This is a genomic window from Variovorax saccharolyticus (assembly GCF_030316765.1).
Lineage (GTDB): Bacteria > Pseudomonadota > Gammaproteobacteria > Burkholderiales > Burkholderiaceae_C > Variovorax > Variovorax saccharolyticus.
Genome location: NZ_JASZYT010000002.1, coordinates 879,179 through 936,293 on the forward strand (window position 1 = coordinate 879,179; position 57,115 = coordinate 936,293).

Sequence of the window (57,115 nt, forward strand, 5' to 3'; positions counted from 1 at the left end):
GGTCGAGGCGCCCGCATCCAGCGAGTGTGCATCGATCTCCATTCATGGCCACCAACTTCCTGACTCAAATTTTCGGCAGTCGCAATGACCGGCTCCTGAAGCAGTATCGCAAGACGGTCGAACGCATCAACGCGCTGGAGCCGTCCTTCGAGAAGCTCGACGACGCGGCGCTGCGCGCCAAGACGCAGGAGTTCAAGGACCGCGTCGCCAAGGGCGAGTCGCTCGACGACCTGCTGCCGGAAGCCTTCGCCACGGTGCGCGAGGCCTCGAAGCGGATCATGAAGATGCGCCACTTCGACGTCCAGCTGCTGGGCGGCATGGCGCTGCACAACGGCAAGATTTCCGAGATGCGCACCGGCGAGGGCAAGACCCTGACCGCGACGCTGCCGGTGTACCTGAACGCGCTCACGGGCAAGGGCGTGCACGTGGTCACGGTGAACGACTACCTCGCCAACCGCGACGCCCAGTGGATGGGCCGGCTCTACAACTACCTCGGGCTCTCGGTCGGCATCAACCTGCCGCAGATGCCGCGCGAGGAGAAGCAGCAGGCCTACGGCAGCGACATCACGTACGGCACCAACAACGAGTACGGCTTCGACTACCTGCGCGACAACATGGTCTACGAGCCGGGCGACCGGGTCCAGCGCGGGCTGAACTACGCGATCGTCGACGAGGTCGACTCGATCCTGATCGACGAGGCCCGCACGCCGCTGATCATCAGCGGCCAGGCCGAAGACCACACCGAGCTCTACCTGGCGATCAACAAGGTCGTGCCGCTCTTGGTCAAGCAGGAGGGCGAGGCCGACCCGCGCACCGGCGAGGGCGTCACCAAGCCGGGCGACTTCACGGTCGACGAGAAGACCCACCAGGTGTTCCTGACCGAGGACGGCCACGAGAAGGCCGAGCAGGTGCTATCCGAGTTCAAGCTGCTGCCCGAGGGTGCCTCGCTCTACGATCCGGCCAACATCACGCTGATGCATCACCTGAATGCGGCGCTGCGGGCACGGCATCTCTATCACCGCGACCAGCACTACGTGGTGCAGCAGGGCGAGGTTGTGATCGTCGACGAATTCACCGGCCGCCTCATGACCGGCCGCCGCTGGAGCGATGGCCTGCACCAGGCCGTGGAAGCCAAGGAAGGCGTCGAGATCCAGGCCGAGAACCAGACCCTGGCCTCGATCACCTTCCAGAACTATTTCCGCCTCTACGGCAAGCTGGCCGGCATGACCGGGACGGCCGACACCGAAGCCTACGAGTTCCAGGAAATCTATGGTCTGGAGACCATGATCATCCCGCCGAACCGGCAAAGCCGGCGCGAGGACCAGCTCGACCGCGTCTACAAGACCACGCGCGAGAAGTACGAGGCCGCGATCCAGGACATCCGCGAATGCTACGAGCGCGGCCAGCCGGTGCTGGTGGGCACTTCGTCGATCGAGAACTCCGAGATCATCGCCGGCCTGCTCGAGAAGGCCGGCCTGCCGCACCAGGTGCTGAACGCCAAGCAGCATGCGCGCGAAGCCGACATCGTGGCCCAGGCGGGCCGCACCAAGATGATCACGATCGCGACCAACATGGCGGGCCGCGGTACCGACATCGTGCTCGGCGGCAACGTCGAGAAGCTGATCGAGGCGGTCGAGGCCGACGAGTCCAGGGACGAAGCGGCCAAGGCCGCGGAAATCGCCCGCCTGCGCGCCGAGTGGGAAAAGGACCACGAGTTCGTGAAGTCGCTCGGTGGCCTGCGCATCATCGCCACCGAGCGCCATGAGTCGCGCCGCATCGACAACCAGCTGCGCGGCCGCTCGGGCCGCCAGGGCGACCCGGGCTCCTCGCGCTTCTACCTGAGCCTGGACGATCCGCTGATGCGCATCTTCGCGGGCGACCGCGTGAAGGCGATCATGGACCGCCTCAAGATGCCCGACGGCGAGGCGATCGAGGCCGGCATCGTGACCCGCAGCATCGAGAGCGCCCAGCGCAAGGTCGAGGCGCGCAACTTCGACGTGCGCAAGCAGCTGCTCGAGTACGACGATGTCTCGAACGACCAGCGCAAGGTGATCTACCAGCAGCGCAACGACATCCTCGACGCGAGCGACCTCACGGCGCAGATCGACGCGCTGCGCGAAGGCTGCTTCACCGACGTGGTGCGCCAGTACGTGCCGAGCGAATCGGTCGAGGAGCAATGGCAGCTCCCCGCCCTCGAGAAGGTGCTGGCCGAAGAGTGGGGCCTCGAGATCCCGCTGCAAAAGGAAGTCGAAGCCGCGACCGCGATCGGCGACGAGGACGTGGTCGAGAAGGTGGTGGCTGCCAGCAACGAGGCCTTCAACGCCAAGCTGGCGCTGATCGGCCAGGAGAACTTCACCCAGTTCGAGCGCATGGTGCTGCTGCAGAGCATCGACACTCACTGGCGCGAGCACCTGGCCTCGCTGGACTACCTGCGCCAGGGCATCCACCTGCGCGGCTACGCGCAGAAGCAGCCCAAGCAGGAATACAAGCGCGAGGCTTTCGAGCTCTTCGGCCAGCTGCTCGACTCGGTCAAGAACGAGGTCACGCGCCAGCTCATGACGGTGCGCGTGCAGTCGGGCGAGCAGCTCGAGGAAGCCGCCGAAGCCATGGAAAGCCGCGGCGAGAACCTTTCCAACATCACCTACACGGCGCCCACCGAAACCGGTGAAGTCGAGGTGCGGGTCGACGAGGAGAGCCTGCGCCGCCAGGCGGCCGGCGGCCTGAGCGCCGGCGCTGCGGCCTTCGCGCGCGTGGGCCGCAACGATCCCTGCCCCTGCGGCAGCGGCAAGAAGTTCAAGCAGTGCCACGGCAAGCTCAGCTGACATTCATCGACAGGACCTCCTCATGCCAGTGAATCTCTCCGCCCCCGATCCCGCCGCGCTGCATGCCGTGCCCGGCATTCGCATCGGCGTCGCCGAAGCGGGCGTGCGCAAGCCCAACCGCAAGGACCTGACGGTCGTCCTGATCGACGAAGGCGCCGCGGTCGGCGGCGTGTTCACGCAGAACCGCTTCTGTGCCGCGCCGGTGCAGGTCTGCCGCGAGAACCTGGCACGCGATCTGGGCATCCGGGCGATGCTGATCAACACCGGCAACGCGAACGCCGGCACCGGCCAGGACGGGCTGGCACGCACGCACGCCACCTGCATCGCGCTGGCGCGCCACCTGAACCTGGCGCCCGAGCAGATCCTGCCCTTCTCGACCGGTGTGATCATGGAGCCGCTGCCGATCGACCGCATCGAGGCCGGCCTGCCCGCCGCCCTCGCCGATGCCGCGCCCGGCCACTGGGCGCGTGCGGCCGAGGGCATCATGACCACCGACACCGTGCCCAAGGCCTTCAGCCAGCAGGTGCAGATCGGCGGCGCGACCGTCACGGTCACCGGCATCAGCAAGGGCGCCGGCATGATCCGGCCGAACATGGCGACCATGCTCGGCTTCATGGCCACCGACGCGAAGATCGATCCGTCGCTGATCCAGCCGCTGGCCAAGGCGCTGGCCGACGCCTCGTTCAATCGCGTGACGATCGACGGCGACACCTCGACCAACGACTCCTTCGTCGTCATCGCGACCCAGAAGGCGGCCCACGGCACGATCGGCTCGCTCGAATCCGCCGAGGGCCGGGCGCTCGTCGAGGCGATGCAGAACGTGGCCCGCCAGCTGGCGCAGGCCATCGTGCGCGACGGCGAAGGCGCGACCAAGTTCATCACGATCCGCGTCGAAGGCGGCAAGGATTCGGCCGAGTGCCGCCAGGTCGCGTACGCGGTGGCGCATTCGCCCCTGGTCAAGACGGCTTTCTACGCCAGTGATCCGAATCTGGGCCGCATTCTCGCGGCGGTCGGGTACGCCGGCATCGTCGACCTCGACCAGACCGGCATCGACCTCTATCTCGACGATGTGCATGTGGCGGTCAAGGGCGGCCGCAACCCGGATTACCGTGAAGAAGACGGCCAGCGCGTCATGAAGCAGAGCGAGATCACGGTGCGCATCGCGCTCGGCCGCGGCAGCGCCTCCGACACCGTCTGGACCTGCGACCTGAGCCACGACTACGTCTCGATCAACGCCGACTACCGGTCATGAAGCCCCCACGCTCGCTTTGCTCGCTGCCCCCCGAGGGGGCGCTCATCGCCCTTCGGGCGGCCGGGCGGACGCTGACATGAACCCCCAGTTCGAACGCCTGCTCGAGCGCGCCGAGCACCTGATCGCGCGCATCGAATCGATCCTGCCGCAGCCGCTCGCGGCGCCGGCCGACTGGAGCGCCTCGATCGCCTGGCGCTACCGCCGCCGCAGCACCGGCCACGGCACGCTGGAGCCGGTCCGCCACGTGGCCGCGATGGCGCTCGACTCGCTCAAGGAAATCGACGTCCAGAAGGAAAAGATCGAGCGCAACACGCGCCAGTTCGTCGAGGGCAAGCCGGCCAACAACGTGCTGCTGACCGGCGCCCGCGGCACCGGCAAGTCGTCGCTGATCCGCGCCTGCCTGCAGGCCTACGCACCGCAGGGCCTGCGCCTGATCGAGGTCGACAAGGCCGAGCTGACAGACCTGCCCGACATCATCGAGGTGGTCGCGAACCGGCCCGAGAAGTTCATCATCTTCAGCGACGACCTCAGCTTCGACGAGGGCGAGCCGGGTTACAAGGCGCTGAAGTCGATCCTCGACGGCTCGATCGCGGCGTCGACGCCCAATGTGCTGATCTACGCGACCAGCAACCGGCGCCACCTGCTGCCCGAGTACATGAAGGACAACCTCAGCTACACCCATACCGACGATGGCGAAGTCCATCCGGGCGAGGTGATCGAGGAGAAGATCTCGCTGTCGGAGCGCTTCGGCCTCTGGGTCAGCTTCTATCCCTTCAGCCAGAACGAATACCTGGCGATCGTCGCGCAATGGCTGTCCTCGTTCGGCGTCGATGCCAAGGCGGTCGAAGCGGCGCGGCCCGAGGCGCTGGTGTGGGCGCTCGAGCGCGGCTCGCGCAGCGGCCGCGTGGCCTACCAGTTCGCGCGCGACTACGCCGGGCGCGCTGGCGCCGCATGACCGAGGCGCGCAAGCACACCGAGGTCGCGGTCGGCATCCTGATCCGCGAGGACGATGCGCTGCTGCTCTCGACCCGGCCCGAAGGCAAGCCCTACGCCGGCTACTGGGAGTTCCCGGGCGGCAAGCTGGAAGCCGGCGAGACCGTCGAGCAGGCGCTGCGGCGCGAACTGCACGAGGAACTCGGCATCACGATCGCCGGCGCCGAGGTCTGGAAGGTCACCGAGCACGACTATCCGCATGCGCTGGTGCGCTTGCACTGGTGCAAGGTGCGCGAGTGGTCCGGCGACTTCGAGATGCGCGAAGGGCAGGCGATGTGCTGGCAGCAACTGCCGCTCGCCGTCGAGCCGGTGCTGCCCGGCGCGCTGCCGGTCCTGGCCTGGCTGGCCGACGAACGCGGGCTGGTCTTCGACTAGCTGTCGCCTTGCCGCTTGGGATCGCCGAAGGGGCCGTCGTCCGGCGGCGCTTCGGCCGGCATCCTGAACTCTTCGCTGGCCCAGGCGCCCAGATCGATGCCCTTGCAGCGCGCGCTGCAGAACGGCCGGTAGGGGTTGCTCGCGGCGTAGACGCTGTCCTGGCCGCACGCGGGACAGCGGACGATCCGCTCGCCGATGGAATTCGCGTCCGTCATGCGCAGAGCGTGAGTTCGAAAGCGGCGTCGTCCGTGCTCTGGTGCAGCCGGTCGTCGGCCTCGTGCCGCATCAGGCGCACCGACACCATCAGCCGGTTGCCGGAGATCTCGGGGATCAGTCCGAGCTTGGGATCGATGCGCAGGCGCAGCAACTGGAAGCTGCGGCCCTGCGGCAGGGTCTGCTGGAACTGGCCGTTGGCCGCGATCACCTTGTAGGGTACGTCGGCGTCGCGCAGCAGCTTCAGCAGCAGGTAGATCGATTCGGCCAGCGGCGCGAGCGTGGACGACCAGCGCTCGAGGTCGGCGCGCCGTTCGTGGGCGCGGCGGTTCTGCCAGGCGTAGTAGGCCGGCAGGTCGAACTCGCAGGTGCCGCCGGGGATGCCGGCGCGGCTGCGGATGCTCATCAGCCACTCGTTCTCGGTCAGGGCCTGGCCGGCCTTGCCCGGCACGGTATTGAGCGTCGTGAAGTTGCTCTCGAGCTTGCCCACCACCTGGTCCAGCACCGATTCGGCAATGGCCGGATTGCCGCGGTAGCTGTTGAAGACGTTCTTGTGCTTGTCGAGGTCCCGCAGCACGTCGGCCTTCAGGTCGGCGCGTGCCGCCACGTCCATGATCTCGAAGATCGTGACGAGTGCATAGTGATGCAGCAGCGGCGAGTCGGCCGGAACCAGTTCACCAAGGCGACGGAACAGGTGTTCCAGCCGCAGATAGGTCCGGATGCGCTCGTTGAAGGGGTACTCGTAGAGGATCACGCGTGGTGGCTTCCGGTTGCAGATGATAGCGTCAAGAGGCCTTCGAGGGCGCCGTCGGCAGGATCTTGCGAACCGCCTCGAGCATGCGCTGGCCGACCGCCAGCTGTCCATGCATCGACAGGTGAGTGTCGTTGGGGAAATAGTAGTCGCGAACCTTCTGCTTCTGCACCTGGGAGAAGCTGAACAGGTCGGGGCCGAGCCCCGCGGCCTCGAAGGCTGTCACGAAATCTTTCGAGTGTTCCGGCTTGACATACACGGTCGTCTTGTTGGGAATCACCATCCAGACGATCGAACGCGGACGCTGGGCCTCGCTGATCGCGCGCATCTGGGCGACGTGCTGAACCGTGAGTTCGCCGTTCTCGTCGTCGGCCGGCCAGAACGGGGCCCGGTCGCACAGCTGGCTGCTGAACATCGAGCAGCCGTCCGCCACCGGTCGCACCAGGATGCGCTTGTTGGACAGGAAGTCGCCCGAGGCCTCGCGTGCCCGCTTGGTGTTGCGATAGATGTTGAGGCCCGAGGTGAGCTTTCCGTCCCAGTTGATCGCGGGCGCCGGCACGTGATCGAGCGGGGCGAAGAAGGGCTTGAGGCCGGCCGAGAAGGGCTTCTGCATCTTCGCGCAGGTCTTGCTGTTGGCCAGCCGGTCGGCCAGCAGCCGCTCGACGCTCTCGACGATCACGACCTTGCCGCGAAAGCCGGCCCGGTCGAGCCAGGCGTTCAGGTCGCCGCACAGCGCTTCGTTGATCTGGCCCCAGAAGATGGTGGTGACTCGCAGGCCGGCCCGGGTCAGCTCCGATTGCCAGCGGTTGGACATCGAGAAGCTGTCGCCGATCACCACGATGTCGGCTTCGGCCACCGGGGCGGCGCGCAGGAATTCAGCCGGCACCTGGGGCGGCTCGATGGTCCAGCCGAAGGCGTTTTCGGACAGTAGACCGATGCGGGTCATGTCGCCGTAGAAGGGCGGGGTCTTGAGCGTCACGGCCAGCAGCCCGCAGATGAGGGCGAAGCCGGCCAGAAAGATCCGCAGCCAGAGTTTTGCGGGGGTCATGTCAGTAAGCGAAGAGCATGAGGCAGTTCATCTCAGAACTGGAAGTACAGGAAGGGGCTGTAGGAGCCCAGCTTCGAAACGCAGACGCCCAGCAGGATCACCGTGAACACGGCCATCGCCGCGGTGAAGATCCAGGCCAGGCGGGGCCGGCCGGCCAGCATCTGGGCCTGCGGCACCCAGCGCTGCAGCGTGATGGTCGGCGGCAGCGCGAGGCAGATGATGAGGCCGACCAGCATGGTCTGGAAGAACTCGGGCTTGCGGTAGGGGATGGAGCCAAACTCGCTGAAGATCGACTGCGTCATCCCGTTCATGCCCAGCATGCCCTTGTAGATGGCGGTCGCCGCGGTCATGCTCTCGGCGCGGAAAACCACCCAGGCGATCATCACGCAGACGAAGGTCAGCAGCCACCCCAGCACGCGTCCCACCACGCCGGGCTTGGCGTTGCGCCGCACCTTGGCGTTCCAGAGGTGGTTGACCATCAGGAAGAAGCCGTGCAGCGCGCCCCAGATGACGAAGGTCCAGGCGGCGCCGTGCCACAGGCCGCCCAGCAGCATGGTCAGGAACAGGTTCAGGTAGCGCCGCGCCGGGCCCTTGCGGTTGCCACCCAACGGCACGTAGAGGTAGTCGCGCAGGAAGGTCGACAACGAAATGTGCCAGCGGCGCCAGAACTCGATGATGTTGGTCGACTTGTAGGGCGAATTGAAGTTGAGCGGCAGTTGCACGCCGAGGCACAGCGACAGGCCCACCGCCATGTCCGAGTAGCCCGAGAAGTCGAAGTAGATCTGCAGCGTGTAGGCCATGACGCCGACCCAGGCGCTGGCCATCGTGGGCTGCACGCCGTTGTGGACGCCCGTGAACATCAGGTCGGCGTACTGGCCCATCGGGTCACCGATGAGCAGCTTCTTGGCCAGCCCGAAGACGAAGATCGCGAGCCCGAGCGAGACCTTGTCGAAGTCCACGCGGTAGGTCGCCGGATTGGCGAACTGCGGCATCATCTGAGCGTGGTGCAGCACCGGCCCGGCGATCAGGTGCGGGAAGTAGGTGACGAACAGCACGTAGTGCACGAAGCTGCGCTCGTGCACCTTGTCCTGCCAGCAGTCCACCAGGAAGGCGATCTGCGTGAAGGTATAGAACGAGATGCCGATCGGCAGCGCCACGTGCAGCAGCGGCAGCGGCGCGATGCCGGCCGTGCTCAGGCCTTCGTTGACGTTGCCGACAAAGAAGTCGGCGTACTTGAAGGTGGCGAGCACGCCCAGGTTGACCACCAGCGAGAACACCAGCATGCGCTTGCGCGCGGCGTCGGTGCGGCCGGGTGCTCGCGTCAGGCGCAGGCCGGCCCAGTAGTTGAAGCAGATCGAGCCCACCAGCAGGGGCAGCGCCTGGACGCTCCACCAGCCGTAGAAGAACAGCGAGGCGAGCGCGAGAAAGCCGGCTGCCGCCCGCGTGCTTCGCCTGCCGATCAGGAAGAACCCGAAAAGAACGATCGGGAAATAAATGAAGATGAACGCGTACGAATTGAAAAGCATCTTTGGGGGGAGAGCTGTGCCGCAGGGCGTTCCCGCGCCGCATTCTTGTTATCTGGCGCACGCGCCGGCGGACCGCAGATTATCGCGTGTCCGCGGCGGTCCAGCGTTTCCAAAGACTCTGGACTTCAAGGGAGAGTTCCGCCAGCGACAGACCCTCGTTGAAGATCAGCGCATCGGCGGCCTGGCGCCTCAGCCTGCGATCGGCCTGCTGGGCGATCACCGCCCGGACCGCTTCCGCGGTCCATCCGGAGCGGGCCACCACGCGTTCGAGCTGCACGGCCTCGGAGGCGTCGATCACCAGCACACGGTCGACGATCGCCCGCCAGCGGCCCGATTCCACCAGCAGCGGGACGTCGAAGACGATGGTCTGCCCGGGCGCCGCGGTCGCTGCCTGCCGCTCGCACTCGGCGCCGATCAGCGGGTGCAGGATGGCCTCGAGCCGGCGCCTGGCTGCCGGATCGGCGAAGACGAGTTCGCGCATGCGTGCCCGGTCGAGGCCGCCGTCGGCGGCGATCACCGCGGGGCCGAACTCCGCCTCGAGGGCGGGCATGGCGGCGCCCTGCGGCTGGGCCACGGCGCGCGCGATGGCGTCGGTATCGACCAGTTTCGCGCCGAGCCCGACCAGCATCGACGACACGGTGCTCTTGCCGCTGCCGATGCCCCCGGTCAGGCCGATGCGCATGGCGCGCCGGCCTTTAGAGCCCGACCGCGCGAAGGATCGCGTCGGGGCCGAAGATCATGGCAGTGAAGCCGGCCCCCGCCAGGAAGGGGCCGAAGGGCACGTAGCCGCCTTCGCGCAGGCCGCTGCTGAACTTGAGGGCGATGCCGACCACGACCCCGATGACCGATGCCATCAGGATGATCGGTACCAGCGCCTGCCAGCCGAACCAGGCGCCAAAGGCCGCGAAGAGCTTGAAGTCGCCGTAGCCCATGCCCTCCTTGCCGGTGGTCAGCTTGAACAGCCAGTAGATGCCCCACAGCGACACGTAGCCTGCGACCGCGCCCCAGACCGCGCTGGCGAGCGGCACGGCCGTGAAGCCGGCGATCGAGGCCAGCAGGCCGGCCCACAGCAGCGGCAGCGTGATGTCGTCGGGCAGCAGCGTGGTGTCCCAGTCGATCAGCGCCAGGGACAGCAAGGCGGCTGCGAAGCCGCACCAGACGAGGCCGCCGAACTGGCCCGGCATGCGCCACACGCACCAGGCGAACAGCAGCCCGGTCGCCAGCTCGACCAGCGGGTAGCGCGGGCTGATCCGGCTCCCGCAGGACGAGCACTTGCCGCGCAGGAACAGGTAGCTCAGCACGGGCACGTTCTCGTACCAGCGGATCGCATGGCCGCAATGCTGGCAGCGCGAGTGCGGAACCATGAGGTTGAAGGGCTCGGCAGGCGCTGCCGGTTCGCCGGGGGCATCGGCGAGGGAGGCGCATTCGGCGGCCCACTGGCGCTCGAGCATCTTCGGCAGCCGATAGATCACGACGTTCAGGAAACTGCCGACCAAGAGCCCCAGCACGCCGGCCAGCGCGGCGTCCACCCCCTGCGACACCAGCATCAGACGACCTGGCCGAGCTTGAAGATGGGCAGGTACATCGAGACCACGATGCCGCCGATGATCACGCCCAGGAAGACGATGATGATCGGCTCCATGAGGCTCGACAGGCCGGCGACCATGTCATCGACCTCGGACTCGTAGAAGTCGGCTGCCTTGCCCAGCATGTGGTCGATCGAGCCCGATTCCTCGCCGATCGCGGTCATCTGGATGACCATCGACGGAAACAGGTTGGCGTTGGTCATCGCGGCCGTCAGGCTGGTGCCGGTGGACACCTCCTGCTGGATCTTGGTGGTGGCATCGGCATACACTGAATTGCCCGACGCGCCGCCGACCGAATCGAGTGCCTCGACCAGCGGCACGCCGGCGGCGAACATCGTGGCCAGCGTGCGGGTCCAGCGGGCGACGCAGGACTTGTCGATCAGGGTGCCGAAGATCGGCAGCCGCAGCAGCAGGCGGTCCATGACCTTCTGCACGCGTTCGTTGCGCTTCCAGGCCTGCATGAAGAAGTAGATGCCGCCGCCGATCACGCCGAAGATCAGCCACCAATAGGAGACGAAGAACTCGCTGATGCCCATGACGATCAAGGTCGGTGCGGGCAGGTCGGCGCCGAAGGAGGTGAACACCTGCTTGAAGGCCGGGATCACGAAGATCATGATGATCGCCACCACCACGAAGGCCACCACCACGACCGAGGTCGGGTACATCAGCGCCGACTTGATCTTCGACTTGATCGCCTCGGTCTTCTCCATGTAGGTGGCCAGGCGGTCGAGCAGGTCTTCCAGGATACCGGCGGCCTCGCCGGCCTCGACCAGGTTGCAGTAGAGGCTGTCGAAGTACTTCGGAAACTTGCGGAAAGCGGACGACAGCGACGTGCCGGTCTCGACGTCGCTGCGGATGTCGTTGAGCAGCTTGGCCACGCTCGGATTGGCATTGCCGCGGCCGACGATGTCGAAGGCCTGCAGCAGCGGCACGCCGGCCTTCATCATGGTTGCCAGCTGGCGGGTGAAGATCGCGATGTCCTTGGGCTTGATCGCCTTGCCCGAGCGCATGCGGCGCTTCTTGATCTTGGTCGTGAGCACGCCCTGGCGCCGCAGCGCGGCCTGCACCTGGTTCTCGCCGGCGGCGCGGACCTCGCCGCGCACGAGCTTGCCGTTGCGGTCCTTGCCTTCCCACTCGAAGACGTACTCCTTGTGCGTCCGGGTCGATGCTGTTGCCGTTGCCATGGAATCTCCGCTTCTTCGTGTGCTGCTGATGCGTGCGTGCTGACGCGTGTATTACTCGTTGGTGACTGCCAGCACTTCTTCGAGCGATGTCAGTCCCTGCATGACCTTCTTGAGTCCCGATTGGCGCAGCGACCGGATGCCTTCGCTTTCGGCCTGCTTGGCGATGTCGAGCGAGGTGCCGTCGCGAAGGATGATCTTCTGGATTTCCTCGGTGATCGGCATCACCTGGTAGATGCCCACGCGGCCCTTGTAGCCGCTGTTGCAGGCCGAGCAGCCGACCGGGTGATACGGCTTCCAGGTGCCGTCCAGGTCGCTTTCCTTGAAGCCGGCGTCGAGCAGTGCCTGCCGCGGCACCTCGGTCGGCGCGCGGCACACGGTGCACAGGCGCCGGGCCAGCCGCTGGGCCGTGATCAGGATCACGCTGGAGGCGATGTTGAAGGGCGCGATGCCCATGTTGCGCATCCGCGTGAGCGTGGTCGGGGCGTCGTTGGTGTGCAGCGTCGAAAGCACCAGGTGACCCGTCTGGGCCGCCTTGATCGAGATGTCGGCGGTTTCGATGTCGCGGATTTCGCCGACCATGATGATGTCGGGATCCTGCCGCAGGAAGGCCCGCAGCGCGGTCGCGAAGGTCAGGCCGGCCTTGTCGTTGACGTTGACCTGGTTGACGCCCGGCAGGTTGATTTCGGAGGGGTCCTCGGCGGTCGCGATGTTCACGCCCGGCTTGTTGAGCAGGTTCAGGCAGGTGTAGAGCGACACCGTCTTGCCGGAGCCGGTGGGGCCGGTGACCAGCACCATGCCGTAGGGCCGGCCGATGGCGGTGAGCAGGCGTTCTTTTTCGTCGGCGTCGTAGCCCAGGGCGTCGATGCCGAGCCGGGCGCTGCTCGGATCCAGGATCCGGATCACGATCTTCTCGCCGAACAGCGTCGGCAGGGTGCTGACCCGGAAGTCGATCACGCGCTCGGGGCCGATCTTGAGTTTCATCCGGCCGTCCTGCGGGATGCGCTTCTCCGAGATGTCGAGCCGCGAGATGACCTTGATGCGCGAGGCCAACTTGTCCTTGATGACCGTCGGCGGGCTGGCGATCTCGCGCAGTTCGCCGTCGATGCGGAAGCGCACGCGGTAGTTGTGCTCGTAGGGCTCGAAGTGGATGTCCGAGGCGCGCATGCTGAAGGCGTCCAGCAGCATCTTGTGGAGGAAGCGCACCACGGGCGCGTCCTCGACCTCGGCCACCGCCGGGTCGTTGCTTTCGGAGGAGGTGTCGGCCGACACCTCGTCGAACTCGAATTCGGCGCCGATGATGCTGTCGATGGTCTCGGAGGCGGAGACGGCCGCCGCCTCGATCATCCGGGAGAGCTTGTCGTACTCGGCAATGACCCAGTCCACCCCCATCTGCGAGGCAAACTTGATCTTTTCCGCCGCCTGCTGGTCCGAGGGGTCGGCTGTGGCGACGATGAGACGATTGTTGCGCTTGCTGAGCACGACGACCCGGTAGGCCTGGCACAGCTTGGGGTCGAGCAAGTCCTTGGGCAGGCGCTGCGGGTCAATGGCGTCGAGGTCGAGCAGGGGCGCCCCGAAGGCGCTCGACAGCGTATGCGCAAGGTCGGCCGCCGAGACGGCGCCGGTGCCGGTCAGTTCGGCGATGAAACTGGTCCTGCCGCTGAGGGACTTCTGGTAGATGTCCTCTGCGGTCTTGGCGGGGAGCTTTCCGGCCGAAACGAGTGCCCGCGCGAGCCCTGGAAGGGCAATCGGAGAGCTGTCTTTGACGAGAGGTTCGGCTGCGGCCATTCAACGAATGTAAGAAACGTGAAAATTTGCTTCACGATCATCGCTGATCGCCCAAGCGCTGTAAACCGCTGCGCGGCAACAGTTCCGCGAAGCATTTGGCAATTACAGCCCTGAAAGGCTGGTCGGGGTGAGAGGATTCGAACCTCCGGCCTCTACGTCCCGAATGCCACCCAGGCAGCCTAACGGGCCCTTCGAGGCCGTCTGACCGCGAAGAATCAACATCTTAGCAGCAGTCCGGCGCCGTCTAGCGACGTTCAGCGAAGCTTTGCGAAGCTGGTCGTGTCGCAGTTTTGGCGCAGTGCGGTCGGTCCGATTTGGCGCAGCGGCCTCATCTGACTCGTATAGCGCGCGACAGCAGGCAGGTCGCTTTTCAGCCTCGTTCTCAGGATGCGCGCACGTGTTTGAACGGCCCTCGACCCCGCCTGGCCGCCTCGCCGCGCCTTGACCGTTTTAGGCTCGAGCGCTTGGGCCGGCAGGTCGCTACACGGAGCATGAACAACTTCAATGCAGATTCGCCGATGTACCAGGCCACCACGACCCGCCCCGGCGACGCACCGCCGACCCAGCCCGTCCGCCTCTTGACGAAGAAGGAAGTGGCCGAGCGACTTGGCGTGTCCACCCGAACTGTCGAGATTTGGACGAAGGACAAGACGATGCTCTTGCCGGTGTATCCCGGCGGAGGGCGGACCCCGAAATGGCACAGCGGCCAGTTCGAAGCTTGGTTCGACAGAGCGCACCGGAGCGAAACCGAATCCGTTGCGAGCGAGGTCCCTGCCTCTCAGGTCGCTGGCGGGGCCGAGCCGATTTCCGAGCCGGATGTCAACTTTCCGGCGCCGACCGCCCCAGCCCGCGTTCCTGAAGCTCCAAGGCTCGAGCCCAGCAACGCCGTGAAGCGAATGCAAGCTCGTGCGTTGAAGCTTCAACGCGCGCACGATTGACGATGAACAGGCTGGCCGGGCCGCGAAAAGCTCGAGTCGATTGACCTCCGCGAGACCCGCAGCTTCGGTTCCCCAAGCCGATGGCGGAAAGGCCGGGCGACTATCGCCGTGGCCGAAACCAGGCGACTCGCCGTCCGTCGTCTCCCGTTCGATACAGCAGGTCGAACTGGCGCGATTCACTCAGCACCTGAGGCCAAGTGCGACAACTGTACTTCTCTGGCGTTTGGTCCGGATGCGCCGCAGCTATCCAATCTTTGGCTCGGTCAAGCACGGTCCACCCATCAACGGCCAATGAATCGGCTGCCTCGCGCAGCGCACTGACGATGCCCGTGTGGGACCAAGCGAAGTTTCCGTCCGGGTCGATACCGTTGACCAAGATGTCGTGGAACTCGCGAGTCTGTGCGAATGAGGCCATTCTGGACCGAGCCTCATCCATCGTTCTAGCCCAGCCGACCAACTCCTCGTAGTGCCGGTCGATGCGGTCGTAGCACTCTCTCAAGTGGCAGGCGACTTCGATGCATCCTTGCTCAGTCCAGAGGTCAAAGCGCTCGATGAGGTGGTGCACGAGGTCGTTTCGCATGCTGACCAACTCCTCAATCGCGGTCTTGGTGACGTTCCAGCGTTCTTCTGGCATCGACATGCTGAATCGGAAGCCAAATGAAATTTGGTCTGTCGCCACTTTGGCGTCTGGCAGTATTTCCTGTTCCTGCCCGTCCCGCACTACATAGCTCTCGAATAGGGTCTTGACCAACGTCCCAAGCGTCTTGTCCGCCAACTTGGTCACGCGCTCGGCACGTTGGGATTCGAGCGTTTCGGCTGGCCCAGCCAGTTCATGGTGAGCGAGGATGGCTTTCATCAGCCGCTCGTATTGCTGGATACGTAGCATGCAGCGGCCGAGCAGGCGTTGCGCATCGCGTTGCAGTTCTGGCGCAGGGTTTTCGCTCATCGTCGGTCGTTTTGGGGTGCCCGTGGCCGACGACCCAACTCTTGGTCGGACTGGGGCGGAATCGAACCACCGACACGCGGATTTTCAATGGGAAATCCGCGTGCGCAGCTGCGCGCTCTCACACACAACTCTCAACAAAATCGAGCGCTTCCGGCGATGTGAACGGCAACTAACATTCGTTCATTCGCAACCACCCGCACTGCCTTCCCATCGCCCTTGACAGAAATGCCGCCAGAAATCGATGGGGTTGAATCATTGTAGCGAGCGTGGTTCAAGAAGGCAGGGCTCTACCTGTTAAGCCAGCTCGGCCTACCGCGCGGAGCTAACGTCCCTTCGACGAAAGGGCTGGTGGGCAAAGCCTCATCGACCAGCACGCTACCGAACGGTGCATCCCACTCTCCGGGCTCGTAACCCTTGCGCAGGAGTTGCAGCCGGGTGGGCAAAGGGTCGAGGCTTGCCACACAGGCCTCTGCAATCTCTAGCCAGCGCACGCTGGGCCCGGGCAGCGCCTCATCGCCGACCGCACAGTTCCTCAGATGTTCGAGGTAAGCAACAGCCTGCCGATGCTCGAACCAGGCGGCCGCTTCATGCGCGAAGTGGCTTCGGAATGCTCGGAGCTTGCGCTGGCGGCTCTCATCCTCCGCTCGAATCCTGGCTTCTTCCTCCCACTTCCGATGCTCCGCTTCGCGCTCTTGCCGCCGCTTGCGCATGGCTCGGCCCGCCGCGACGAGCCCCAAGACGACCTCAGCGAGCTTGGTGTCCAATCGCTCCCGAACGCCGTCCGACCAGGACTTCCGGCCGTCGAAGTAGCCGTCAATCGTGAGCTTCAGGTCACCGCTGAAGTGGTACTCGTAGTCGTAGCGCGGGAACGGGGATTTGCGCTCGCTCTCGGGGATGAAGCTCGAGCGGCTGTACTTCTCGGTGAGCGAGAACAGGACCGTTTCCCCCTCGACGTCGATATGCAATGGACTGTTGTCCTTGCCGCGCACCACCTTCGCGCCGACCTCGGACAGGGCCCGCTCGATGGCGTCGAGCAAGCTCACCGCGCGCTGGACCTGGCCGGCGCTGACGGAGCAATTGAAGACGGAAGGCCCCTTGCAATAGACAGGGCCGGCGGCTGCCTTCGCTTTAAGCAGCTGCGCCTGGGTCGCCGCGGCGAAGGATGCCAAGTCCTCGGGGGCGACGCGCACCTTGACCTTGAGCTCGGAAAACTCGTCGGCGGCCACTCCGCTGGCCTCGGGTGAGCGATGCATTTCGGGCTCGAGAACCACCATCGTTTCGGGTGTGCCTGGGAGCTGGGGTTTGAGAGTGGGTTTGCCGTGGGCGACTTTCATCCAGTGGCCAACCGGCGGCGTAGGAATCTTGTGCCGTCTGCAGGCCTTTGCCATACCAACATCCGAAACGCCGAACTCCTTGGCCAGCTTGTTCAGCGGCACTTCCCATACGCGTCGATAGAGCTCACACCTAGAGATTTCCATGCGTCTCGCTCCTTGGAGGCTCACAAGAACTTGGTGGGCCGGAGCTGGCTCAGACGCTGCTCCAGTGAGGGCTTCACGTTCAAAGGACCTGGCCCCGGTTGAGGAAACAACATGAACAGGTAGTGGGTCCGGTCTATCGCGCGCAGCACTTGAACGAAGGTCTCAAGGCTGCCTTTGCCATGCGTCTCAAAGCGTTTGTAAGTCCGCAGCGGTACTCCGGCCCGCAAGGCGAATTCCTCTTGAGACTCGTGGGTCCGCTTTCGGATGGCCCGAACCTTCGTGGCCAAGTAGTTGCACACCTCTTCGGGCGACCATCCGCGGAGCAGGAGCATCTCGGCTTCAGAAGTCATGCCAGATGTTAGGCCATTTATGGCACTAAATCTGTTTCTATCCTGTGCATAAGTCAATTTTTCAAAGTTGGCGCGGTTTGCTTGTTACAATTGATGCTCGCTGAACAGAATAAGAAAGCGCCCCCCGGATGCCGCCGCCTCCAAAGATAGTTGTGGTCGACACTAACTGCTACGTCCGCCTATTGCATTCGCCCCTTCGCCCATTGCTGGGCAAGGTTGTTTCCGGACACAAGCTAATGACGACCGTCGACCTTGCCGCGGAGACACTCGGCAATGGCGGTCTGGGCGGTCGACAAGCGTGGTTGGCTTCAACGGAAGTTCAAGCAGAGCTGGCCGGGGCGACGCTGAAATTTCGTGAACCCAAGACAAGCCGAATGGCGAAAGAAGCCAATGACTTTCGACGAATCGGCAACTCCATCCTCCGCAAGGACTGCGAAGCGAAGGGAATTCTTGTCCGCACGCTCTCAATTGTCGATGCGCGCGCCTGGGCTGCGGCCGCAGTTCTGGACGGCGTCCTGGCGACCGATGAGTGGCCTCTTCGACTCGTCACGCGCCGCGCCGACGTCGACGACGACGGCAACAAGCTCGCGTTATTCTCATCCATCGACTTGGTCCATTTGCTGGAACAGGCCGGCGCCATGACTTCGCCGCAGCGAGTCGATTTGATGCGCAGTTGGAAGCTTGCCGGCGAAGCGCTGCACCGGGAAGCGGATGAGGACTACCGTCGTCTGTTTGGAGAAGACCCGCCGGACGCTCAGGCGGAAATCGCCCACAAAGCGTGAGACAACTCGGTGGCATCGGCCAAACCGATATTCAACGCCGACGCGATGAAGGACGGAGAGCGACCGCCGTTCTCTTTCTGCCATCTGCCAAGCGCCCTGAACACAGGCGTGCGAAACACTTCTTCGCTCTTGACAATATATTCAGCCGCTGTGGGGGTGTCGGTACCGAATAACAAGCTGGCAGCAGTGGCCGCGGACCTCCGCGACTGCTTCCACGCCGCATAAAAACGCGATGTTGCCAATCCCGTAACCCTCTCACCTCGCGCTTCAGCGATGCGGTCCGCCGCCTTAACTACGGTCACGACGGAGATGTCGTACTTTCCTGAGAACCAGTTGGCAACCGCCAACGGCTCCGCGGACTCGCGCATTCCTGCCAGGGCCTGAGCAGCCAATTCATCTGGGAACAGGAGATGCTGAGCAAACTTTTCAGCAAATTCCTCGCCCTCGTCACCCTGTAGCTTGTGCAAGGTCAGACAATGACCGTACTCATGGGCAAGCCAGTACTTGAAGTCGTCCTGACGACACCCGAGATTGAAGACCACCCAGGATGATTTTGAGTTCGGCAAATAGACGCTCATCGCGTTCTCGTGCCCGTCCCTGTTGCCTCCCCAAAAAACCGGGACCAGGAATGCGCCAAAATCATGGAAGAGCTCAAAAAGCTGCTCCTTTGAGAAGACATCCGTGGCGCTGAGCTTCAAGGAGGCGCGCACCGCAGAGGCCGTTTCCCTGATAACAGATTCATCCAGAGAAGGCACCCTCAAATGCGGGGGCTCGAAAAGCGTCTTGGAGTCGGTCAAAGGCAACAACTGACGCAAGTGTCTGCCCACCTCGTCGCCAGCATCCTTGGCCGCACCAGTCACAGCCCGATTGTTTCGCATGCGAAACGCCACGACAGGTTCCGGCTCCTCAGCAAGGAGCACCTCGTCAACGGACAGTCCCAGCTTTTCTGCCAAAACGGCCAGCTTGCCCGGCCTGGGCATCGACTCCTCGGCAAGCCAGTTCGATACGGCCTCCTTACTCACCCCGCAATTTTCGGCCAAGGCCGTTTGCGAGAGGCCGAGGGAAGTCATCTTCGACTTGAGGAGGGACACGTTCAGCATGGAGTCAGAAATTGTAACGGGACGGCCACTCTGAGTCAAGTTCCGTCAAGTTGGGGAGTATAGACAGTCGGGGTTTTCCCGTCGAACGCGCCCCAAAACGCCATGCGTGTCCATCAGACGTCGCCCGCGGGTCAGGAGGCGGCGGTTCGGGAACGATGATGCCGCCGAACGGCGCCTGTCATTCAGCTGGCGTGCAGCCACTCCGAAACCACGCGTCGCCCATAATTGACGACTTGCGACTTTCCTGCCGACCGCGCCCGTCGGAACGCAGTTTCCATGGCCGACACTGAAAATAAGCCCGACTTCGACTTGCCCGCCCTACGAGTTTTCGTGGGTGGCGAGACCCCGACTGAGCGTCGCGATGCGTTGACGTCGCTCATTGCTGCGAAATTTCTGCCCAAAAATGCAGACCATGAGGCAGTTCGCGCAGGACGGGACCGGCTCCTGAACGACGCTGTCGAGGCCGTCGACCCCGCTCACCGGCTGCTCTCAATCGCAGAGGCTATTCGACTGACTCAGGTCGTCAAGCGATGGCTGCCAGACATATCGAACCGGCTGCGCCCTGCCTTCGACAGAGAACTTCCACCCCTACGGCTTCTGCCGGAAGCCGATGACCGGTTGAACGTAGCTCGCGCATGCGGCTTGATGAGCAATGCGTGGCTAGTCGCTTATGTGGCTCAGTCTATTGCAGAGGAAGAGCAAGGCGAGAAGACGCGAGCGGAGCTCATGGGTGTTCTGCTTTCTCGAGTAGGCACCCTTGTCGAGGCAGTGAACACGATATCCATGTTTATTGAGAAGGTAAGGCCTCAGACTGATGAACCGGCCAACAGCATGGCTAAGCGATTGACTCGCGTGCTCTACGCATTGCGGACTGCCTTGATTGAAACAGAAAACGAGACCGGCGCTCAACTTGGGAAAGCTCTTCAGCAGTTACTGGTAAACGCTTTCATAGAAGTGGGACGTCCGCAAGATGAAAAAGCCCAGGCCGAGTTGGCGAAGGAATTACTTCTAACGGTGCATGACATCGTGCGAACGCGCCTGTCGGTCGTAACGGAGGCGAGTATCTACTTGCCGGTCGCTTACAGTAAGCAGCTGTGCGGAGGCACATGGCCACAAGAACTTGCGAGGCCGCTTGCAAAGCTAGCAAGCAATGTGTGCGAAGCGCTAGTCCTGCTCGGCCGACAAGGCATGCGGGACCAAATGCTGTTAGGCCAGCTGGAGGTTCTGACTAAGTATCCCGAACGTGCTCGGGCGATAGCTCGGGAGCTTGCGGAGCGTCACCCGGAATTGAATGAAGAAGTCCGAGACTGGTTGGAGTTTGGGCGCATCAGGCCCGAACGCACGGGTAATGCAGCGCAAGAGGCTGCTGCGAGTAACGCTGATGCCGCTATCGGACTGGCGCTTCAGGCGGCTCGCCAAGTCCTGCAGTCATCGGAGGGTTTGCGCGAACGCTTGCTTTCGAGCTTGGAGATTTTTGAACCGGCACTTCTCGGCGTCACCAAGGAATCCTTGGACAAAATCAAGGCACTGGCAATCCAAGTTGAGCAGGCCGCAAGCCTTCGTGCGCTTCAGTTATTGGGTGTGCCCGGCGAAGAAATTGAAGCATCGCCGAAGTACTTTGAGGTGGTTGGCGGCGAGCCTCGACAGCGAATGGTGGTTCGGCAGCCTGCAGTGGTCAAAATCAAAACCGATGGCCAACCGGGAGACGCTGTTTTACGGGGCCTCGTCGAATAATCACAACGTGGAGGAGTTGAGACAATGGACAAGAAGATTGCAGCCTACTTGCTGGCCAGCTTGGTTCAGCGCATTAACCGAGACCAAATTGGTTCGGTTTCCGACCAAGAAAAGGAGGCGCTTGCGTATGCGCTTAACTTCCTTTCGGACGGAGACATCCCAAAGGGCACTCCAACAATCGTCGAGGCGCCACCAGCGGTAGTGCCTCCAGTCGCACCCAAGACCGAGACTCCGGCCAAGAAAGCTCCGCCGCCGCTTCCAAAAATTTCCCTCGATTTGCGGTCCCTGGACCACCAAAAGCCAATGGCGGCGAGTGCAATTCTGTGTTTGGATTTTGGAACCGCAAGGTCAAAAGCATTTGCCTCTACCGATAGTGAAGAGCATCTCGACCTAGAGCTCGGAAAGGCTGCAGGCAATGAAGGCTATACGCTCCCGTCATCGGTTTTTATTGCCGCGGATGAGAAAGCCTACTTTGGAGCAGAGGCAATCGATAAAAGCTTAAGCGGGACAATTGCAAATCGAGAGCGCTTGGATTCAATTAAAAGTTGGCTGAGCCTCCGCGAAGAAGGCGATTTGGACAGTGAAGCAGTATCTGAAAACTACAACCCAACTCATTTTACGCTGACCGAGGGCGACCTTATTCGAATTTATCTAGCATATCTCACTGATATGGCATGCGTCAGTTTGGCCGAATGGAAAATCGATGATGAGGAAGTTGGCAGATATGTTCTTCGCAGATTCGCACGCCCATGTGGCAAAAATCCAAAGCAAGCTGCGTGGGTAGACAACCTTATGAAGCGCCTCCTTGCGGAGGCGCAGATTTTGGCGGACACGTTTCACGGCAAATGGTCAGGAGGAATCTCCATAGCTGAAATTAAGGCAGCCATAGAGGAGGTTAAGAGTCTGCCGAATCGACCGGACTACCTCATTGCCGAAGGAGTTCCGGAGCCGGTTGCAGTTGCAGCCGGGGCAGTGGCGACCAGCGACAATCGAATAGATGCCTATATGGTTGTCGATGCAGGCGCCGGCACGACCGATTTTGGGCTATTTTTCGTAATTAGAAATAAGCACAATGGCGACCCAAAGGTTTTTCAAGTTAGCGCATCCATTAAAGGATTGAACCAAGCGGGCGACAAAGTCGATTTGCTTCTTCAAGCGTTTATTCGCTCGAAAGAGTCCATCGAATCCACAAGCATTTCAGGAAAGCTGGTAGAAGCAGATTTGCGCCGCCGAGTGCGAGTTTGGAAAGAGCTTCTATTTTCAAATTCCAAACTTGACTATGTGCTGGCGGACAGCACCATCGGCACAATTACGCTTGAAGATTTTCTGCAGACCCCAGGAATGCAACAGTTCAGCAATCGTCTTGAAGAGGGATTCAGGGGCGCACTTGAAATGGTAGATGGAAGCTACCTAAAACACCTGGCGACCGACCCTGTTCGCCTGCAGGTGATTCTCACTGGCGGGAGCTCCAAGCTTACGATGATGAGCGACCTCGCAAAAGGATACATCGAAGTCAAAGGAATGAAAATCCGACGCGAGCTAGCAAATGCTGCCCCAGAATGGCTGGTCGAAGAAGCGAGCGAAATGCATACGGTTTATCCACAGCTTGCAGTGGCAATTGGGGGTGCGTCCAGAGACCTGCCATCTACAGATTTTGGGCCGGAAGAGTTCATTCGTGTAACTCGACCAACGTATGTAGCGGGAAGCATGCGCGTGACGGGAACCTGATACGTCTGGGATTTGGCGACCTTGCGCGCACGATTGCCGGATTTTTGGTCGCCAATTCCTTCGCGCACGAGTCTCAAAACTGAGTCGGCCGGGTCGGAATCAGCCCCATGGACGAGGGGCTGCTCCAACTCCGGCCTCTCTCCTCACAGAACGTTTTTGACTTTGTTCAGCAAAGTGCCCAAGAACTGCCCCCAAAACTGGGTGAGGTCTCCGTACTGGTCAACTGGATTTGCGTGCATAGATTCGGCCTTGCCATAGGCGATAAGGAGCAGCGACATAGCCTCCACACTGCGACGCGCCGCCTTCACTGCTTCGTCGCCGGACACCGTGCCGGGGTCTCGCTCTGAGATTGCTTTCAGGGGCTCCCACATCTCGCGGTAGAACGGATGGCGCGTATTGAGCCGGATGATGACCTGGTCAGCAACGTGCGTGGTGCTCAGGAAAATATTCCCAGGAAAGCTAACCGACTCGATGACGAACGGCAGCGTCTTCTTGTCCTCGATGTACTTCTTCTGTTCCTCGGGCCTCGTGAAGCCGGCGTCTTCTGCTAGCTCCTTAAGTGCGACTTCAGCTGGCGGCGTGTCCTCCTGCGGCTCCACGCGCGGCTTAGGCATGACCGCATCAACCTCCTTGACAGCGTCCAGGATGGCCGCGTGCTCCCCAGAGGCTTCGTGCTGCTCTCGGGCTGCGACGCCCCAGGTCTCGTCGATGAGCTTGCGTGCGGTCGGGATGTGCTTCTTCAGATGCTCACGCAGCTTGTCGCGGAGTTCGCCATGCGGTTCCACGCCACGCTTCACGTTGCGAATGCCGAAATAGTCGTCCAGCTCTGGGTCAAACGAAACCTCGATGCCGATAAAGCGGTCCATCTCCTGCACACCGCCAGGAAGGATGCGAGGCACATTAGAGTAGGCCACTTCACGGTTCTTGCGGACGAAGCTGAGCGCACCTTCGTTCTCTGGAATGCGCAGAGATTTGGCCAAGGTGTCACCGCCGAGGCCTCGGCGACGCAGGACCTCCTTGGGGTAGAGCGTCACACGCAAGTGCGCTGCGTGTTGGCCAATTTTTACGGTGTCCTCGCCAATTGTGGTTGCGCCGTAGTGATGCAAGACACCCTTCTTGAGGTCGTCACGCTTGTACTCTTTGTTGAGCACCGTATCGGCCCACGTCCGGTCCAACAGCATCAATGGGTCATGCGGGATGAGCAACGAGTCGTTGATGGAAATCTTGATACCCCCATCGAGGAAATGTCGGAAGATGCGCGACAGTTCCTTTTCCAGCTCTTGGCGCAGCTCATTGAAGTCGCGCGCCGCGCGCCCTTCCTCCAGACGGTCAACGTTGGACCAAAGCACGACCGTGCCGGTTTCCTTAGGAAAATCCAGCTTTAGGTCAGCCGGAAGCTCTGCGGGCGCAGGCGCTTTCAACACAACCGACTTTCCCAAGCCCTCATCCACTAGCGCTTCATTGAGGTCAAAGTGAACATGAAGCCACTCCGAATCGGGCCGATTGCGACTCCATACGTCGATGCGGCGACCGAAGTTCAATGCCGCAAGCTTCGCGCCGACGCCGTATTTGCCAATAGTGTCTGAGCGCATGTATCGCGACGAGTAGCCCAATACCAGATAGCGATGCAGGATATCCGCCGGCATACCGTCACCGTCATCCCGAATTGCGATGCGATGGACGCGCTTCTTTCCACGCTCCTCACTCTGTTCTAGCAGGACCGAGATATTGTTGGCATTGGCCTCTATGCTGTTGTCGATGACCTCGCCCAAGGCCGTGGGAAGGCTGTGGCCAGAATCGCGGAGCGACAGCAGTGCCTGTCCCGTCTGAATCATGGCGATATCGGCGGTTGCGCTCGTGGGAGTATCAACAGTAGTCATTTCAGTTCCTCAGGTTTTTGCAGCCGTCGCCATGGGGTCGGCGGCCACCGTGGGCGCAGCACTGGTGTTCAGGCTAGGGCGCAACAATTGCGACCATGCCTGACAGTCCCCCGTGCTGCAGAAGGGGCAACTGTTGGGTTCCCCGGCCGGTCGGGCCGGGTGAATCTGGTTTATGAGCTCGGCAGTCATACGCAGGGAGTGAAACCACGCCGACTCCAGCCGATATGCTTGCTGTGGAGTCTTACTGGTCTTCCACGCGACATGCGTGGCCGAGGGGAGCAGAGAGTGGCCGACCAAGCGAGTTTGGACGCAGTTGTCCGAGCGGCCCACATAGAACGGCATGCCCATCCTTAGCAGCACGTACGCGCCAGGTCTGTCGGGCGGCACCAGCGCTCGAACGACTGAGGGCGTGGCCAGGAAGGCGAATTCCCGAGGCTCATCGAACAGGAGCTCAGCAGATGAGGCCATGGGCGTCTCCGCTGCGCTGTTCGGCAGTAGTCAGCCAGAGCTCCGTCTGGACAAACCGTTCAGCAGCATGCGGGTGCAGCATCCCACGCCACGCCAGATAGCCCGAGCGAATAGGGTGACGCTCAAAGGAACGAGGTGCAGGTGGATTTTTGTCCGCAGATGGCTCGGCGATGAGCTTGGACCGGACCTGCAGCTCAATGAGACTTTTGGCCTCCGCCAACAATTCCTGCTCGGGGGCGGTCCCACGCGCACTCGCGCTGTTGAAAGCCAGGTCAAGGGCTCGTTCAGCGATGCAGTAAGGAGAGGAACCAGGACGATGCTTCGAAAGAAGCGCCTGGAAAGCAGCGACAGCGCGCGAATGCGCCTCGACGTCAGAGATGATGGTCATGGTTCGCCTTTGTGTGCACGACCGCCCCGTTGGGGTACAGCCACGCCTTACTCGACTACAAGCCGACCTATTTCTGCTGCTCCACCCCACAGGTAGAGCAACCCGGACAGCGATAGGCACTCTAGAAGATGTTCAGCCAAGCGTCAATACAGGCAGTGTTGTTGAGCACCAACGATGCGAGGCGGCGAAGCGTCGCCAGCACAACCCCACATAGCAGACCGCACGCGGCAGTGCGCCAGTTGACAGAGGTCGGGCTTGCCGAATGGGAGCAAGAAGTAGGATACTGTTGTTTTATACAGTTAGACCTGATTCGGTCGGTGGCGGAGTCGCGTTCAAAGCGTCAGCCAATCGAAGTCATCCATCGATAGCCATGGACTATCCTCAAATAGTGAAGGTCTCGGCGCGACGACGGACTGGTGAGGTCCTCCAGTTAAACTACCTTGTAAATGATTCAGCTACCTTCCGAAGCCCCTCCGCAGTTCTCGGGGCATGAGACCTTCCCCCTGCGTCAGCTATGGCTTCGCAAGGCGTACGACGCAGTCATTCAGTTTGATGAGCCTGCCCCGCGTTCGGTGTTCGCAGACGAAGAGGCCATCGTGCGCTTCGGCGTGGGCAAGAACATGGCCATGTCCATTCGGTTTTGGGCGACGGCCTGCGGAATTATTGAAGATGAGGGGGGATACGTCCCCACTCGCCTCGGAGACCTGCTTTTTAACAGCAAGAATGGTCTCGACGAGTACTGCGAGCACCCTGCGACTACATGGCTGATGCATTGGCAAGCCGCAAGTACCCATGAGAAGACAACGACTTGGTGGTTTCTCTTCAATCATGTCGTGCAGCAGGTATTTGACCGCGAGTTCATTGTGAATTCGCTCTCCGGGTTGGTGGCCGAGCACAAGCTCCGCATCTCAATGGCCACGCTCAAGCGTGACGTCGAATGCTGCATCCGAAGCTACGTGCCGCGCCTTGGGGGCGACTCTCCTGAAGAAATGAGTGAGCCCCTCCTCGGCGAACTTGGCCTCATTCAGCAGAACGCCAAGGGCGCCTTCGAATTTCGTCGTGGCTCTAAGCGCTCCCTGCCCGATGGCGTCTTTGCCTATGCACTATTGGACTACTGGGAACGCATGCCTCACGCTGGCTCAGTCATGGCATTTGACCGGGTGGCCTATGACTACGGCTCGCCCGGTCGCGTGTTCAAGCTTGATGAGAACGCAGTTGCGGACAGGCTGATGGCACTCGAGGATTTGACCCGTGGCCAAATTCAATGGACGGAGCAGGCAGGCATTCGGCAAGTGACTCGAAAAGACGCTGCGCTGAAGAGCCTTACCGAATACAAGTACAAGCTTCTGGAGAGTGCCTATGCGTAAGCAATCTCGCGCCGCTGGCACTGAAGCAAAGATGTTGTCAGACGTCGTCACCATCTCTCGTCAATTCCTTCGCTCAGTTCGAATCGATACAGACGTCGGACGTGAAGATGCACTGTCCGGATACATTTGCCAGGGTACTGCGAGTTCTCTACTTGAGAACATGGCACGGCAAATCGCAGAGACTCGTCAGCGCGCATTCACCTGGACCGGCCCGTACGGCGGAGGCAAGTCGTCCCTTGCATTGATGCTGTGCTCGCTGGTAGGCGGACAGCCGAAAGTTCGAGCAAAGGCAAAACAGCTTCTTGGTTTCAAGGACGGGAGCCCGGTCCACAAAGTGTTCGAAGCCAAGGGTGACGGTTGGCTGGTCGTGCCCGTAGTGGGCAAACGCGCTGACGTAGTCCAAGAACTTAGCGCTGCCCTGGCCAAGGCACGGGGTCTGCCTGTCAATCGCAAGAAGCAGCCTGACATCGTGGGTGAGCTCATCGAAGCCGCGGAACGCCACCCTCAAGGCGTCCTCGTAGTTATTGATGAATTGGGTAAGCTTCTTGAGGCGTCTGCTCAGGATGGAGGAGACATCTATTTCTTCCAAGAGCTCGCCGAAGCTGCAAGCCGATGCTCCGGAAAGCTGGTCATCGTTGGCATCCTTCACCAAGCGTTTGAAGCCTATGCTTCGCGCTTGGGTCGGCAGTCACGCGATGAGTGGGCTAAGGTGCAGGGCCGATTCGTCGACATCCCGCTCGTTGCTGCTGCGGATGAGGTAATCGAGCTCGTCGGTAAGGCTATCACTGTTGAGGACCCGTCGTTTCCGGGAGAGGCTTCGAAGCTTGCAGACACGATTGCTGCAGCCATTCGCAATCGTCGTCCGGGAACGCCTGCGACACTGGCGGATTCACTACGTGCCTGCTGGCCGCTCCATCCAGTCACTGCCGCGTTGCTCGGCCCCATATCCCGGCGCCGTTTCGGCCAAAACGAGCGCAGTACGTTCGGCTTCCTAGCATCGCGCGAGCCGCTAGGCTTCGTGGAGTTCCTTAACGGCTATGAAGCGCAGTGGTTCACCATGTACGGCCCTGCCGCTTACTGGGACTACCTGCGCGCCAACCTTGAGCCCGCCATCGTCGCCTCCCCCGATGGGCATCGCTGGGCTCAATGCTGCGATGCGGTCGAGCGAGCTGAGGCCAAAGGCACTGATGTACACGTCAAGCTGACCAAGACCATTGCCCTGATTGAGATGTTCCGCAACGGGTCTGGCCTCGTTGCGGAAGGGCCTGTTCTTGCCGTTTCTACTCCTAGCGTGGACGAAGAGCAAATTCGCAAGGCTCTTGAGGAGCTTGCGGATTGGAAGGTTCTTATCGAGCGGAAGCACCTGGGTGCTTGGGGCATCTACGCCGGCTCGGACTTCGACATTGAAGCGGCCATCAACCTCGCGCGTGGTGAGATTGGCGAGCCGGACCTCGAGCACATCTCAACGCTAAGTGACCTGCAGCCTGTCCTCGCCAAGCGTCACTACCAAAAGACAGGGACCATGCGATGGTTCACCCGTGGAATTCTTCGATTGGACGGCATCGAGAGCGTCGTCGAGCACTTTGAACTCAAGGGCGCAAGCGCAGGGGCTTTTCTACTATGTCTCCCACCCCCTGGGCAGACCGTTCGGTCTGCGGAGCACCGCGTACGCCACACAAGCGCTGCCACGCGCATCAAGACGCTCTTGCTCGGCACCCCCAAGAACGCCGAACGCATTATCGAGCTGAGCCTTGAACTCTCTGCATCTCAACGCGTCATGAAAACTAGACCCGAACTCCACGGGGATTCCGTGGCACGTCGAGAAGTTATCGGCCGTATCGAGGCAATTCGAGCCTCTCTGGAGGAAGAGCTGGCCGACGCGTTCGAGCTTTCGAAGTGGTACAGCCAAGGGGCAGCAATCGAGACGAAGGGAAGCACAGTCCTTTCCGTCATTGCCTCAGACATCGCTGAAGAGGTTTACGAGAAGGCACCCCACATCTTTAGTGAGCTAATCAACCGTGAGGACCCCTCTAGCAACTCCGTGAAAGCTCGCAAGGACCTGATGAATCGCATGGTGACACATGCTCATCTACCCAAGCTTGGCTACGAAGGTTTCCCCGCTGATGCGGGGCTGTACTACACGGTGTTGAACGACCCCGGGCTTCATCGCTCTCGCGGCGATGACGGCTGGAACTTCGGTGACCCGAATTTCAACTCGCGAGGAACGTCCTACGAGAACTTCTGGTGGCAAACCAACCACGAGCTTCTCACTGAAGGCAAGTCCCTCACGCTTGAAGAGCTTTACACCGACTGGGCACGGCCTCCGTTTGGCATTCGAGCTGGCGTAATGCCTGTCTTGTCACTTGCTTTCTACTTGGCAAACCGCTCATCCCTTGCCCTGTATGTGAACGGCGTCTTCACGCCGGACTTGACCGACGCAGTTGTCGACGAGTGGACACTAGACCCCGGCCGCATTCGCTTCCAGCACGTGGAAGCCTCGAGGGACAAGGCCAAGCTAGTTAACGCTCTGGCAAAAACCATCTCGGAAAGGTCGAATACAGAAGTCGGTGCGGCGCCCCTCGACGTGGCACGCGGCTTGGTTGGACTTGTCGTCGGCCTGCCTGGTTGGACGAAGCGGACGACCACCGTTTCATCGAGAGCGCAGCAAGTTCGCGCAATGCTGTTGAAGGCGAGCGACCCATTGCGGGTCCTTTTCTCTGACTTGCCTACGCTGCTTGAAGCACAAGACCCCGCTACGTTAAATGCGCGCCTGCAGGCGGTAACCGACGAGCTGTCTGGTGCTTACCATCGCATGTTGACGAGCGTGCGTGTTCACCTGATGGAAGCGCTTGACCATGGCGAGCGTCCGCTGGAAGACCTGCGGCAGCGGGCTACCACGGTGAAAGGCATGTCCGGCGACTTCAAGCTTGATGCATTCGCGACGCGTCTTGAGACCTACGACGAGTCAGACGAGACTGTTGAGTCACTCATCAGTTTGACTATTGACAAACCTCAAGCCGCGTGGGTCGACAGAGACATTGACGCTGCGATGGCAAAGCTTGCTGAGTGGGCAGTGGACTTCCGAAAAGCGGAGACCATGGCCCCGCTACGTGGCCGGCCTTCGACTCGTCGCGTGATTGGGGTTGTCTTCGGTGCAAGCCATGGCCAAGACGTCACGGGCTTCGTGGATATCTCTGAGTCAGATACACCTGCCATTGACCGCTTGGTGAAGCAATTCTTGGCTGAAGCCCAGGGCGAGCGTAAAGAGGTCATCCTGGCAGCGCTGGCGGAGGCCGGGGCAATGATGGTTAAACAACAGAGCAAGGGGAAGAAGAATGGCTGAACGTCACGTTCTGGGACTTTCTGGCGGCAAGGATAGCGCCGCACTTGCTGTGTACATGAGCCTGAACCATCCCGAGATTCCGCTGGAGTATTACTTCACGGACACAGGCAAGGAGCTACCCGAGGTTTACGAATTCCTGGGGAAGCTTGAAGGGTTTGTCGGACGCAAGATTCACTATCTGAACCCGCATCGAGATTTCGACTTCTGGCTGAGAACATATAACAACTACCTTCCCTCACCCAGGACACGGTGGTGCACGCGCAAGCTGAAGCTTGAACCATTCAAACATTGGATTCGGCCGTCTCTAGAAGCGGGCGACACGGTCTACAGCTATGTGGCTATCCGCGCCGATGAAGAGCATCGCGAGGGAATGGTCGCCCAACATGAAAACCTTATCGTCAAGATGCCGTTCCGTGAACATGGCGTCGATAAGCCAGGTGTGTTCGAACTGCTCGAAGGCTCCGGCCTCGGCCTACCCAAGTATTACGACTGGCGCTCTCGCTCAGGTTGCACCTTCTGCTTCTTCCAGCAGAAAGTCGAATGGGTACGTCTGAAGGAACACCACCCCGAGGCTTTTGAGGCTGCCAAGGCGTACGAGAAGAATGCCCTTGAGCACGGGTCGCCGTTCACCTGGAGTCAAGGAGAGCCGCTGACGGACCTAGAACAGCCTGAGCGGGTTGCAGAAATCATGACCGACTTTGAGAACCGCAAGCAGCGTGAGTTGGCACGTCGTAAGCCCAACCCACTGCGTGTAATCCCCATCGAACCAGTTGACATTGACGACCTGTACCTTGAAGACGAAGGCGGTGGAGCCTGCCTCGTATGCCACAAATAACTCGAACTTCAGGAGAATAACGTGCCAAGTCCAGGACAGAAGATTTTTGACGCCGAGTCAGAAGGTCTCTACGACTTCGTATCGAAGAACGGGCGCGGGCTCTATATCCCGCCTTATCAGCGCGACTACGCCTGGGACAAGACAAACGTCGAGCGTCTCATCGACGACACGATTCAAGGCCTAAACGCACTGCTAAAACGGCCAGATGAGTCCATAACGTTCATCGGGACCATCATCGCAATGAACGACTCAAAGAAGTCGACCATTAGCCCTCTCGTCAAGAACCAGGTCTACACGCAGGTCATGTCGGTAATTGATGGCCAGCAACGACTGACAACGCTGCTGATGCTGTGCCTGGCGCTTCTCCTCGAAATAGAAGTGCAGTGGGCTGAGCTGAAGAAGGGAAAGGCGAAGGATAGCGAAGAAGCTCGCCAATGGTTGGAGACGCGCGTCAACGACATGCGCGGATTGCTTTCCCAGATGCTGTCTGAGCGGCAAAATAACGGCGAGGGTGAGTTCAGGCATTTTCCAAAGATGATTCGAGCGTTTGTCGACACGTGGTCGTATGAGGCTGACAAGGCCAAGTACGACTCCCCAATTGCTTGGCTCCTGTTCGAGTTCGTGCGATTCCGGGAAGAACAAGAGCCAAACTGGGCGAAGTTCCCGAACATGCTGAAGGAGACCGCTGAAGGCGCAGCGAATGAAGGGCAGCGCAAGCACTTCATCAAGATGCTGAAAGTTATGCGCGACAAGCTGCGCAACCTTCCAGGAGATGACGAATTTCCAGAACTGCTTGGAATCGTCCAAGACGGTGACAAGCAGGACACGCTGTTCGGCGAGGAGTTTCCCGAACCGATGACGTCGGCTCTAGAAGCAATCCTGTCGCCTCAGTTGCTCGTAGCTCAGGCGGCCGCGCTTGACGGCGCAAAGCCAAACCCAGAAGATGCCCGCTCCAAAAAGTGGTGGGAGGCCTCCACCAACTTGGTTGCCCTGCTCTTTTTTTCGAAGTTCGCACTTGAACGCATCACCCTTGTCGTGGTCACCGCGACAACCGAAGACTTTGCTTTCGACGTCTTTGAAGCGCTTAATACAACCGGCCAGCCGCTGACAGCTCTGGAAACCTTCGTGCCGAAGGTCGTTCAGTCCGTGGGCATGACGAAGTACAACTCTTCCGAGGAAAAGAAGCAGCTAGAGATTGCTGGCGAGTACATCCGGCGGGTCAATCGAGCCGACGAGCGCCAAAAGCGGTCTGCAGACTTACTTGTCGCATTTGCCTTGGCTGAGCTTGGAGAGAAGCGCTCAAAGAATCTGGCGGACCAGCGCCGCTTTATGCGCGAAGCGTTCGACGCGTATGGCGACCGGCGACAACAGCAGGAGTTCATTCGACACCTCGCTGAGCTCTCTCGCTTCTTCGACAGTGTTTGGGTCAATGGCGCGGACAAGCCGAAAGTTGACGGACTGCCGTTGCCGGACCCGGCTGCGCTGTGCCTTCGCTTCCTTGTTGACTTCGGGCACACAATCACTGCCCCCCTCTTGGCGCAATATGCCGCAGAGGTCGGAGTGCAGAAGGACCCTGTCGAACGAAAAAAGGCGCTCGGTGTCTTCTGCGAAGTGGTCCAGGCTGTGACGGCTTTCACTGTGCTTTGGCGTGCGTCCCGCAGTACAACCGACCGCATTGACGAGGTGTATCGGTCCCTAATGGGAGATGGCTCTCCTGAGCACGGTGTGCCCGCTCTCGCCCGTGGTAAGCGCGGTGAGGGGCCATTGCCCAGCGTGAAATCGGTTCAAGCGGCACTTGTCGCCCGACTTCAAGCCGCAAGAATTCAGGCTGACGGAAAAAGCAAGAAGTACGGCGCAAACATCGCAGGCAAGGCGGAGTGGATTGAGAAGACAGTTTCTCAGCCGCTTTGGGAAATCAATGTAACGCTGGCCCGGTTTGTTCTGCTAGTGGCCTTCCACGACGTTGTTGAAGGGCCCGATGGCCACCTTACGCGGGGCAAGGCCGGTTGCAATCCGACGCTGTCCCTAGATGCCTGGGTTGGTGAACAACTTGCTACCGTCGAGCACATCGCCCCTAGGACGAAGTCCAACGGCTGGGCGCTCGACCTCTACGGCGACGATGAGTATGAGCGTTTGGGGAACCTGACGTTAGTGCCGACTCGCTGCAATTCTTCTTTGAGCAATCGCTCGTGGGACCAGAAGCGCTTCTTGTTCGCGGCTCTTTCTGCGAAGACGGAAGGCGAAGCACAGGCAGTCCTGAAGTCTTTGGCAGAGGCCGGTGTAGACGTTAGCGAAGTCGGTAGCAACCTCTATGCTGGCCAGTATCTGCCCCATGTTCATGCAATCGGCAGTGTGAAGGGCGATTGGAATCTGGAGGCGGTCAACGCACGTGGTCGAGAGCTCGCAGACCTGGTGTGGCAGCGACTCGCGCCTTGGGTGGGGATGGTCTAGCACTTGTTTGTCCGCAGGCGCGCAATTGGATTGCGGCTTGGTCGAATTCAAGGTTGATGGATATCCGCCCTCTAAATGGCCGACCCAGGTTCATCCTCCTTGGCAGCTCGCGCACGCCAGTGCGCAAAGCGCGGCTTGCCGCGCGGCGGCGCAGCGGAGCTGCGCCGACTCCCCCGCAGAACACACTCCCACAAGGCCGAAGCGAACATAATCCTCTACTTGATTCAAAACTGGGTGACTTCTGCGGTCAGCTGCGAGCCTCAGGGGCACCAGTGGGTATTGGGAAGGAACGGTCCACCAACTTCGCTCAAATGCTCTTCGACATAGAGCGAGGCTGCGTCGCGCACCTCCATGGCGAAGTCGAAGAACCTGAGGGAGGCGGGGTCGAGGTGGAAGCTCCAGCCAGGGTTGTAGTCGGCCGGCTTTGAAACGATAGTACCTTGAACTTGAGACTTGCTCGTCGTCGTGCCGGCGACCAGTTGGCGCGCGTGGGCAATGAGTTCGGCATTTTCTAGGCGGATGACAAAGGGACGCTTGTCCCCGTCCTCCATCTGAAAGTAGGCAATGGCCATCCTCGACATCCTGTCTTTCTGTTAAAGATAGCTGCTTATCGAACTTCGCCGGCCACGGAAGGCTGGCCCAGTGAAGAGCGCGTTCAGTAGTAGTGGTCCTTGACGCCGTCAACGACGGGCCAATGCTTGCTGATGCCGCGGTCCAGCCAGAAAGCGCTTTAGACAGATTGGGTGCTGCTAGCACTCGCTACACGTTGAGCGATGCAGCTATGCCTGCTCCGTAGCGCCACTCTCGGTTTTTCGATTACCTGCAGTCAGTCCACCCACCAACTTCGAGGCGGGCGACCTCTCGACTGAAGGCTCGGTGGGCCTCGCTCTGCCGCCGGCCACATCAGCAACGCTGGCTGCGTGCCGTGGTTTTCGCCGGCTTCCGACCGGCTCCTCGACACCGTTACCGAACCCCGTCGGGGCGGCACCCGTGTGACCGGCCCACGGCGCTCCAGCCCACTGCCTGATTGCCGTCGCTTGGTGTTTTCGCATGTCGTCAATGAGCACTTTAGAGGCGAAGTGATGCATCGCTAGAGGAAGGGTGAGGCATCGGCCTGCTCACTTCACATCGGCTTCGGGCCCTTGGCTGTCCCCTTCCTTCATCTGCAGTGCTGGCCAACGCGGACTGTCGGAGGTGAGACGAAGAACGCCCAACTTGTTAGTGTCATCGACACCCCTCCTAACTGCGGCTAGCTTTGAGTTCAGCCATCGCGTCTTGTACGCCGGAGTGCAAGACACGCAGACCATCGTCGACAGTGAGATGTCCATACTCTCGCAGGACCGTATCAAGCCTGTCGTGCAAGAGGTGCGCCACCGTGAGGTAGTCGCGTGGATGTCTTTTGAGATGGTCTGTTGCGATGATGTGGCGAAATACGTGCGGACCGAACCCCAACGTATCCGGCAAATACAGGGCGGTGAGAACCTGAATCCGCTTCCCAAGGCAGTCGGAGCTCCAGTTGCCAGCGCGCTCTAGCCCGTGCGCTTCGAGGGCAGTCTCTCCACGTGCTCGGCTCTTGTCCCTCCTTGACCAAGTCACGCCCTCGTCGTCTGTTCGGGGACCTCGGACAAAGGGAAGAAGCAAGTACTCGTTTTTGTCTGCGTCCACGGCATAGGGTCTTGCCTCGGAAAGGTACCGATGAATCCAAGCATGCACCGAAGGCTCAACGGCAACGTCGTAGTCTTCGGCCGCAGCACCCTTCTGATTCTTGAAATCCGATGCCATGAACCGCATACGCCAGGCGCCCGAGTCGGAACGGTACAGGTTGCCAGAACCGTCCGGCCGGTATGTCATTACCGAGAAGTGACCGACCCGCAGCGGATTGCTGACCAAGAGTTTCACCATCAAGACGTCACGAATCCATGCCCGGTAGTCTCTGACGTGCGCGGGCGGCGGTGGATTAGCCTCAAGCGCTTGAACGAGTCGGAGCAGCGACTTCAGGGGATGAGCGCTGTTCAAGATTGATGCCGCGCGGTTCTGAGAGTCCCGAGAGCGAGTCAGCTTGCCTTCGTTCGTCAGCGCCTTGAGCTGAGCCTTGAGCTTTACGTGGGCCTGGGCGCACCTTGCTTGCCATTGCTGCTCATTGTCGTTTCCCCCGTACGCGGTGGGCAGACTGGAGGCAAGTGAGGGGTTGTTCCATACCCATCCGCTCTTTGGTGCCACGAAGGAGATGGCCATCTGCAAAAACGTCGACAGCCCGCGATGGCGGATGTTTCCCGCGCGCCGCCGCTTCCAACTGTTGAATCCACGTATGAACTCAGGCACCGCCAGCCACGCAATCGTATCGACGGCGTCATCCGGTATTCCCTGGCCTGAAGGCTTGGGCAGCCGGAGGTAACCGAGGAACTGGCTGATACTGTTCCACGCGACAGCGCCGGTAACGCACACCTGCCCTTCGTAGAGCATAGGCCATTGCACGCGCATACCAGTTCGGTCTAGCGGCTTGAGGCGCCAGGTGTTTGTCTTGTCAGCAGTTTCCCTTCCGGCATCGGTCTTGAACGCAAGGACGTCGACCCATTGCACTCTGATTCGCTTCGTTGGCCTGAGCGTGTAATTCGGAGTTTCGGCCTTGCCGCGCTGGATTCGCTTACCGTAAGCGGTGAGCGCCATCGGCGGCCGCTTCTCCTCGCGAGAATAGCGCGTCCTGCGCAAAGGAGGGAGTCTCGACAGTAGCGCATCGGCCTCGAAGCCGAGTGCGCCGGCGAGTGCACGAACCGCGTCCATCGAGCAGCTCTGCGGCAGATAGGGGCCGGTGAGCCAGCGATTCAGGGTGGGCGGCGTAATGCCTGCGCGACGGCAGGTTTCCGCCTTCGAGAGACCGCTCGCCTCCAGTGCAACCTGCAATGCCGCATGAAATGATTGGGGCAACGAGTCTGTGCGACTTTGCGCAGCAAACAGCCGCGCCCATTGAACTATCTGCTCCTGTCGGTCCTTTTGCGTCCGGGAGGCTAGACGCTCCGCATGTGCATCTGAGAAGCGCAGGAAGTGGCCGTCGAAATCGGTCGAGAACTCAGCTCCGACGAACGTTTCTGGCGCGAACGAAAATGTCCGCATCCAAAGGTTTAACGCTGACGCCATATTGGCCTGTTGCTTCGCGTTCTTGCCTCCCTTGGCCAGCATCTCGCGACCCAGTCGATGCAAGTCCTCATACCGCATCGTTGAGCGAGGAGATGACTGGATTGGCGGAAGTGTGGGGACAACTTTGAAGTTCGATGCGGCGGGCTGCTGTGCGAGCATTGGAGATACTGATAGTTTCGGTTTGTGATAACGGCTTCGTTACGCGAGGAATAACGGCAGATGCGTGGTCGACCTCGGAGCGAGTGGTGGGGTCCGACCGCAGTTCATTCGTAGCTGGTTGATGAAGACCAGAACGACTGCCGTTATTGGCAATCCCTCGCCTGCGAAGCTCTACAGGCGAGGCGGTGAGCCAAGGGCGTTCTCAGTCCACCTGACACCTATAGCAACCACGCGGAAAGTCTTGCGCTTTAGCTCGTTGCGGCGAAGGGTGAAGGCTGTGCGGCGCACGACCAGTCGGTAGGTTCGGTCGGTAAGCGGCGCTGCAAGCAGTGCACGTTGGCATCTATAGTGCTCAACGATTGAGAGCTCGCTATATGAGAGACCACGCGCTCTCTAGCGCAGCGCGAGGCGACGCTAAAGACGTATGGAAGGTCTGGTGTCCAACGCGCGATGAACGCATGACCCCCTTCGCAAATTTAGATGAGTTCGCCCGAGTACCCGGGCGCAGCACCCCAGGCAAGAAGCAGCGAGTCCGGTCGAATCCCGTCGCTGCACGTTTTGTGCTTGAAGTTACGCCGCTGGGGCTCCCGCATCAGCGGGCTGTCGGACGTTCGACAGCCCGTATCCGCATGCCGGCGGAAAGCCCGGAGCATGCGATATGACTGGCGCCAGCATCCATACCGACCGCGACTCCAAGTCGCGGCTACTGGAGGTCCTTAGGCCGCAGGGCGCCTCACAAATCGCTCAGGAGGCCCTCGCGATGGACTACCGTCCAAACTACAAGGAGCTTGAAGAAGCTCGACGCTGGAAAGAGGAGGAGGCATACCGTACCTATCACCCGGCGCGACCTGGCCTGAGCCACATGATGCCTCACCTGCTGCGCTCGGGGGCATTCACCGCCGGCGCGCCGAGCGGGCACGTCAGCGCGGTCTTTCAGGTTCACAGGCATGACAGCCTTGATGAACTCGTTCACGGACAGGAGGTTAGATACGAAGGACCACAGCTTGGCCAGTTTCACAAGCGTGTGCTCCTTGGGCTATTGTTGTTGGCCGCAGGCCGAGACGCCGACGTCACGCTCGCTTTCACCGCCGACGAGTTCCTTCGCTCTGTAGGACGCGACGTATGTACGTCAAATGTGAAGGCGCTTCGACGCGTTCTTTCGGACCTTCGCGCTGCCACGTTCACAGTGACAAGGTACGCTGGGGATAGCGGTGAAGTTTTCGGGTTCATTTCGGAAGCCGATTGGCTAGGTCGAGCGTTCACAGTGACCATGAGCAGACGGTTCGCATCCGCGCTTGAGACGCTTGGACGAACCTACATTCCCATGCATCAGCGAAATCTGCTCGCCGACGGACTTCAAACCGCTTTGGCAGACCTCATATGGGCAACAAAGGGGACCATGATTCAAGTCGCGGACCTCGCGGTGCTTTGGGGCCGTGAGCCGGTACAACTTGGGCGCGAAATTACACACGTGCTCGGAAAGCTCTGTGCTGCTGGTGTTTTGACTTCCTTTCGACGACGCAGGGGGAAGTTTGAGTTCGAGAGAGCCACTAAGCATTCTTCTTAGCTCTTGATATCTGCTCAAATTCGGGGTGAAAGTACCCACGTAGCAGCTTCGCTCCGTGGGTACTTTCACCTCTTTTCCCCGGTCTCCTGTCGTCAGCGTGCTCGAGATAGTGAAAGCACCCACGTTCGCGGCCCGCGGAGCCAATGCTGACGCGGCCCTTTTGACATCTTTCCTTACCCTTCGCTGCGCTTCGCTCAGCTCGGAGAGCTCATAGGCGTTCGCCGCGAGGCGGCTCTCGGTACCAGTATTTCAGCCACCGGCTCGAAGCTCTGCGTGAACGTTCTCCACTTGCCACAGGCCTGCGGCTTGGAAGGAGCCCGGATTGCGAGTGGACTTCATCCGTACCGAAGGAGACTCCGTGGGATACGTGGGTCTTTTCACTGGAAGCGAGTCCAGCGGGACGGATGTTGCGGCGGGGAGCGCTTGCCACCGCAAGTGAAGCATCGGTCGCGTGAACGGTGCCAATGCCGGCGGCCACGTGAAACAGCCCAGCCCATCGGAGACCTCGACCGGTCTTCCCGCCGGCGCTCGCGACACCGAGGTAGGCGTCGGCGACCTCAATCGCCCGCTGAACTGGCGCGTGCGCGACCTTTCGGCCGGCGCTCAGGTGCAGGTCAAGGTAAGCACGTCGTGAGGGGCGGAGCGACTTGCCGGCCGTCAGCATGCGGCCAATTGCGGACCTTCCCGAATCCGACAGAATGTTGCGGTAGCAGCAACCCCTTAACCTATCCTCATCCGCGTCTTCCATGTCGATTACTGTCCAAGACATCTTGACCAGCGCCGGATTGCGTGAGGCCCTTGAGGCCGGTCTCGATTTCCGACTCTTGGACGAAGGCGACATGGCTGATGACTGGTTCCGAGTCGACGCACCGGAGCGCTTCGTCACTGTGGCGCACCAGGGCGCCGGCGGGGTCTTTCTGCTGGGCCAATCCAGTGGGGCCATGCTGTATATCTCCTCCGAGGGTCAGGCCGGCATAGTTGCGGCGTCGTTGGAGGAGTTCCTGGGCCTTGGGGCAACGCATCCGTACTGGCAAGACCTGTTGAAGTTCTCGGGTGGCGGCAAGCTGGCGGAGATGCATCGCTGCGTTGAACTACTGAAGGCTGATGCACCGGACCTGTTGCTGGACGTCGAGGAATCCGTACGTCTCCTGCGCCGAATGATGACCCTGCCTTCTTCGGAGGCAGCGGTTGCGCTTCTGCATCGGGCTGTGGCGGACCTCGGCCTACTGGTGCGAGTGACCTCGCCTGAGGGCGACGCCTATGACGGTCTCTTCAACAACTTCACCGGTGACCATCTTCTGCGGTACGCGCAACCGCGGAGCGCTTAGGACGGCCGGCAGAATGCGGCCACAAGCCGACATTCGCTGCCCTGGTCCAATTCGCTCCGAAGCCGACCTTCGCGGCGGGAATACGACAACCTGTGCAGCTCGGTTGAGCGCCCGACGTGAAGTGCGTGCGTACAGACTGACCTCCATGAACAATCGGCCGATGACCATTCTGCTTTCCCGCCAGGAAATCGAACGCCAACTCAAGTCGCGTTGGGCTGATGAAATTCAACGCTCTCCGAGGTTTTCCGTCTACGTGCCTTCGATGCCTTCGGGCGAAGAAGCAGCGAGGATGCTGCAAGGGATTGAGAAGCAGATTTCCGAGCCCTTGCCATCTTCATTTGTGGAAGCGGCGATGCAGTGGGACCTCGGGCGGCTTGTACTGGGCGCATTCCCGTTTGCCAGTGACGGCGACTACCTCGCAAGCCTGCTGAAGCTGAATGCCGCAACCCCTGGATGCGAGTGGTGGGGTGACCGTGATGAATGCGAGCGGCCCGCCGGGTTGTTGGCGATTTCGCACGGCGACCCGTTCATGGTTCTCCTCGACACGAGTACAGGGGCCATCTACGCTCATGCGGCCGACGACGGGTCCGCGAACACTCGTCTAGTAGCGCCCTCCCTAGACCTCTTCCTGCGAGCAGTAGGGACCACCCTCCTGACCCACCATGACGTAGGGAATCGCCAGGAGTTCGTAGACGCTCTCGTCGTCGAGCTCATAGCGCCAAAAGGCAGACCGTTCTGGGAAGAACTTGCCATGATGTCGGAGCCGGCATGAAGCTCGGCCTCCAACAGCCGTGTCCGACCAACACCGGACATTCCAACCGCCTTCCCAATCTGATGAAAAACGAACCGTCGCTTGACCCCAACGGCTTTGTCGGCCATTGGGTCCTATGCCGTTGGAACGCAGATGCTGGCCAAGGCGGCCCTCATCCTGCAGACGCGAAGAAAATCGCGTCTGCAGGAGGCTGCACCGCTCTTTGCACGAGTATCGAGGAGGGCTACCTGGTTCTGTCGCTCGACGGGCAGCTCGTTCGCTTGATGCCTTTTTCCACCGTGCGCTTGCCCACTTCACCGCTCTATGCCAGGGGCTCCAAGGTTAGCGTTCGCTCCTCATCAATTCAGGGTGCGACCACGGCCGTGGTCGGGCTGACGTGGCACTTCAAAGACCAGACTTACGTCTACTGGTTGGATGGCACCAGCAAACGCTATGCTGAGGCCGAACTGGACCGCGTCGAGACTTGACGGCTGCCGGCCAACACCGGAAGTTCGTCGCGCCCCTCCAGTTTTTCATCTGTCGTGCCTCCTTCGAACCGTTCATGCCTTTTCATCGCCTCACACACTTCCTCGCTGCGCTGTTGCTTGGGCTCTTCACGGGCCTGGTCGTAGCTGGCCAAGAGGTCAACATTGAGGGGGACGTGCTCACTCTCGCGGAGAAAAGGGTCGCTCAGGAACTGGCGTCGAAGCTAGGGGTGCGAGACAAGGCCGTTGCGGTGGCCAGGATTCACGGAACGAAAGGCCACGAACCTGGAGCTGTTCTTGTCTTTCCAGGCGACGGGACAACGCTCTTGCTGTCCGCGGACTTCCAGTCAGTACTAGCAGACATCGATATGAGAGGGGGCGGTCGTGACAGAAGCTGCACAGCTTCTTCGGAGGACGACCGGTGCTCAATCTCCGCGGTCATCGTGCCCAGTGAAAGGCCGGCAGCCTCCGGAGACGTGGTGTTCAGGACCCCTTTTGGATGCGGCGCCTTCACATGGCCGGCAGACAAGAATTGGGAAGTGAAACGTTACCCCTGGCTTCGAGACAAGGGGGAGCGGCGGCGCGGTGAACGCATTCCCTGTGACCAAAGCAATGTTGAGTATCTAGCGGTCCGAGCGAACTGCGCGGCAGATGCCGGTGTCTGGGAACCCGAAGGTCCATTTCACTATGGTCTGTGCACTCGTTTCACAGCGGACGCTGGCAAGGCGTGCACGGATACCGCCCAATGCGAAGGTCGTTGCGTGCCCGAGGACAAGCCGCAAGCTTCAGGGACGGTGGTTGGTCGATGTTCGCAAGTGAAGGGCGGAGCTTCAGGATGCTATAGCTTCCTGAAGGAAGGCAAGGTCGTCGACATTTGTGTGAACTAGCCGGAAGCCGCGGCGCCATCCCACCGGCTACAGTCGGCCAATAGCGGACAGTCAAGCCTCGACCCTGGTTTCCTCTAGGCCATCCGCGTCGCCTGTATGAGGTGCGATGGCAGGCACTTGGCGTAGTCTTCACTTCATCAAGCGCTGGAGCAACATAGCCAACGCCCCGAGCAGGCCAATCGCGGCCACCACCGTGAAGTAGTCCAGGCAGGCCATCAGAGTCGCTTGCTGCGTCACCATTTGGCCCAGGTGGGCCACCGCCATCGAGTCCGCATTTGGGCCAGCGCCATTGGCAAAGAGGGCTTGGCTCAGCGTGCGAACGGCCTGGATGTAGATGGGGTTGCCGTTCTCGAAGCGCGTGACGAGGGACATGTAGTGCTCGGTGCTTCGCCACTGCAGCAGCAACGTTGATGAGGCAACGCCGAGCGCAGTGCCGAACTGGGCGAGCATGTTCTTGAGTTGCTGGGCATGCGACAGAACGGCGTCGTCGTGTTGCACATCCCGGAAGGTGTGCATTGCCGTGGTCGCCATCACGAACATCAGGAAGATGCCGTTGGCGGCTAGTGCCGGCAGGATGTCGGTCCAGACGTGGACGTCGCCAGTCAGCCGGGAAAGCTGAGCGCCGAAGATGGCCAGCGAGACGAAGCCCCCCACCAGAAATTTCTTGGGTCCGGGCCATCTCGGCAGTGCCCACATCATCAGCGCCCACGCCAACAATGCGCTCGACAAACCAAGGGTCTGAATTCGCCCAACGACCTCCCAAGGGACGCCGAGACCACGCTGCAACAGCACCGGCAAGATGAGGTTGTTCGCGCCGAGCAGCACATAGCAAAGCATGAACAACGCAACGCCAAACATGTATCGAGGGCGCCTCAGGGCTTGGAGCGCCAGCAACGGGCGCTCGTGGTTCCGGAGTGCCCGGAAGAAGTAGTACATCGCCAAGGCGCCACACCCGAGGATGGTGACCAACATCGTGGCGTCGGTGAAGAAGTCGTACTGGCTCCGTTGAATGGCGTAAAGCACCAGGAAGCTGCCGCAGGCAAGGCTCATGAAGAGCACCGGGTGGCTCCGGCTTCGCAGGTCGTCCTGCACGACGTCGGTGGGCAACGACTGCGTGGCAGTGAACGCGGCAGCAGCGGCCACCAACATCAGCAGAACGAAGATTCCGCTCCACGCATCGTGGGCAACGGACAAGGACGCCAGCCCGGGCGCAAACGCAATTCCGGCAGCCAAACCGGTCGCGAAGTACTTGATGCCCGTGAACCGCTGCGGGCTGGGCGGAATCAGGTTCACCAGCACTCGCCCGGTGGTCATGAATGCCGCCCCACCCAAGCCCATGATGACGCGGCCGACCATGAATGCCTGGTACGAGTCGCTCGAGGCACAAACGGCACTGCCAAGCATGAACAGTCCGAGCGATGCCAGCACGAAGTTCCGCCAGCCCAGTCGTTCGACGAGCCACCGCTGCTTCGAGATGGTCGAAATGGCCACGGCGGCGTACGCGACCGTGGTCAGACTGAACTCCTCGGGCGACGCACCGATTTCACCCATGATGGGGCCGGCGGCGAACGCAATCATCCCGGACTGCAAGAACTCGAGCAGGGTCAGCAGAAAGATGGTGGCAAGCAGGGCGCGGCGCGGCGCGGCCTGAGTCGTTGAGCGGGGGGCGGAAATCGTCTGGGAGGACACCCTGGGAGGTTATGGCTGCACCAGTACATTGATAAGATGCCAGAATCACAATTGATTGGTGCAATGCTGCACCAATTACCATGGACGACCTCAACGACCTCTACTTCTTTTCGGCCGTTGTGCAGCACAACGGTTTCTCGGCCGCCGCCCGTGCGACCGGCGTAGAGAAGACCCGGTTGAGCCGACGAGTTGCCGAACTAGAGCGGCGCGTGGGCGTGCGATTGATGCAGCGCTCCACACGCAAGCTGTCGCTGACAGAGGCCGGCCAACGTTTCTATGAGCGGTGTACCGCAGCGGTAGACGGTGCGCAGGCCGCCTACGAGAGCCTGGCCGAACTGCAGGCAGAGCCCAGCGGCAAGGTGCGGCTGAGCTGCCCTGTGGTCATGGCACAGAGCTACCTGGCTCCCATCCTGCCGGGCTACCTGACACGGCATCCGAAGGTCAGCCTGTTCCTCGAGGCCACCGACAGGTCGGTCGCGCAGATTGAGGAGCGCTTCGACTTGGTGTTGCGGGCCCGGCCAGAGATGGACGGCGATGCCGGAATGGTCGTCAAGACGCTGGGAACAGCCCGGCGCATCCTGGTGGCCAGCCCGGCTTACCTCGACCGAAACGGCAGGCCCGCCGACCCTTCGGAGATGTCCAACTTCGACGTGGTCAGCCAACTGGGCGACCAGCAGGATGGCGTGGCGGTCTGGTCGGTCACGAGCAGCGCCGGCGAGCAGGCCCGCGTCCGGCTCAGTCCACGCCTGGTGTCCAGCGACCTGCGGGTTCAGCATCAAGCGACGTTGCATGGCGTCGGCATCGCGCTGATGCCAGAGCCCATCGTCGCCGAGGCGTTGCGCAGCCGCGCGCTCGAACAGGTGCTTCCGGAGTGGGCTGCAGGCGAGAACCTGATTCACCTCGTGTATCCGCCGCCACGCGGCATGCTGCCCTCCGTACGCAGCCTCATCGACTACCTGGTGGAGCATCTGCCCAAGGCCATCCAAGATACGCCGGCATAGCAGCGCTCAAGCCTGTCCCGATGTGTCGCGCTGGCCCAGGCGCTCTTGCAGGAACTCGATGAAGCGCTGCACCTTGGCGGGTAGCAGTCGCGTTTCCGTCAACGCGTAGACCGGCGTCGACTTGCCTTCCCATTCGGGCAGCACCCTGCGCAGGCGGCCGGCTGCCACATCCTCCGCCACGATTTCCACGGGCAGCAACACGATGCCCAAGTCAAGTGTGGCCAGGCGACGGAACATGCCGACGCTGTTGACCAGAAAGCGTCCGCCGACCCCGACCTGCACCGACTCGGCGCCACGGTGCAGTTCCCAGGTGGCGGCCTTCGCAAAGCCCAGGCACTCGTGCTGCGAGAGGTCCGACGGATGGGTTGGCTCGCCGGCCACCTTCAGGTAGCCCGGCGAGGCGTACGCCTTGACCGAAAGGCGTGCGAGCAGCCTGGCAATCAGGTTCGAGTCGGCCAACTCACCCATGCGGATGGCCACATCGAAGGGCTCGGACACCAAGTCCACACGCCGTGGCGTGAGGTCGAAGTCGAAGGCGATGCCGGGATAGCGCCGCGCGAATTCCGCCACGAGAGGCGCCATGTAGATGGTCGCAAAGTCCACCGGTAACGAGGCGCGCAACACGCCGCTGGGCTGCGCAAGCATCTCTCCCAACTGCTCGTGCGCGATGCGGGCCTCGTCCACGATGCGCCGGCTGCGCTCGTAGTAAATCTGACCGGCCTCCGTCAACTCGACCTTGCGTGTCGTGCGGTGCAGCAGCCGCAGCCCGATGGCCTTCTCCAGCGCGCTGATGCGGCGCGACAGCGTGGAGTTGGGAACCCCCGTCACCTCGGCGGCACCCCGGAAGCTCCGGGCGTGGGCCACCTCCACGAACAGCGCCATGTCGTTCAACAGCTCCAAAGTGATTGCTCCATTTTTGAACCAATGTTTGCCAATCTAACGTATTTATCTCCAGGGAGGAATAAACGAACATTCGTTCATCGCATTCACACAGGAGAAATTCGATGACCATGAAGCAACTTCTCACCCCCGTGCGCATCGGCCGACTGGTCGCGCCGAACCGTGTCGTCATGGCGCCGATGACGCGCTCCCGTGCCGACGAGGATGGCGTCGTCGGCGACATGACGGTCGCGTACTACGCCCAGCGCGCCAGCGCCGGACTCATCATCACCGAGGGCGTGTTTCCCTCCGCCATGGGCAAGGGCTACGTGCACACGCCGGGCATCGAGACCGAGACGCAAGTCGCCGCTTGGAAGAAGGTGACCGAGGCCGTGCACGCACGCGGCGGCCGCATCTTCATGCAAGTTATGCACTGCGGCCGGGTCTCGCATCCCTCGCTGCTCAACGGCGCCATCCCCGTGGCGCCCTCTGCCATCAAGCCCGAAGGACAGGCCTGGACGCCGGTCGGCCAAGTCGACTTCGTGACACCGCGCGAACTGAGCCTCAAGGAGATTGCCGACGTCATCGATGACTACCGTCAAGCAACCCGGCGTGCCATCGAAGCGGGCTTCGACGGTGTAGAACTGCACGCCGCATCGGGCTACCTACCCGAGCAATTCCTGTCTTCGGGCAGCAACCAGCGGCAAGACCTGTACGGAGGCTCGGTCGAGAACCGTGCTCGCTTCGTGCTGGACGTCGTGGACGCCATGGCTGCGGAGGCCGGTGCCGACCGCGTGGGCATCAAGATTTCTCCGGAGATGAACTACAACAGCATCACGGATGCGGCTCCGCAAGAGACCTACACCTACCTCGTGGACAAGCTCAAGGGTTGGGACCTGGCCTACCTCCAGGTCGCCCTCTTCGGTACGCCGAAGGTCGATTACCACGCGCTGCTGCGCCAACGATTCGATGGCGCCTACCTCATGGGCAGCGGCCTGACACAGGACAGCGCCGAAGCGGCGGTGTCCGAAGGCAAGGCTGACGCGACGGTTTTCGGCAGCGCGTTCCTCGCCAATCCAGACCTGCCAGAACGCTTCCGCGTGGGCGCCGCGCTCAACGAAGCCGACCGCAGCACCTTCTTCGCACCACCGACCGCCAAGGGCTACATTGACTATCCAGTGTTGGTGCCCGCCGAGGTCGACTGAAGTGGCTTGAAGCCACAAGGAGCCTATGCCATGACCGCCACCATTGCCCGCATGCAACGCGCCAACCGCGGAACACAGTTCCGCGCCTACCGCCTGCATGGTGACGACCCCGCGCAGCTCGACCCCTTCATGGGCATCGACCACGCCTGGATGAGCGCACCCACGTTCCCGCCGCATCCGCATGCCGGGTTCTCTGCAGTGACCTACCTGTTCCTCGATTCGGAGACAGGCATTGCGAACCGCGATTCGAAGGGCAACAGCACGCTCATCGAGCCGGGTGGACTGCACTGGACGGCCGCTGGCCGTGGCGTGGTGCATGAAGAGAATCCGGCGGTCCTGGGGAGTACGACCCACCTGCTGCAAATCTTCGTGAACCTGCCGGAGAGCCGCCAGACTGACGCACCGTTCGCGCTGACCTTGAAGCCGCAGGACGTGCCTTTGGTGCAGCGCCCTGGGGCACGGGTGCGCGTTCCGCTGGGCAGCTTCGACGGCGTGAGCTCGCCGTTGACGCCACCGACCGAGGTCACCTTGCTGGACGTCACGCTGGATGACGGCGCCGAACTCGAGCTGCCCATTCCGGCAGGCCAACGCGCCTTCTTCATGCCGGTGTTCGGCAGCGCCGAAATCGATGGCCAGCGCTTCGGTCTGGAAGACCTGGGGGCGCCCATCCTGCCGACCGCAACCGATGCGACGACGCACCGGCTCGTGGGTAAACCGGGCGGCGCGAAGGTTGCCGTCTTCATTGGCACGCCGTTGCATCAACCCGTCCTCTCGAATGGCCCGATGGCCTTCGCAAGCCGGGACAACCTGGCCGCGGCAGCGGCCGCCTATCACCGTGGCGATATGGGAAGTCTCTGAAGGCAGCCACACACCCCCGGGGCACGTGTCCCACCCGCCCCATTCACATCCAAGGAGCTACACCATGAAGACTGAACAATTCACCGCCGAGAACTCTGCCTTGCTGCTCATCGACCATCAGGTCGGAACCATGCAGCTCATCAAGAACATCGACAAGGACCTCGCTGCCAAGCAATCGGTTGCATTGGCCAAGATGGCGAAGATTCTCAACATGCCAGTGGTCATCACGTCCAGCCAGGAAGACCGTGCGCAAGGTCCCATCCTGCCGAAGATTGCCGAAATCCTTCCCGAGGCACACGCAGCGCGCATCAAGCGTCCGGGCGTGGTGAACGCCTGGGCCTACCCTGACTTCAAGAAGGCTGTGCTCGCGACCGGTCGCAAGAACCTCATCATGGCCGGCGTGACGACCGACGTCTGCCTCATCTTCCCCGCCATTGATGCAGCGAAGGAAGGCTTTGGGGTACAGGCCGTGATGGACGCATCGGGCTCCCCGAGCGACCTGAGCGAAGAGTTCTCGCGTCAACGCATGCACGACGCCGGCGTCGTGCTGACGGCCACGAATACGCTCATGGCGGAAATCGCGCAGGACTGGTCCACCCCCCAGGGTCAGCAACTCATCGGGCTGTTGTTCTCTGATGTCTTCCCGGCACTGGGCGCTGGCATCGTCTGAGTCACCAACTGCCGTTGTGGGCCGGGGTCTTCGCACTTCGGCCCGCAACTGCCTTCGACCGCCCCACACCTGAATCACCATGGATTCCCAACCGCACATCGTCATCGTCGGAGGTTCGCTCGCAGGGCTCACGCTCGCGCTGGCTTGTGCTTCTCGAGGAGTTCCGGTGCACGTGGTGGAGCGTGCAGCAGAGCGCCTGAATGGCGGCGACAGTCTGAGCGTAAGCCTCGCCGCGATTGCCGCCACCACGGGTCACGACCCTCGCGTCTATCCAAAGCTGGCCGTCGTACCTGCGTACCGCGACCGTCATCTGACGACCTGGCCCGCACTCTATGCATGGTTGCGAGGCCGAGCCCTCGAGACGCCAGGCATCCTCCTCGACGAGGGCAAGACGGTGACCTCCGTCAACAACCGCGAGCAGGGAGCGGAACTCCACTTCTCTGACGGCACGAAATTGTTGGCCGATGCCGTCATCGGCGCGGACGGCTATTACAGCGTCGTCCGCAGAGCGATTTCACCAGAAGCACCCTACGCGCGTTACGCCGGCTATCTCGTGTGGCGCGGTCTCGTGGAAGAGCAGACGCTGACGCGGCCAGTCGCCTGGCCTTCGGACGGCGGTCTCTGGATAGATTTCGAGCGAGGCTATCGTTTGGTCGCAGCAGTTCTGCCGGGTCGGGATGGCTCGTTGGAAATTGGTAGACGCCTAGTGACCTTCGCGTGGTTCGATGCACACCGTGAGGCCCTGTTGCGCGCAACGAATCGGCTGACGCCCGACGGCAATCTGGTCGGAACGCTTGGACGCGGAAGCATTGGCTCAGATGTGCGCGCCGAGCTTCTGGCTATGGTCCCGAAGGTGTGGCCGGAGAGATGGGCGGAGGCCGTTGCAGTCGGTGTGCAATCAACGGCGTCGCTCAGCGGCGCACCCATCGCAGAGTACGTGCCCGACACACTGGCCGTCGGCGCAGTGGCACTTGTCGGCGACGCCGGACATGTCGTATCGCCAATGACGGGAAGTGGCTTCGCAGCCGGAGTGGACGATGCCATGGTATTGGCCCGCATACTTGCAGACCGTCCAGCGGGCGAGCCAGCCTCGAATGCGCTCTTGCGCTACCAAGCTGCACGATTGCCCTACGTCCGTGCGTTGGTCCAACACTCGCGCCGTCTAAGCGCAGAGTATGTGCAGATTGCACTCAAGTAGTGAGTAGCCAGTTGGCACGGCCCGGCATTTCGGCCGCTTGAACAATTGCGAGGGTTGAGCGGCTGCTTTCGACGAATTTGGACTTCGGCTTTGGGCCCAGAGCCGCCGGTGGAAAAATCCGAAAGCTGCCGTTCAAGTAGCGTCGGGTTCAGCTTCTAGCATCAATGAACGGCCAGGCCAAATAGCCAGTCGCCTCGTGACCTCGGCTAGTTGCATCAGAATGGCGCGCCGTCCGACCTACTTGCGCCACTGCACTGTGCCTGCATGTTGTGGGCGGCTGACGCCCCTCAGGGTTCAACGCACGCACCCTAGCGTATCGGCGGTCAGGGACGAACCCGAACCGGCGCTGGAGGCTCCGCGGTGCTGTCAATCACCCCAAACGGATTTGCAGGCTCTGCGTCAGGCTTAACACCCGGCGGGTAGAGCCGATAGATGACACCCTTGGCGTCCTGGTAGTAGCGGGTGCCGGCAGGCGAGAACTTGAGCCACGGACCCGGCTCGGTACTCCCAGTGCTTTCTTCGGTCCAGCCTTTCGGGTCGATATGTGGCTTGGCACCTTCACTGGGCACAGTGGCCCCAGACGTTTTGGCGGCAGCGGGTCCTGGAACGACTCCCATCCGATATGCGCCTCCAAGCGCGACTTTCAGGCACCACAGCAAAGCAATGCTCACGACGACGCCGAAGACAAAACCGATGAGCCGCCGGCGGCCCGTCCTTCGAAAGAGGTGAGCGTTCAGAAACCCTGCGATGAGGATGACGTCCACTGCCGTGAATCCGGTGCTCAGTGTCGGCGTGCCGCCGAAAACGGGCAGAAGCCAAAAGCCGAACGAGAGAACGAGGGCGATACAGCCTGCCCAAAACCAAGCTGAGAGACGACCAGGCGGAGAAACGGGAGCGGGAAAGAACGCGGCGGCATGCGCGTCACCAAAACTGTGCGCCTGCGCGCTCGAACGAACGGGTTCGCCGGTCACCGCCTGGGCCGTCGGCGGAACAACGGCAGTCTCCAGACCTTCACGTGACGCAGGAAGGCTTTCCAACTCCAGGCCGCATTCCTGGCAGAACCGACTGTTCTCAATAACTAGCTTGGAACCGCAGTGGGGACAGAATTTCATCGAGTGGTCCCTATGAACGTGGAGCCGACTGATTCTGAGAGTCTGGCTTTTGCATCAGGCGAAATGAGAGCATCAAGCATCCAGGAGGTCTCGGCCAATGTCTGGTCTTGGCCGACGACGAAAGCACCTATCCATCGGCCAGCGTATGCTGAAGGAAGGCGCGCGCGGCTAGCAGCGCGCAGTGTCTACTGCGTTCTGCCAGGCTTCCAGAGCCCGGCCTCGTCGATTGGCGGAATTCCTGCAACGTCGGTCGCGTATGGCCCCAAATCCCAAGACGTCGGCCGCGGCGGGCGAGGCATTTTGAGCTCCGCCGCGACAGCGTGCCGGTTGCCGGCGCGAACAAGCTCGTTGAAGCGCTCCTCCATCTCAGACTTTGTGCGACCCGGCACCTTGACCCATGCCAAGAACTTGCCCCACTCTCGGCCATCCAGTTCCGCATTGGAGTCTCTTATAAACTTCGACTTGGACATATGTGCGATTCTCGTTCGACAGCTCTAAAAAGCGGATTGCGACGCGCGAACCCGCCTTCGAGGGCCGACTGTAGTCGGGGTCGGAGGGCCGATGGCAACCAACGGCAGCAAAACCGGAGCATCGTGATGAACTTCCGGTTTTGGCCGCAACCTGCCGCAGGGGGTATGCGAGTGCTGAACTGAGTCCCAGCAGCGCCGTCGAGCGTCAAAGGCATGCGATGGCTACAGCTGCCACGTACAGGCCGGCTCCAAACACCGCGTGGTTCGCAAGAATACGCACGCAGCTCCTGACAGGAGCCGTGGTGTTGGAGCCGGCAAAGCCAGACCCCATGGCAGGTTGCATCACAAGCAGCGGCACTACCGCAGTGACCAATCCGAAGACCAGCGCTGGAAGGATGGTCGGTTGGCCTGCCCAATCGGTCCCTACGAACGCAACGAGCACGGCGGCATAGGCGATGCCGACCCCATAGTGGGCAAGCCAGCCCAGCGGGTGTTCGCCTCTTACCGGTGCCGCCTTGGCGATGGACGCGTGCGCAAATCGCCCCCGTGGCATCTGCCCGACCCACCTGCCAACCAACCGCCAATCGGTGGTGGGTACGCCGAGTCGGGAGAGGGTGAGCAGCCACATATCCATGACCGCTGTAGCGACTACGCCGATGAGGATGACGAGGCCGATGTTTGGGAATGACATGGAGGTCTTCTTTTCACTGTGCGAACGGTTGTCGGGCCACGCCTCCGTGTACCCGACGCGGACTCGTGGGAAGTGCCGGTTCTCCACGTGCTCTTAGTTGACGCAGCCGCAGCTGGCCGAATCGGCCGTGGCGCAATCACAGCTGGTGCAGTCACAGGTGACACAGTTGCAGCTGTCGCACCTGCAGGTGGCGCACTCGCAGCGGGTGGGTTGAGCGGCGGCGGAGGGAGACGGGGCGGCTTGGGTGCCGGTGGCGATGGAAGTCATTTGAGGGCTCCAGAAGGGGTTGGTGAGGCCTGAATTCTTCGCGCTGGGGCCGTTTTGGACTTGAACGCAGAGGCTAGATAGGCAGCCTTTTCATTCAACACCGCTGTTGGACGGCCACGGCCGAACAGATGCCAGCGCGGCCATCCAGTTGGGGCTTTCGTGACAGGCGGGTGGTCAGTAGACTGGCGGCAGAGCCGTTGAACCATGAGCACACAGTCTGCAACCCGCTACCGAGGCGACTTCGTAGCCTGGACCGGCGTTTGCGGGTTCCTAGGCGAAGGCGGCGGTTCTCCCATTGAGCCGCACTCGCACTACGCCATCCAGCTGGTCTTGGGCGCGCCCACGGGCCTGCGTGTGCAGCTAGGCCGTCACGGTGAATGGCAGGCGTGTGCCGCAGCACTAGTGCCGTCCCGGGCAGTGCACACCATCGATGTGAACGACTGCGACATGAGCGCGGTTCTGTTCATCGAGCCGGAGACTCCTGAGGGGAAGGCACTTGCTGCTCGCCTGCAAGATGGACTCGAGCTCCTCGACACCGACACGGTGGCGGTCGCCGCGAAGCGCCTGGAAAGAGCTTGGCGGGTCGAGAGGAGCTACGAGGCGGTGCAAGCGGTGTGCATGCAGCTTGTCCGGGACCTGTCCGGAGCGGCGCCGAGGGAGCCGTCCGACCCGCGCGTCCTCGCTGCCATCGAGTACATCCGCCAGCGGGTCGACGAGAGCGTTTCGCTCCCCGACGTGGCCAAGGCGGCGAATCTCTCGCCGGAGCGCTTCCGACACCTGTTTGTCGAGGAAACGGGCATGCCCTTGCGGACTTACGTCCTGTGGCGGCGACTCCTGCACGTGTGGACACTGCTCATGGCCGGGGCCAATCTCTCGACCGCGGCGCACGCGGCCGGCTTCGCGGACTCTGCGCACCTGTCGCGGACGGCGCGAGCGATGTTCGGGCTGCCACCCTCTGTATTGCAGATGCGCGGCCCCCTGAGCTCGCAGAAGCGCGAGCCACATCACCTGGCCTGAACGACGCCGGTGAGCGTTCCCAGGAATGCGGCCAGGTCCTGACTGTCGGGGGCGGAAAGACGGATGGCCTGCCGGTCAGTGTGCTTCTCGCCAGGCTTCGCCAGTTCGCTGTGGCCCAGGACTGCCTTGGGCGACCTGGCATAGTGCACCACCACCTCCTCGACACGCCTTGTCGTCGGCTTACCGCAATCAGACGAGCGCGATTCGGTTCACTTTGGCGTCGTCGAGAGCGTGATGAACGCGTAGGCCATGCCTTCTGTGAAGTCGCCGTCTAAGGTTGAGCAGGCGCCGGCGCATGTTCCCCACGAAGCCAAGAACGCTGACCGAGCAGCCGCCAGGCAACCCGTCTGGGAACAAGCGGAGTAGCTGAACCATGTCGCGTGAGGAGTCGCAGACCAACGTCGCTGGTCCGACAGTGAAAAGCCAGATGCGAAGCGTCTCCCGCAGTTTGCCGAGGGGGAGTGCGGCGCTGCCGCCCTCAAGAATGGGAAGCACACTCGCTCGACAGAACGGACTGCAGCGCGATGCGTCAACACCCAGGACCTCCGCGTAGAAGGTGTGGCGCGCGGTCTCGTCGACGAGCCCAATCGATATCAGCTCCGCGTCGTCTCGTAACGCGGTGAACTCCGTGTCGAAAAAGATTCTCATGATTTGCTCAATCCATGAACGGCGGCCACTCGGTCTGGGGGCATACCGCGCTTTTTGGAAATGACGCTCGTTGAGGTGCGTTCGGCACCGTTCGAAATCGGAGGTGTTGTGCCTGCGGCACCGTATCGTGGGAATGCAGATAGTCGAGCTCCGCGACAGTCGGGAGGGATAGGAACTGCGAGTTCCCGCAGCTGACCTTGCTGCTTAGGGGCTTAGCTTTGGGACTTTGGTGTCGGCCCGTTCTTGGCATCCGCGTCGTCCACGAACTTCTCAGAGGCGGTGTCAATAAGGCACCCATAGTCAAAGTCCTCGTTCTCGAATTTGAGCTGGTCGACCGACGAGACATATCGCGCGTTCAGAGCGTACCCGCGCGGATTCGCCACTACACGGCACCGCCCCACGCGGTAGTCGAACGAGTTGTGTACGTGGCCGTGAAGCCAGAGGTCCGCCTGTTCAACTAGTGGGGTCAGGTTGCTTGCGAACCCGGCATTCAGTTTGCTACCTGAGTACTGGGGATGAATGGAGTTCGGATGTGGGGCGTGGTGAGTGATGACAACCGTTCTCCCCGAGTACGGGTGGTCGAGCTCCTTTTCCAACCATGCGCGTGACAGCTCATGGTCTCGGAGTGCGTCTAATGGTGTGAAGGCGCGCCCGTCGCTGGTCGAAATCAGTCGGTGGTCGTTCAAGGCGCGGTGCGCGTACGCCATCGCCTCGGACTGCGCGTTCTTCCCGTCGAGGCGATAGTCCGTCCACAGCGTGCATCCAAGGATGCGCACACCGTGGAACTCAGTGACATCTCGTTCGAGCACCTGGACGGATGTACCCGCGGCGGCACGCTGCACGGCCTTTCGCACCCTCTCCCAGGCCCCTCCTCCATAGAGTTCATGATTTCCGCATAGGTATAGGACGGGTACAGGCCAGTCTTTGAACATATCGATGGCTGATGGTCCTGCACCGATGTCCCCGGCCAGTACCAGAATATCCGCCTCAGGGACCGGACGAATGAGCGTCTCGCCGGGAAAATCTCGTGAGAGAAGCTCAAGATGCAGGTCTGAAGCAAGTTGGATACGCATATGTCTTTCCGTTCCAGCCGAACGTGTCAAGAGGTTCGACCGATGGCCGCCCCCTCGGCGCTTGCTCGACCTGACGTCGGAAAGCGAATGTCATTGGCTTTTGCTTGCCGCTGTGTGCCGCGACCCGTGTCATAAACGCACTACGAAGGCGGTCCAGGAGTTCGACGTCGCTCATCCGCGCTTCTTGCCAACCGAACTCCGTCGTGAAGAGAGTGGCGGCGTAGCTACTTCTTCGGGCAGCAAGGAAGCGAGCACCGTTCCCCGTTTTATAGGAGATGCCTCGGCAGTTAGTCTGTGTTCTGACCGCGTCTGGGCCTTCAAGCTGCTGACCTCACGAATGATTTCGAGCCGTCGCGCTTGTGGAAGCAGCGTGGACAGCGGGGACGCCTGCCGTAGCTGACGTCCGACTTCGGAGTCCTCGAGCGCCCTGGTCCAGTTCTGTTGGTCAAGGATTTGGCGCCATTGCGCCCAGAGAGGTGACGTGCGCGGGTCCCCTTTCGCCATCCATCGTGCGAGGGTTGCCTTGGCCCTGCTCACGAGCATTGGGTCTGCAGCGATGAGTTCGACGGCTGCCTGATGCATCAGCTGACTTTGAAAGTCCTGCGGAATGTGATTGCCTGTCGGTAAGCTGGTCGGCGCGGCCAGCGGGCGGCTGGAGTTGAGGAACTTGGCCGGCACTGCGGCCGTCAGCCAGATGCCGTTCTCAGCTTGTTGAAACTTGAGTCCGGCGCGATGCATTGCGTAGCTGTCGACGACCAGAACTACGGGGGCGCCGCGCCTGCGTCCAACAGCTTCCGCTGCGTCTTTCGTTGTCGACAGATGCACGGCATGGCGGTTCATCGGCAGCAGGCCTTCACGCCGAATCGCGGGCAAATGCTTTCGGACGGTCCCGTGATAGAGCACCGGCGGTGGAGTTCTCGTTGGCAGCTTGAGGTCGACGGACACAGAATGACCCTGTACCGCACGGATTCGACGCCCATCTGGCGACACCCCGAAGCGCTGCTTGTCGTTGGCGTCAACGATTTCATGTAACTCCGCGAGGCTCAACGCTTGCCCATGGCTAGCCGCACCTGCAAGAAGAGCGTCGACCTGGCACCAGCCCTCGCGGTCGAGGCGGACGCCCCATATTTCCGGCCGGTGCCGCAGTACGCGTGCGAGCGCGCGGGATTTGGGAACAAGCTCGGGCCTCATGCAGGTTTGGCCCGCGTGTAGCCCGGCTTGGGCGTCGGTTTTGTCCAGGACATCATTTGACGGCAGTCGGACGCACTCGTGCAAATCAGGGTGGCTCGCTCGAACGCTTCGTGCGTCCCGTATTTGGTCATGTTTGCGGCTCTTCGGGCGGCGACCACCATGCCGGCAAAAAGCTTGCCGTCAAGTGCATATCGGAATCGTTCGGGTAGTGGCAAAGTAGCGATGACGCGTAGCTCTGCAGCCGCTCAGGCGATTCCCGCGCCATTCGCCCTGCGGCCAACTTCTCCAAGAATCGCCGTGTTTCGACTACCGCTCGTGTGCGTTCACTCGGCATCGTCATGATTCGAGCCTCCATGCTGCCCCAGGCGCCCGGGGACATTCGCATGCTGTCTTGTCGAACAGTTGGTCCCAGCGGTCTGGAACTCCGCCGCCTATGGCGTTCGAGTTTCGCGCCAGCGGCAGCGCCTGCGCGAGCGCTACGTCGTAGCCGGCGCACGTTGAGTTCAGACAGAGCACGTCGTCGCGTTCGAGGAAGGGCACTACTCGCTGCCTTGACGATTGCTCATGAGGCATTCCAATCATCTAGGTTCCTTTAACCACAGGGGCTTTGAACGCGCGCTAGCAGCGCGTCGCGCAGCTTTCGGTACACGACGTTTGTGAGCCCTGCGCGCGGGGGGCAAATCACGATGAATTTCTGGAGCGCCGAAAGTCCGTCGTACAGCAGCCCGGTGCCAGAGCGTTCGTCGCCGACCACAACCCACAACTCGGCGCATTCGGAGTGCGCATTCAGCCACGTGCGCATGTCTTGGCAGCGGGCGTTCGGGCTGCCAACTGTTGAAGCAGGGCCTTCGTGCAGGTTGGATACTACAAATCCCAGTCCAGCAAGACTCAATATTCGCCGCAGCGAGGCTTCATCGAATATGCGAGCCCATGACGTGCTCAAGACATATGTCGGGCTGAATTCCTCATGTAGTAGCAAGAGGCGGTGAATTGCGCGGCTGTCGAGGAGCCGCGCCCAGAGGTCGTGATGCGAGTCCAGTGGTACTTGGCCCTGCCTTTCTGTTATCAAAGCCCTCAGGACGTCATAGCCACCGTACGGGCGATGCAGACACACCGTGTCGTCAATGTCCAGGAACAATACAGGGCGCCGGGACAAGACCCTTCCGCTATCAGCTGCCATGTAACCTTCGACTCAAGACGAGCGGCGGATAGCCGCGCCCTAGACGCAGCATCTCCAAAAAGAGCTCCATGTCCTTGAGGTAGCACGCGTCGGTAACTTCGGGTGGGTACGGCATAGGGCTCAACGCATGGCAGATGCCGAACGCGACCTGCAATTCTTCGGGCAATTCTGAAACGCGGCAGTACTCCGTCGAACCAAACCGATAGATGTTCAGTTCACTATGCGCGCGCTGAAGCTGGAAATTGCGGCGTTGAAGCATTTGTCGAACCAGTCGCCATACCTGAAAACGAGTATGTGGCCCCTCGACGAATGAACCATAGAAGTCGTAGAC

At 61.4% G+C, this 57,115-nt stretch carries 49 protein-coding genes and 1 tRNA gene (1 of these 50 only partly in view); 23 read left to right on the top strand and 27 right to left on the bottom strand.

Features of this window, described 5'->3' with window-relative positions; genetic code table 11:
• Positions 1–44 precede the first annotated feature (44 nt).
• The 4 genes from secA (at position 45) to mutT (ending at position 5,442) form a co-directional block, all read left to right on the top strand.
• Entirely contained in the window at positions 45–2,822 is a 2,778-nt protein-coding gene (gene secA / locus QTI45_RS10310) for a preprotein translocase subunit SecA (RefSeq protein WP_286369123.1), read from the top strand.
• A gap of 22 nt (positions 2,823–2,844) precedes the next feature.
• Complete coding sequence (gene argJ / locus QTI45_RS10315) at positions 2,845–4,074, top strand: bifunctional glutamate N-acetyltransferase/amino-acid acetyltransferase ArgJ (protein WP_286654260.1); 1,230 nt, start codon at positions 2,845–2,847, stop codon at positions 4,072–4,074.
• A gap of 76 nt (positions 4,075–4,150) precedes the next feature.
• Positions 4,151–5,029: an ATP-binding protein gene (locus QTI45_RS10320; protein WP_286369125.1), complete on the top strand. Its 879-nt coding sequence runs from the start codon at positions 4,151–4,153 to the stop codon at positions 5,027–5,029.
• The gene (mutT, locus tag QTI45_RS10325) at positions 5,026–5,442 is read left to right on the top strand and encodes an 8-oxo-dGTP diphosphatase MutT (protein ID WP_286654261.1); all 417 of its coding nucleotides are present in this window, start codon (positions 5,026–5,028) and stop codon (positions 5,440–5,442) included. The genes QTI45_RS10320 and mutT overlap by 4 nt, the downstream gene beginning before the upstream one ends.
• Here mutT and QTI45_RS10330 read toward each other — a convergent pair.
• The 8 genes from QTI45_RS10330 to pilB all read right to left on the bottom strand — a co-directional run bounded on the left by QTI45_RS10330 (position 5,439) and on the right by pilB (position 13,535).
• Positions 5,439–5,657: a DNA gyrase inhibitor YacG gene (locus QTI45_RS10330; RefSeq protein ID WP_286369127.1), complete on the bottom strand. Its 219-nt coding sequence runs from the start codon at positions 5,655–5,657 to the stop codon at positions 5,439–5,441. The two genes, mutT and QTI45_RS10330, sit on opposite strands and share 4 nt — an antisense overlap.
• Positions 5,654–6,409: a cell division protein ZapD gene (gene zapD / locus QTI45_RS10335; protein WP_286369128.1), complete on the bottom strand. Its 756-nt coding sequence runs from the start codon at positions 6,407–6,409 to the stop codon at positions 5,654–5,656. Before zapD ends, QTI45_RS10330 begins: the two co-directional genes overlap by 4 nt.
• A 31-nt stretch (positions 6,410–6,440) precedes the next feature.
• Positions 6,441–7,454, bottom strand: a complete 1,014-nt coding sequence (locus QTI45_RS10340) for an alginate O-acetyltransferase AlgX-related protein (protein WP_286369129.1) — start codon at positions 7,452–7,454, stop codon at positions 6,441–6,443.
• Positions 7,455–7,486: 32 nt separating this feature from the next.
• The gene (locus QTI45_RS10345; RefSeq protein WP_286369130.1) at positions 7,487–8,980 is read right to left on the bottom strand and encodes an MBOAT family O-acyltransferase; all 1,494 of its coding nucleotides are present in this window, start codon (positions 8,978–8,980) and stop codon (positions 7,487–7,489) included.
• 79 nt (positions 8,981–9,059) lie between these two features.
• Positions 9,060–9,662, bottom strand: a complete 603-nt coding sequence (gene coaE / locus QTI45_RS10350) for a dephospho-CoA kinase (RefSeq protein ID WP_286369131.1) — start codon at positions 9,660–9,662, stop codon at positions 9,060–9,062.
• A 13-nt stretch (positions 9,663–9,675) separates the two neighbouring features.
• Positions 9,676–10,527, bottom strand: a complete 852-nt coding sequence (locus tag QTI45_RS10355; RefSeq protein WP_286654262.1) for a prepilin peptidase — start codon at positions 10,525–10,527, stop codon at positions 9,676–9,678.
• A complete protein-coding gene (locus QTI45_RS10360) occupies positions 10,527–11,750 on the bottom strand; it encodes a type II secretion system F family protein (RefSeq protein ID WP_286654263.1) in 1,224 nt (407 codons plus the stop codon). Before QTI45_RS10360 ends, QTI45_RS10355 begins: the two co-directional genes overlap by 1 nt.
• Positions 11,751–11,801: 51 nt before the next feature.
• Positions 11,802–13,535 carry a type IV-A pilus assembly ATPase PilB gene (gene pilB, locus QTI45_RS10365; RefSeq protein ID WP_286369134.1) on the bottom strand — a complete coding sequence of 578 codons (1,734 nt, stop codon included), beginning with the start codon at positions 13,533–13,535 and terminating at the stop codon, positions 11,802–11,804.
• A gap of 491 nt (positions 13,536–14,026) precedes the next feature.
• Here pilB and QTI45_RS10370 point away from each other — a divergent pair, with 491 nt between their 5' ends.
• Positions 14,027–14,473, top strand: coding sequence for a helix-turn-helix transcriptional regulator (locus QTI45_RS10370; RefSeq protein ID WP_286654264.1), 447 nt, complete (start codon positions 14,027–14,029; stop codon positions 14,471–14,473).
• Between the two features lie 100 nt (positions 14,474–14,573).
• Here QTI45_RS10370 and QTI45_RS10375 read toward each other — a convergent pair whose 3' ends face one another.
• The 4 genes from QTI45_RS10375 to QTI45_RS10390 all read right to left on the bottom strand — a co-directional run bounded on the left by QTI45_RS10375 (position 14,574) and on the right by QTI45_RS10390 (position 17,247).
• Positions 14,574–15,419, bottom strand: a complete 846-nt coding sequence (locus QTI45_RS10375) for an LOTUS domain-containing protein (RefSeq protein WP_286654265.1) — start codon at positions 15,417–15,419, stop codon at positions 14,574–14,576.
• A 46-nt stretch (positions 15,420–15,465) separates the two neighbouring features.
• Positions 15,466–15,571: transfer RNA gene (locus QTI45_RS10380), tRNA-OTHER, on the bottom strand.
• Between the two features lie 135 nt (positions 15,572–15,706).
• Positions 15,707–16,897, bottom strand: coding sequence for a hypothetical protein (locus QTI45_RS10385; RefSeq protein ID WP_286654266.1), 1,191 nt, complete (start codon positions 16,895–16,897; stop codon positions 15,707–15,709).
• Between the two features lie 20 nt (positions 16,898–16,917).
• Positions 16,918–17,247: a helix-turn-helix domain-containing protein gene (locus QTI45_RS10390; protein ID WP_286654267.1), complete on the bottom strand. Its 330-nt coding sequence runs from the start codon at positions 17,245–17,247 to the stop codon at positions 16,918–16,920.
• A 236-nt stretch (positions 17,248–17,483) separates the two neighbouring features.
• On the opposite strand from QTI45_RS10390, the gene QTI45_RS10395 reads away from it, so the two are divergent.
• Positions 17,484–18,029, top strand: coding sequence for a hypothetical protein (locus QTI45_RS10395; RefSeq protein ID WP_286654268.1), 546 nt, complete (start codon positions 17,484–17,486; stop codon positions 18,027–18,029).
• Here QTI45_RS10395 and QTI45_RS10400 read toward each other — a convergent pair.
• Entirely contained in the window at positions 18,002–19,129 is a 1,128-nt protein-coding gene (locus QTI45_RS10400; RefSeq protein ID WP_286654269.1) for a helix-turn-helix domain-containing protein, read from the bottom strand. The two genes, QTI45_RS10395 and QTI45_RS10400, sit on opposite strands and share 28 nt — an antisense overlap.
• Positions 19,130–19,405: 276 nt before the next feature.
• Between QTI45_RS10400 and QTI45_RS10405 the strand changes: the two genes are divergently transcribed.
• Both QTI45_RS10405 and QTI45_RS10410 read left to right on the top strand, forming a co-directional pair.
• A complete protein-coding gene (locus QTI45_RS10405; RefSeq protein ID WP_286654270.1) occupies positions 19,406–20,863 on the top strand; it encodes a hypothetical protein in 1,458 nt (485 codons plus the stop codon).
• A 24-nt stretch (positions 20,864–20,887) separates the two neighbouring features.
• On the top strand, positions 20,888–22,591 hold the full coding sequence (locus tag QTI45_RS10410) for an acetate and sugar kinases/Hsc70/actin family protein (protein WP_286654271.1): 1,704 nt from the start codon (positions 20,888–20,890) through the stop codon (positions 22,589–22,591).
• Between the two features lie 143 nt (positions 22,592–22,734).
• Here the strand turns inward: QTI45_RS10410 and QTI45_RS10415 are convergent, their stop codons facing one another.
• Both QTI45_RS10415 and QTI45_RS10420 read right to left on the bottom strand, forming a co-directional pair.
• Positions 22,735–24,471 carry an ATP-binding protein gene (locus QTI45_RS10415; protein WP_286654272.1) on the bottom strand — a complete coding sequence of 579 codons (1,737 nt, stop codon included), beginning with the start codon at positions 24,469–24,471 and terminating at the stop codon, positions 22,735–22,737.
• A 451-nt stretch (positions 24,472–24,922) separates the two neighbouring features.
• On the bottom strand, positions 24,923–25,327 hold the full coding sequence (locus tag QTI45_RS10420) for a hypothetical protein (protein ID WP_286654273.1): 405 nt from the start codon (positions 25,325–25,327) through the stop codon (positions 24,923–24,925).
• Positions 25,328–25,773: 446 nt separating this feature from the next.
• Here QTI45_RS10420 and QTI45_RS10425 point away from each other — a divergent pair, with 446 nt between their 5' ends.
• From QTI45_RS10425 to QTI45_RS10440, 4 genes are read left to right on the top strand one after another with little or no spacing between them, the layout of a single operon-like run.
• On the top strand, positions 25,774–26,694 hold the full coding sequence (locus QTI45_RS10425; RefSeq protein ID WP_286654274.1) for a DUF4007 family protein: 921 nt from the start codon (positions 25,774–25,776) through the stop codon (positions 26,692–26,694).
• Positions 26,687–30,037, top strand: coding sequence for an ATP-binding protein (locus QTI45_RS10430; RefSeq protein ID WP_286654275.1), 3,351 nt, complete (start codon positions 26,687–26,689; stop codon positions 30,035–30,037). Before QTI45_RS10425 ends, QTI45_RS10430 begins: the two co-directional genes overlap by 8 nt.
• The gene (locus QTI45_RS10435) at positions 30,030–30,872 is read left to right on the top strand and encodes a phosphoadenosine phosphosulfate reductase domain-containing protein (RefSeq protein WP_286654276.1); all 843 of its coding nucleotides are present in this window, start codon (positions 30,030–30,032) and stop codon (positions 30,870–30,872) included. The genes QTI45_RS10430 and QTI45_RS10435 overlap by 8 nt, the downstream gene beginning before the upstream one ends.
• Positions 30,873–30,893: 21 nt before the next feature.
• On the top strand, positions 30,894–33,323 hold the full coding sequence (locus QTI45_RS10440) for a DUF262 domain-containing HNH endonuclease family protein (RefSeq protein ID WP_286654277.1): 2,430 nt from the start codon (positions 30,894–30,896) through the stop codon (positions 33,321–33,323).
• A 260-nt stretch (positions 33,324–33,583) separates the two neighbouring features.
• On the opposite strand, the gene QTI45_RS10445 is transcribed toward QTI45_RS10440, so the two are convergent.
• Positions 33,584–33,895 (bottom strand): BP74-related protein, encoded by a 312-nt coding sequence (locus QTI45_RS10445; protein ID WP_286654278.1) that lies wholly within the window; start codon positions 33,893–33,895, stop codon positions 33,584–33,586.
• Positions 33,896–34,562: 667 nt separating this feature from the next.
• Positions 34,563–36,500, bottom strand: a complete 1,938-nt coding sequence (locus QTI45_RS10450; RefSeq protein WP_286654279.1) for a helix-turn-helix domain-containing protein — start codon at positions 36,498–36,500, stop codon at positions 34,563–34,565.
• An 877-nt stretch (positions 36,501–37,377) separates the two neighbouring features.
• On the opposite strand from QTI45_RS10450, the gene QTI45_RS10455 reads away from it, so the two are divergent.
• The 5 genes from QTI45_RS10455 to QTI45_RS10475 all read left to right on the top strand — a co-directional run bounded on the left by QTI45_RS10455 (position 37,378) and on the right by QTI45_RS10475 (position 40,751).
• A complete protein-coding gene (locus tag QTI45_RS10455; protein WP_286654280.1) occupies positions 37,378–38,184 on the top strand; it encodes a hypothetical protein in 807 nt (268 codons plus the stop codon).
• A gap of 451 nt (positions 38,185–38,635) precedes the next feature.
• Positions 38,636–38,818 (top strand): hypothetical protein, encoded by a 183-nt coding sequence (locus QTI45_RS10460; RefSeq protein ID WP_286654281.1) that lies wholly within the window; start codon positions 38,636–38,638, stop codon positions 38,816–38,818.
• Positions 38,819–38,930: 112 nt separating this feature from the next.
• Positions 38,931–39,512, top strand: a complete 582-nt coding sequence (locus QTI45_RS10465) for a hypothetical protein (protein WP_286654282.1) — start codon at positions 38,931–38,933, stop codon at positions 39,510–39,512.
• A gap of 160 nt (positions 39,513–39,672) precedes the next feature.
• Positions 39,673–40,284 carry a hypothetical protein gene (locus tag QTI45_RS10470; protein ID WP_286654283.1) on the top strand — a complete coding sequence of 204 codons (612 nt, stop codon included), beginning with the start codon at positions 39,673–39,675 and terminating at the stop codon, positions 40,282–40,284.
• Complete coding sequence (locus QTI45_RS10475; protein ID WP_286654284.1) at positions 40,281–40,751, top strand: hypothetical protein; 471 nt, start codon at positions 40,281–40,283, stop codon at positions 40,749–40,751. Before QTI45_RS10470 ends, QTI45_RS10475 begins: the two co-directional genes overlap by 4 nt.
• Positions 40,752–41,764: 1,013 nt before the next feature.
• Here QTI45_RS10475 and QTI45_RS10480 read toward each other — a convergent pair.
• Positions 41,765–43,324, bottom strand: coding sequence for an MFS transporter (locus QTI45_RS10480; protein ID WP_286654285.1), 1,560 nt, complete (start codon positions 43,322–43,324; stop codon positions 41,765–41,767).
• Positions 43,325–43,404: 80 nt separating this feature from the next.
• Here QTI45_RS10480 and QTI45_RS10485 point away from each other — a divergent pair, with 80 nt between their 5' ends.
• The gene (locus QTI45_RS10485) at positions 43,405–44,325 is read left to right on the top strand and encodes a LysR substrate-binding domain-containing protein (protein WP_286654286.1); all 921 of its coding nucleotides are present in this window, start codon (positions 43,405–43,407) and stop codon (positions 44,323–44,325) included.
• A gap of 6 nt (positions 44,326–44,331) precedes the next feature.
• Here QTI45_RS10485 and QTI45_RS10490 read toward each other — a convergent pair whose 3' ends face one another.
• Positions 44,332–45,225, bottom strand: coding sequence for a LysR family transcriptional regulator (locus QTI45_RS10490; RefSeq protein WP_286654287.1), 894 nt, complete (start codon positions 45,223–45,225; stop codon positions 44,332–44,334).
• 110 nt (positions 45,226–45,335) lie between these two features.
• Here QTI45_RS10490 and QTI45_RS10495 point away from each other — a divergent pair, with 110 nt between their 5' ends.
• The 4 genes from QTI45_RS10495 to QTI45_RS10510 all read left to right on the top strand — a co-directional run bounded on the left by QTI45_RS10495 (position 45,336) and on the right by QTI45_RS10510 (position 49,135).
• Positions 45,336–46,409: an alkene reductase gene (locus tag QTI45_RS10495; protein ID WP_286654288.1), complete on the top strand. Its 1,074-nt coding sequence runs from the start codon at positions 45,336–45,338 to the stop codon at positions 46,407–46,409.
• A gap of 30 nt (positions 46,410–46,439) precedes the next feature.
• Positions 46,440–47,267: a pirin family protein gene (locus tag QTI45_RS10500; protein ID WP_286654289.1), complete on the top strand. Its 828-nt coding sequence runs from the start codon at positions 46,440–46,442 to the stop codon at positions 47,265–47,267.
• A gap of 64 nt (positions 47,268–47,331) precedes the next feature.
• A complete protein-coding gene (locus QTI45_RS10505; protein ID WP_286654290.1) occupies positions 47,332–47,937 on the top strand; it encodes an isochorismatase family protein in 606 nt (201 codons plus the stop codon).
• Between the two features lie 79 nt (positions 47,938–48,016).
• A complete protein-coding gene (locus tag QTI45_RS10510) occupies positions 48,017–49,135 on the top strand; it encodes an FAD-dependent monooxygenase (protein WP_286654291.1) in 1,119 nt (372 codons plus the stop codon).
• 323 nt (positions 49,136–49,458) lie between these two features.
• Here the strand turns inward: QTI45_RS10510 and QTI45_RS10515 are convergent, their stop codons facing one another.
• Positions 49,459–50,247, bottom strand: a complete 789-nt coding sequence (locus QTI45_RS10515) for a zinc ribbon domain-containing protein (protein WP_286654292.1) — start codon at positions 50,245–50,247, stop codon at positions 49,459–49,461.
• Positions 50,248–50,922: 675 nt separating this feature from the next.
• Positions 50,923–51,408 (bottom strand): DUF2938 domain-containing protein, encoded by a 486-nt coding sequence (locus QTI45_RS10520; RefSeq protein WP_286654293.1) that lies wholly within the window; start codon positions 51,406–51,408, stop codon positions 50,923–50,925.
• A 684-nt stretch (positions 51,409–52,092) separates the two neighbouring features.
• Here QTI45_RS10520 and QTI45_RS10525 point away from each other — a divergent pair.
• Positions 52,093–52,692 (top strand): helix-turn-helix domain-containing protein, encoded by a 600-nt coding sequence (locus QTI45_RS10525; RefSeq protein WP_286654294.1) that lies wholly within the window; start codon positions 52,093–52,095, stop codon positions 52,690–52,692.
• A 189-nt stretch (positions 52,693–52,881) separates the two neighbouring features.
• On the opposite strand, the gene QTI45_RS10530 is transcribed toward QTI45_RS10525, so the two are convergent.
• From QTI45_RS10530 to QTI45_RS10545, 6 genes are all read right to left on the bottom strand, one after another.
• Positions 52,882–53,340: a 3'-5' exoribonuclease gene (locus QTI45_RS10530; protein WP_286654295.1), complete on the bottom strand. Its 459-nt coding sequence runs from the start codon at positions 53,338–53,340 to the stop codon at positions 52,882–52,884.
• Positions 53,341–53,552: 212 nt separating this feature from the next.
• On the bottom strand, positions 53,553–54,413 hold the full coding sequence (locus tag QTI45_RS10535; RefSeq protein ID WP_286654296.1) for a metallophosphoesterase: 861 nt from the start codon (positions 54,411–54,413) through the stop codon (positions 53,553–53,555).
• Between the two features lie 171 nt (positions 54,414–54,584).
• On the bottom strand, positions 54,585–55,604 hold the full coding sequence (locus tag QTI45_RS10540; RefSeq protein ID WP_286654297.1) for an RNA 2'-phosphotransferase: 1,020 nt from the start codon (positions 55,602–55,604) through the stop codon (positions 54,585–54,587).
• A 127-nt stretch (positions 55,605–55,731) separates the two neighbouring features.
• Positions 55,732–55,989, bottom strand: coding sequence for a BPSL0761 family protein (locus tag QTI45_RS35335; RefSeq protein ID WP_353621288.1), 258 nt, complete (start codon positions 55,987–55,989; stop codon positions 55,732–55,734).
• Positions 55,990–56,196: 207 nt separating this feature from the next.
• Entirely contained in the window at positions 56,197–56,784 is a 588-nt protein-coding gene (locus tag QTI45_RS35340) for an HAD domain-containing protein (RefSeq protein WP_353621289.1), read from the bottom strand.
• A protein-coding gene (locus QTI45_RS10545; protein WP_286654298.1) for a hypothetical protein crosses the window boundary here: on the bottom strand, positions 56,774–57,115 show its final stretch. Its footprint extends 417 nt past the window's final position; the window shows 342 of its 759 coding nt (coding positions 418–759); its start codon lies beyond the right edge, outside the window — the gene reads right to left on this strand; its stop codon occupies positions 56,774–56,776. The genes QTI45_RS35340 and QTI45_RS10545 overlap by 11 nt, the downstream gene beginning before the upstream one ends.

Bases quoted from the DNA above. Each gene is read 5' to 3' on its own strand.
- QTI45_RS10470 (WP_286654283.1), top strand. From the start codon at position 39,673: ATGACCATTCTGCTTTCCCGCCAGGAAATCGAACGCCAACTCAAGTCG.
- QTI45_RS10345 (WP_286369130.1), bottom strand. From the start codon at position 8,980: ATGCTTTTCAATTCGTACGCGTTCATCTTCATTTATTTCCCGATCGTT.
- QTI45_RS10400 (WP_286654269.1), bottom strand. From the start codon at position 19,129: ATGCTGAACGTGTCCCTCCTCAAGTCGAAGATGACTTCCCTCGGCCTC.
- secA (WP_286369123.1), top strand. From the start codon at position 45: ATGGCCACCAACTTCCTGACTCAAATTTTCGGCAGTCGCAATGACCGG.
- pilB (WP_286369134.1), bottom strand. From the start codon at position 13,535: ATGGCCGCAGCCGAACCTCTCGTCAAAGACAGCTCTCCGATTGCCCTT.
- QTI45_RS10510 (WP_286654291.1), top strand. From the start codon at position 48,017: ATGGATTCCCAACCGCACATCGTCATCGTCGGAGGTTCGCTCGCAGGG.
- QTI45_RS10415 (WP_286654272.1), bottom strand. From the start codon at position 24,471: ATGACTACTGTTGATACTCCCACGAGCGCAACCGCCGATATCGCCATG.
- QTI45_RS10355 (WP_286654262.1), bottom strand. From the start codon at position 10,527: ATGCTGGTGTCGCAGGGGGTGGACGCCGCGCTGGCCGGCGTGCTGGGG.
- QTI45_RS10420 (WP_286654273.1), bottom strand. From the start codon at position 25,327: ATGACCATCATCTCTGACGTCGAGGCGCATTCGCGCGCTGTCGCTGCT.
- QTI45_RS10430 (WP_286654275.1), top strand. From the start codon at position 26,687: ATGCGTAAGCAATCTCGCGCCGCTGGCACTGAAGCAAAGATGTTGTCA.
- QTI45_RS10450 (WP_286654279.1), bottom strand. From the start codon at position 36,500: ATGCTGGCCAAGGGAGGCAAGAACGCGAAGCAACAGGCCAATATGGCG.
- QTI45_RS10445 (WP_286654278.1), bottom strand. From the start codon at position 33,895: ATGGCCATTGCCTACTTTCAGATGGAGGACGGGGACAAGCGTCCCTTT.
- QTI45_RS10540 (WP_286654297.1), bottom strand. From the start codon at position 55,604: ATGAGGCCCGAGCTTGTTCCCAAATCCCGCGCGCTCGCACGCGTACTG.
- QTI45_RS35340 (WP_353621289.1), bottom strand. From the start codon at position 56,784: ATGGCAGCTGATAGCGGAAGGGTCTTGTCCCGGCGCCCTGTATTGTTC.
- QTI45_RS10500 (WP_286654289.1), top strand. From the start codon at position 46,440: ATGACCGCCACCATTGCCCGCATGCAACGCGCCAACCGCGGAACACAG.
- QTI45_RS10485 (WP_286654286.1), top strand. From the start codon at position 43,405: ATGGACGACCTCAACGACCTCTACTTCTTTTCGGCCGTTGTGCAGCAC.
- QTI45_RS10340 (WP_286369129.1), bottom strand. From the start codon at position 7,454: ATGACCCCCGCAAAACTCTGGCTGCGGATCTTTCTGGCCGGCTTCGCC.
- QTI45_RS10455 (WP_286654280.1), top strand. From the start codon at position 37,378: ATGGACTACCGTCCAAACTACAAGGAGCTTGAAGAAGCTCGACGCTGG.
- QTI45_RS10395 (WP_286654268.1), top strand. From the start codon at position 17,484: ATGACGACCGTCGACCTTGCCGCGGAGACACTCGGCAATGGCGGTCTG.
- QTI45_RS10475 (WP_286654284.1), top strand. From the start codon at position 40,281: ATGAAGCTCGGCCTCCAACAGCCGTGTCCGACCAACACCGGACATTCC.
- QTI45_RS10375 (WP_286654265.1), bottom strand. From the start codon at position 15,419: ATGAGCGAAAACCCTGCGCCAGAACTGCAACGCGATGCGCAACGCCTG.
- QTI45_RS35335 (WP_353621288.1), bottom strand. From the start codon at position 55,989: ATGCGAATGTCCCCGGGCGCCTGGGGCAGCATGGAGGCTCGAATCATG.
- coaE (WP_286369131.1), bottom strand. From the start codon at position 9,662: ATGCGCATCGGCCTGACCGGGGGCATCGGCAGCGGCAAGAGCACCGTG.
- QTI45_RS10515 (WP_286654292.1), bottom strand. From the start codon at position 50,247: ATGAAATTCTGTCCCCACTGCGGTTCCAAGCTAGTTATTGAGAACAGT.
- QTI45_RS10520 (WP_286654293.1), bottom strand. From the start codon at position 51,408: ATGTCATTCCCAAACATCGGCCTCGTCATCCTCATCGGCGTAGTCGCT.
- QTI45_RS10330 (WP_286369127.1), bottom strand. From the start codon at position 5,657: ATGACGGACGCGAATTCCATCGGCGAGCGGATCGTCCGCTGTCCCGCG.
- QTI45_RS10410 (WP_286654271.1), top strand. From the start codon at position 20,888: ATGGACAAGAAGATTGCAGCCTACTTGCTGGCCAGCTTGGTTCAGCGC.
- QTI45_RS10390 (WP_286654267.1), bottom strand. From the start codon at position 17,247: ATGACTTCTGAAGCCGAGATGCTCCTGCTCCGCGGATGGTCGCCCGAA.
- QTI45_RS10535 (WP_286654296.1), bottom strand. From the start codon at position 54,413: ATGCGTATCCAACTTGCTTCAGACCTGCATCTTGAGCTTCTCTCACGA.
- QTI45_RS10505 (WP_286654290.1), top strand. From the start codon at position 47,332: ATGAAGACTGAACAATTCACCGCCGAGAACTCTGCCTTGCTGCTCATC.
- QTI45_RS10495 (WP_286654288.1), top strand. From the start codon at position 45,336: ATGAAGCAACTTCTCACCCCCGTGCGCATCGGCCGACTGGTCGCGCCG.
- QTI45_RS10360 (WP_286654263.1), bottom strand. From the start codon at position 11,750: ATGGCAACGGCAACAGCATCGACCCGGACGCACAAGGAGTACGTCTTC.
- QTI45_RS10435 (WP_286654276.1), top strand. From the start codon at position 30,030: ATGGCTGAACGTCACGTTCTGGGACTTTCTGGCGGCAAGGATAGCGCC.
- QTI45_RS10425 (WP_286654274.1), top strand. From the start codon at position 25,774: ATGATTCAGCTACCTTCCGAAGCCCCTCCGCAGTTCTCGGGGCATGAG.
- QTI45_RS10320 (WP_286369125.1), top strand. From the start codon at position 4,151: ATGAACCCCCAGTTCGAACGCCTGCTCGAGCGCGCCGAGCACCTGATC.
- QTI45_RS10405 (WP_286654270.1), top strand. From the start codon at position 19,406: ATGGCCGACACTGAAAATAAGCCCGACTTCGACTTGCCCGCCCTACGA.
- argJ (WP_286654260.1), top strand. From the start codon at position 2,845: ATGCCAGTGAATCTCTCCGCCCCCGATCCCGCCGCGCTGCATGCCGTG.
- QTI45_RS10530 (WP_286654295.1), bottom strand. From the start codon at position 53,340: ATGAGAATCTTTTTCGACACGGAGTTCACCGCGTTACGAGACGACGCG.
- QTI45_RS10465 (WP_286654282.1), top strand. From the start codon at position 38,931: ATGTCGATTACTGTCCAAGACATCTTGACCAGCGCCGGATTGCGTGAG.
- mutT (WP_286654261.1), top strand. From the start codon at position 5,026: ATGACCGAGGCGCGCAAGCACACCGAGGTCGCGGTCGGCATCCTGATC.
- QTI45_RS10370 (WP_286654264.1), top strand. From the start codon at position 14,027: ATGAACAACTTCAATGCAGATTCGCCGATGTACCAGGCCACCACGACC.
- QTI45_RS10385 (WP_286654266.1), bottom strand. From the start codon at position 16,897: ATGGAAATCTCTAGGTGTGAGCTCTATCGACGCGTATGGGAAGTGCCG.